Below are 57,671 nucleotides of genomic sequence, written 5' to 3' on the forward strand. Positions count from 1 at the left end.
TGCTGGTAGCCATGGCTCTACTTATGGTGGCACGCCATTGGCCAGCCGTGTGGTACATAGCGTATATGACGTACTAGCAAATAGTAACATCATGGAAAATGCAGTGACTGAGGGTTTATTCATCAGAGAAAGTATCGTTGATACATTTGGCCAACATGGCGTTAGTAGTCGCGGTGCAGGTATGATGATTGGTATCGCGCTACCTGAAGATATGGATTGTAGCCAACTGGTGGATCGTGCCCGTGATGAGCAAAATCTAATCATCAATGTGACGGGTGGTCATGTTGTACGTTTGCTGCCGCCGCTTAACATGAGCCGTGATGAAAGCACACAAGTCGCTGAGCGTTTAATCAATCTACTAAAGCCATCATTTTAAAATATGCTTCAACGTTAATAATAGACAATAAAAAAGCCTATAGATGATTCATTATCTATAGGCTTTTTGCTAACTGCTTATTGCTAACTAAAAACGTTTTGTGCGTAGTGAGAACAACACTTAATTCGCATGGAAGTATTTCTTCAGTACTTCTAGGCAACGAGTGATTTTAGCTGGCTGTTGGTCGCGATTTAAAGTGACCGCATATAGCACAAAGCTTGGTAACTGATAGCCAGTCAACACTTCTACCAGCTCTCCACTTTCAAGCTCTTTTTTGACGTCCATCTCTAACATTCTAACCAAACCGTGACCTTCTTTTGCCAACGTCGTCGCCATAAACACGTTATTGGTATAGATACGTGAGTTCATTTTGACACGCGTTTTTTTGCCAGTTTCAGTCTGAATCATATCGATCTGATTGGCATCTTTCATGATTTCAATACAGATTAATTGATGCTCAGCCAAATCTTTAGGCGTATTTAGCTTACTATGCTGACGTAGATACTGAGGTGAGGCAACCAGTAATTGGCGCACATCGGTCAATGGATGACTGCTCAGACTAGAATCATTAATCGATGGGCTCATGCGAATGGCAATATCAATACGCTCGTCAATCATATCAATATAATGATTGTCAGCTAGATAAGTGACGCTTAGATCATCATGTGCCGCCATCCACGTAGAGAGTGCTGGCAGTATATGATTAACACCAAGCTCAGGAGTCGTCGATACACGCAAGCTACCTGCTAGCTCATCACGTAATTGATTGACTTTGATACGCCCTTGCTCCGCTGCACTGACGACATCTTTTGCCGCTTCATAAAAGCTCTCGCCAGCTTCTGTTAAGCTTAGCTTACGAGTTGAGCGGTGCAGCAATACCACGCCAAGCTCGTTCTCTAACGAACGAATTTGCTGACTGACTGCACTGGTTGTAATACCTAGCTCACGTGCTGAGCCACTAAAAGAGCCATGTCCGACCACACTGGCGAACACAGCCATACCGCGTAAATTATCCAACATATTCTCACCTAAACGTCATTTCAGTTTTTAATATAACTTAACCATTATAACGACTTTGCATTCATCTTATCGTTATCAAATGGTTCTCTCTTGTTTGATAAATATATTTTGACCCGTAATAAAAACAAAAATATCAAGGTGATATATTGCTATCACCTTGATATTTAATATAAAACTACGTTCAATATATAAATATACTTTTAGATATTTTGAGCAAACACTGCTCTAAAATTTCAATACAGCTGTACTTTACCCATTTTCCCCTCACCGCGTTCAGTTAAATACTGCATTACTGGTGTTTTTAGCAATTTCGTTTCAGCAACGATTTTCGCTTGCTCTAAACGTTTCTTCTGTCGGCGCTCTGGGGTTTTATCTTCGGTCTGCATGATACTACTATCAATTTTCAAGTCAATGTCAGCTTGTGTAAATTGCTGTTGTAGCTTAGCTGCCAATTGCTGAAAAGTGACCTGCAAATGCTTACTATCAACACTGGTCAAAAACGTGGCTTTGCCATTGCATTGACCAGTCATTGTCCCTTGTCGTGCTAGTGCTAGCTCATCTTGTGCTAATACCTCGCTTTCACGAGCAGTTTGTAACCAATAGTCCCACTTTTCTGGGTTCCACTCGCCTGTCAGTTCTTGAGGTGGACAACGCAGCAACGTACGTGGATCTTCATCAGAGTTGGCTGTTAATTGAGAATCATTTGCGCCAGGCTCAACAACTGGTTCAGGCTCAACAACTGGTTCAGGCTCAACAACTGGTTCAGGCTCAACAACTGGTTCAGGCTCAACAACTGGTTCAGGCTCAACAACTGGTTCAGGCTCAACAACTGGTTCAGGCTCAACAACTGGTTCAGGCTCAACAACTGGTTCAGGCTCAACAACTGGTTCAGGCTCAACAACTGGTTCAGGCTCAACAACTGGTTCAGGCTCAACAACTGGTTCAGGCTCAACAACTGGTTCAGGCATAGCACTAGCCATTGACTGTGCTAAATTGTCATTATCATAAATACCGCTTTGCAGCTCATCGTGACTTGAAGTCTGATAGTCAACACTATAAAGCTCTGGCGGCGGTGCTGACGCTTCATGTGCAATAGCATCTGGAGCTGATACGGAAGAAACTGGTTCTATAGCTGGTACTTTGGTAGCAGACCCATCACTATCATGAGTATTGCTCAAGACTTCATCGACTGGCAAAGGACGAAACGCCAATAAACGCAAGATGCACATCTCAAGCGCTTGCATCGGTGTACTTGCAAGCTTGACACCTTCACGTGCCTGTACAACAATTTCATAATACAGCTGCAAGACATCAGGGCTGATATGCTGAGCTAGCGTATAAATATCTTTTGCTTGCGCCTCATTGACATTAAGAGCGACCTCGGGCAACAGCTGGGTCAATGCCAACTGATGTAACAGCTCAGCGAGCCCATCAAACATACTAGTCGCATCGACCATTTGCGCGCGCATTTGCTCAATATGAGCAGCAACCGCAGACTTATCATGATTATAGATATCTGTGATTAGACGCACTAAGTCAGCAGCATCAATAAGACCAAGCATTGCATTGACAGTCGCATCATCCAGTGCGCCTTGACCAAAAGCAATGGCTTGATCGGTCAATGATAGAGCATCACGCACAGAACCTTTGGCTGCACTTGCTAACTGCCAAATCGCTGGCTGAGTATAGCCTACCTGCTCTTTGGTCAAGATATTTGCCAAGTGCTCGCTAAGTAACGTTTGTGGTAATGGGCGTAGTACAAACTGCAAGCAGCGCGAAATAATCGTAATTGGTAGCTTCTGTGGATCAGTCGTCGCTAATAAAAACTTCACATGTTCAGGTGGCTCTTCTAACGTTTTTAATAGCGCGTTAAAGCTGTGCGTAGACAGCATATGTACTTCATCAATCAGATAGACCTTATAACGCCCTTGGCTTGGCGCATAAGGCACGTTGTCTAATAATTCACGCGTGTCTTCAACCTTGGTACGAGAAGCGGCATCAATCTCAATAAGATCAATAAAACGCCCCTGATCAATAGCAACGCAATTATCACATACGCCGCAAGGCGTACTGGTAATACCTGTATCACAGTTTAAGCACTTAGATAAGATGCGCGCAATCGTCGTCTTACCCACTCCGCGAGTTCCAGTAAACAGATAAGCATGATGCAAGCGGTTATAATCAATCGCATTAATCAACGCTTGAGACACATGCGTCTGCCCAATCAACTCGTGAAAGTTTTTTGGTCGGTATTTGCGAGCTAAAACTTGATATTGCTGCGTCATAAGAAATGCCAATGTAAATAATACAAATATAAAGGAAGCGTCGGGTTAGTGAATCGTACTATGTTTAGGTTATAACTGAGCTTGAAGTTGTGCCAGTCGGTCATATAAGCGTTGAGTACTTTCATCAATCAATGAACCTGCTTGATGAAATATATCCAGATAAACCTCAGTGTTTACACTGTCTTCACATGGCCGAAACTCTACACCCAGTAAAAACAAATCATCCATTACTGGCTCCTGTAATTGGACATTAATATCTGACAATAAATCTTTATAAGAAAGCCTAACATTCTCTGCACTCAGCGAACTGCTACCGTCTTGCGCATAAAACACCATGAGATAATGGCGTCCAAATACATGATAAGAATGCTCATGACGGACATAACCATTCCAGCGCGAGTCTTGATCCATGGTTCTATAAGCTAAGATTTTTTCTACTAGGCATGCATAGGTATATATTGACTCATCTACCAAAATATCAACCTGCTCATTTGGTAAAGGTGTACCTGCTTCATGATAACGCTCAATCACGCTGTTAAACAGCTTGAACCACATACCAGTATTTTTTCGCATCTCAGCCATTAAGGCGTCGGCATATATAGTCTGATTTGGCTCTACTGCTTTAAGTAAACGCAATTCAACTTGCTCAATTAACTCACTATCAATTAGCTGCTCTTGCACCCTAATCGCTCTTTGATGAAAGTCCGGTGATTGTAGAAACTGTTTAAGCAATGTCGATTCGTTTTGAAATGATGCAAAGCTAGATAGTTGACGACGATGGAAGTCTAAAAAGGTTGTTAAATCACTTGGCGTCACCAACTGATCGAGGATATCAACGAAGTTTTGATGACTAAAGACTTGTAGGATACTTTGCTCATCATCTAAGTCTAAAACACAGTCTTCTGCAAAAAACCGACTGCCATATTCGTAGCCAACTACATAAGATGAATGACCCGATTGATCGTCTTGATGATTGATAGACAATGACGTTAAGCCAATAAAATAAACCGCTTTATCAGTTGTCGCGGCACTTCTATCTACAATTAGGCTGTCGTTTTTTTGATAAATCTGAGCGTGGCGTTTGATAAGTTGGTTGACAACTTCTTTTCTCCACTCACGAACTTTAGCATTATCCACTTCTTGCTTATTTGCCTGCATCACGACGGTATTGACGAGCAAATAAATAGTAGCGCCGGAAAAGTCAAAAACAAAATCATAACCCTGAAAATGATCAGAGTCAGTGATTTTGTCATCAGGCAACTCATACAATGATAAAAAACATTGCTGAATCATTTTTTGCCATGGCGCATGTGATGCTTGCTGAATATCCATAATACCTCTATAAACGATATTTCACAAAAAAGCTTATACCCACTCTGTGAAAATGAGCAAAAGCTTTTTATGCTGAGTTAAGTATCAGTTTGGATTTATAGCAAGCAAACCCATCTTAGCTGTCTTGTTTGCGGCGCATATGCGGGAACAAGATCACATCACGGATACTAGCAGAGTCGGTAAATAGCATTACTAGACGGTCAATACCAATACCCTCACCAGCTGTCGGTGGCAAACCATAAGACAATGCTTCGATATACTCTTCATCAAAATGCATAGCTTCATCATCGCCAGCGTCTTTTTCAGCAACCTGACCACGGAAACGCTCAGCTTGGTCTGCTGGGTCATTAAGCTCGCTAAAACCATTAGCCAACTCACGACCACCAACGAACAGCTCAAAGCGATCAGTAATCTCAGGATTGTCATCACTACGGCGCGCTAGTGGTGAGGTCTCAGCTGGGTACTCAGTAATGAACGTTGGCTGACGTAATTGATGCTCAGCCGTTTCTTCAAAGATAATCGTTTGTAGTTTACCCACACCGAACACATCTTTGACTTGTTGCTTAAGTGTCGTAGATGCATATTCTGCTAGGTATTCACGATCATTGATACGTGTCATGTCAAAGTTTTCAGCATATTTTGCAATCGCATCAGACATTGATAGACGAGCAAATGGTGCTTTTAGGCTAATGGCTTCTTCTTGATACGTAAGCTCTGTTGTGCCCAACACATCTATTGCTAACTGATTAAACAGACGCTCAGTCAAATCCATTAAGTCATGATAATCAGCGTATGCTTGATAGAACTCAATCATGGTGAATTCAGGGTTATGACGGGTTGAAACCCCTTCATTACGGAAACTACGGTTAATCTCAAATACGCGCTCAAACCCGCCAACGACCAGACGCTTAAGATAAAGCTCAGGCGCGATACGTAGATATAAAGGCATATCTAATGCGTTATGATGTGTCTCAAACGGACGAGCTACTGCGCCGCCTGGTATCGGATGCATCATTGGCGTTTCAACTTCCATAAAACGCTCATTGAGCATAAATTGACGAATACCACTAACGATCTGACTACGAACCATAAAGGTATTGCGAGTCGTCTCATTGGTCATCAAATCAAGATGACGATTGCGATAGCGCGCTTCGACATCAGCCAAACCATGGAACTTGTTTGGCATTGGACGTAGTGATTTGGTCAGTAGCGTAATTTCTTCAATATGTACATACAGATCGCCTTTACCTGAGCGACCGATATAGCCTGATACACCAACGATGTCACCCAAATCTAGTGATTTGATGCTTGCACGAGTTTCCTCATCAAGCTCTTTACGTGCTACATATAGCTGAATACGGCCTGTCATGTCTTGAATCACAATGAACGAACCACGGTTGAGCATGACTCGACCTGCCACGTTTACCTGTGTTTTTTCACCATTTGCTGCTTTTTCTTCAATTTCCTGCTTTGAGACACCATCAAAAGCCGTCTGTAAGTCTTGCGCATAATCAGTGCGTTTGAACGTATTAGGATACGGCTGTTTACCTGAAGCACTAATATCGTCTAGCTTGGCTTGCAGTTGTGCGATTAGCTCGTTAGCATCTTCTACGACTGGGGTTTGATCTTGGTTCTGATTATTGTGCTTTGACATAACACTCTCAATATTTTTAGGTAATTAAATGGATAAACGAAAACAGAAAAATTAAATCAATACTTATTATTATAAGAACAGACATGGTGATAAAAAAGATAAAACTGTTGGTACTCTTAAAGACTAACTACTAGTCATTGCCACCGATACTGGCCATCAAATCAGCCTGATGCTCACGTAATAGCGCATCAAGAATCTCATCCAAATCGCCTTCCATAATGGAATCAAGCTTGTATAAGGTAAGGTTGATACGGTGATCGGTCATGCGACCTTGTGGAAAATTATAGGTACGGATACGCTCAGAGCGATCGCCACTACCGACCAAGTCACGACGTATAGAGTCCGCCACATCGACCTGTGCTTGCACTTTGGCCTGTTGAATTTTAGAGACCAGCATTTTCATAGCGTGCGCACGGTTTTTGTGCTGGCTACGCTCTTGCTGACACTCTACCACGGTACCCGTTGGAATATGCGTCAAACGGACAGCAGAGTCAGTCGTGTTAACGTGCTGACCACCAGCGCCACTTGAGCGGAAAGTATCCATTTTGATATCAGCAGGATTGATATCAACGGTATCATCAATCTCAACTTCTGGCATGACCGCAACCGTACAAGCTGATGTGTGAACACGACCTTGGCTTTCGGTCTCAGGGACACGCTGTACACGGTGAGCGCCCGATTCAAACTTCAGGCGACCATATACACTGTTGCCAGATACGCGAGTGATGATTTCTTTATAACCACCATGCTCACCTTCATTTGCAGAGAGCACTTCTAGTGTCCAGCCTTGGCTCTGCGCGTATTTTTGGTACATGCGGAACAAGTCACCAGAGAAAATCGCTGCTTCATCGCCGCCTGTCCCTGCACGAATCTCCAAAAACGCTGGCACTTTATCGTTAGGGTCTTTGGGTAGCATCATCAGATTGAGCGCTTCTTCCATCTCTACGATGGTATCACGCGCACTTTCAATCTCATCGATCATCATCTCTTTCATGTCAGGATCTGTTGCATCGGCTAGCATCGCTTCTGCATCAGCCTGATCCGTTTCTGCACCCACGTAGTTTTGCCACAGCGTCGTGATCTCCATCAAGTCGCTGTGCTCAACAGACAATTCACGGAACTTATTATTATCACTGATGACACTAGGATCTGATAATAAAGCGGTGACCTCTTCATAACGGTCTACCATCTGGTCTAAACGCAGGCGTAAGGATTCTTTCATAAAAGGACTTTTAATTGGATAAGAGGAATAAGCCCGTGATTATAGCAAATTTTTTGGGGTAAATTAAAACCTCTAATCATTCTTGTTGATATTGTCGGTAATCTCGATGTTATCTTCTCAAACATCTCTGTTTATATTTAGATGTCACGACGTAATTTCAATAGCAGAACGACAGACAAAAAAATAGCTAAGAAGACTCTTAGCTATTTTTATCAGGACAGGTAGTTAAAGTATTAAACCTTGCGAACCAACACCGAACCAATAGAGTAACCTGCACCAAATGAGCAAATAACGCCCAGATCGCCTGATACTAAATCATCTTTGTGGCGATGGAATACAATCATAGGACTCGCTGAGCTAGTATTGGCAAATTCAGCAATAACACTCGGAGCAATCGATTTATCGGCATCTTTACCAACCACGGTACGTAAGATCAAATCCAACATATTGGCATTGGCTTGATGCAACCACATCATCTTAACATCAGACGTTGGGATGTCGTTTTCTTGCAAGTGCTCAGTGATAATCTCTGACACTTTTGGACAGACTTCACGGAATACTTTACGACCGTTTTGCAAAAACAGCTTGTCAGTGACCGGTGCTTTGATATCTGGATACATTTCAGTCTGCGCTGCTAGATACTCTGAGCGATCCATAAAGCCATATTCGTTTTTGATGTTGGTCGAAAACTGAGTAAATAGCTTAGAGTTTAGAATCTCGTAACCTTTTGGCGTATCTAATTCTTCAACAATAGAAGCAGTCGCTACGTCACCGAAGATAAAGTGGCTGTCACGGTTACGCCAGTTTAGATGCGCTGAGGTAATCTCAACGTTGACCACAGCAATACGCTTGGCCAAACCAGAGATGATAGAACCATGTGCTTGTGACAGACCAAAAGTCGCCGCACTACACGCAACGTTCATATCATAAGCAAAGCCGCCAATCATACCAATTTCGTTTTGGATTTCGATAGCAACCGCAGGATAAGTACGCTGGAAGTTTGAGCAAGCAAGGATGATACCGTCTAAGTCATTGGCCTCAAGTCCAGCATCAGCCAAAGCGTCTCTCAGTGCTGCTGCACCCATTTCGGCCATGACCGACAGCTCTTCGCCCAAGTTGCGGTAAGGGATAACTGGCGCCATGATCTCAGTATTTAAGATACCTTCTTTTTCCATCACATAACGTGATTTGATACCAGATACTTTTTCGATGAAAGCAGCTGAAGAAGGCTCAAGTGCCGTCACTGTCTCTGCAGCTATCTCTTCAGCATGTTCGGTATTATAGTTTTCAACATACTGGTTAAATGACTCAACTAGCTCTTCGTTACTAATGCTGTAAGGTGGGATATAAAGACCAGTGCCTGTGATACAAGTCGTCATGATAAGCTTCCTTGTCTACTACTGTGGTGCTTGGAATAAGCATAAAAGTGGAAAAATAATAGCCATTCAAATTCAGTGAATAACTGTAAACTTAAAATCAGTGTGTTTATTATGCCTGAATATTATAATTTTTCTAATACTTTGTTACAAATAATCTGTTTCTTGCCATAAATTAGCAAAGACTGCCGTCCTTTTTCGGTAGCTACGTTATAATTGGCATCATTTATTTTGTACTATTCGTCGAACTATCTTAATTATTCAGAACATTGATACACGCTCATACTTAGGAATGCTAATGGCAGAACTTCTCAACTGGTTATTTGGTCAATACGCTGACTACTCTACGATATTCATCATCCTTGAACTGATTGCCGTTATCTTCGGCGTAGCAAGTGTCTTACTCGCCAGCAAAACCAATATTTTAGTCTTCCCTATTGGTCTGGTCAGCACTGCTATATTTGTGTACCTACTGTGGAAGTGGCAGCTGTTTGGCGATATGTTCATCAATGCTTACTATACCGTGATGAGTTTATATGGCTGGATTAACTGGTCAAAGAACAAGAAAAACCAGTCTGTTGAGCATAAGCAGACAGATACCAATAACGTCCGTATTGAACATTTGCATGCAGGTGACATCCCGATCCTCTCTGCTTTGGCAGCAGGAACGATAGCTTTTGTAGGATTGGTCTATTATTTCCGTCCAGTGATTAATAATGGCTTTAGTTTCGATAATGCGGTACTTGGAATCCATCTATTTACTTGGGTCGATTATACTGACATGCTCACCACAGCTTTGTTTCTGATGGCAATGTGGCTCATGGCACGACGAAAAATCGAGCATTGGATACTCTGGATCATCGCTGATGCGATCTCGGTACCATTATACTTCTATAAAGGTTTTACTTTTACCGCGCTACAATATGTAGTCTTCACTCTTATCGCAATCTGGGCATACTATGAATGGCAACGACGCTACCGTGTACAACCTCGAGCAGCATACGCCTAAATCTGTCATCAACGTCGCGGTCTTAGGGGCAGAAAGTACGGGTAAGACGACCTTATGTCGTGATTTGGCCGAGCATTTTGATAGTCCATGGGTGTCAGAATATATGCGCACCTACTTACAGGAAAAATGGGACAACAAGAAGCTGACTTGTACGTGGGAAGATCTGCTCCCTATCGCACAGGGGCAGATTACACTAGAGAATACCTTAGCCAAACAAGTCGCTCAGACGAATAATGCCAGTCATTATTTGTTTTGCGATACCAGTTTGTTTGAGCTGATGGTTTATTCTTATTGGTATTATGGCGACTGTCCTACGGCCCTTGAGCAAGCAGCATTGGCCCATCATTATGATTTGATATTATTGACTGATGTTGATACGCCATGGGTGGCTGATGACTTGCGCGACAGTCCGCATCAACGCGATGAGATAAGTGCTTATTTCGCCAGTCAATTAAGCAAGCATCAGAAATCATTCCAACGCATTAGTGGCGATAGAAAAGCACGCGTTCAGCAAGTAGTAGCGCAGCTCGCTAATATAGACAAAATCTCATATGACTAAAACTAAATAGCTATGGTCATAAACTTACCCATATTTATGTCTTACAAATTTTTCGTCTTTAAGACTTTCTTGTCTTTAAAACCTAAGAGATACCCATGCTAAAAAAGTTTGAGCTTTATTTAGAAAAAACCATCTTTAATAGCCGCTGGATACTGGCACCCTTTTATCTAGGGCTTGTGTTAGGCATTATTTTATTATTTATTAAGTTTGTCCAAAAGCTATGGCACATGTTCGCTGACATTCTGACGGCCTCTGAAGCCAGTGTGATTGTAGATATATTGGTATTGGTTGATATCTCTCTGGTTGCCAGTTTATTGCTTATCATTATATTCAGTGGCTATGAGATTTTTGTCTCAAAAATCGATACTGGCACCCATGATGATCGTCCTAGCTGGATGGGCAAAGTGGACTTTTCGGGTCTAAAGCTCAAAGTCATCGGAGCGATCGTCGCTATCTCGGCAATTGACCTTTTGAAATCCTTTATGGATATCTCTAGCGGAATGAGTGAACTTGATGCCGACAAACTCATGTGGAAGGTTATTATTCATATGACCTTTGTATTGTCTGGCTTGTTATTCGCTATTATGGATAAAGTCGTTGGCGACACGAAAAAGCATTAAAAAAATTAATAATCGAAAAACAGTTATCCGAAAATATCAACTTTTACCCTTTCACAGTTATTCCATATTGCCTGCACATCTTCTCGTTATGTCCTCTCTATGATGTCTTTTAAAACCACAGTCTGCTATCTCGGCAGCTGTGGATTAAAGACACTTAGGAGGCGACCACATGCAAAAAACATTATTGACTAAGTTATCCATTATTATAGGACTGTGTATCGTTTTTTCGATTGGTCTCACTATGATTAGCGACATCATATACGAGAGGCAATACTACGCAGAGTCAGTGATAAAAGAAATCACCCAGCAGCATGTCAATCCACAAGAAGTCATCAACCCATTCATCGCCATCCCTACGACAGTCACACCGGCATGTCAGTCAGATGCAACAGGTACACCATATATAAAGAGTAAATGTGAACCGTCATACTCGAAGATTGAGACGATTTTTGCCTCTCAGACGCAGGCTGCACAAAACCTAAAAGTAAACACAGACATCTATAAACGCGGTATCTATAGCGCTACTAGCTATGATGGTCAGCTGACATTCGATCAAAGTTATAGGTTTGCTGAGACTTTAGCAAATTTAGATCAGATTGGCACTACAATTGACAATGATGCAGATAAGACACAGCTAGCCAAAACCATTACCCACTGGAATAAGGCAAAACTTATCATTCCCGTGTCTGACTTACGCGGTGTCGCTACCTTGCCTACTGTCACAATTAATCAAAAATCAATTGCAGCAAACTATCCGCAGATACCAATGATAAAGAACTTAACCTATGTTGAAGCAGATATTCCTAAAGGTATATTGGAGCAATTAATCAATCCTACTAGCCAGCATAATAAAGATAGCTTTATTATTACAGGTTCAGTAGATGCAGATCTAGATAAATCAGAGGTAAATAGCCAGTTATCTAATCCTAAAGACAATCAAGCGCTGAATATTGTGATCGACTTACCATTAGCTGGCATTAGTAATATAACGACTGTCCCAACTGGGCAGAGCTTTACTCTATCTATGCACAGTGACTGGCAGACACCAAATTTCATCGGTAAAGCATTACCAAATACTAAGAGCATTACCACTAAAGGATTCGATGCCAGTTGGCAAAATCAGTATTTAACTATCGCTAATAACCAATACCTCTCTCAATGTCTCAGCGCGCCTAACCATCAATGTACTGTCATAAGTGAATCAACGCTCAATACCGATAGCCATTCGTACAATACTGATTCGTTTGAGTCCTCAAGAGGTCTGACGACAGACAGTGCGACAGTGGCTGGCAGCAATCAAAGTATTCTGCTGAACAGCTTTGGCGTTAGTTTTGCAAGCCCAAATGATGTCTATCTACAAACTGAACGAGCCATGAAGTACGCCTTGCTATTAATGTTGGTAACGTTTGGTACTTTCTTTTTATTTGAAGTGCTCAAATCAATTCGCATCCACCCTATTCAGTATCTGTTAGTCGGCTGCGCACTATTTGTCTTTTATGTCTTATTACTGCCGCTTGCAGAACAAATCGCATTTTGGCAAGCCTATATGGTAGCGTCCAGTGCTTGTGTCGGGCTTATTGGCTGGTATAGCTATTATGTATTTGGCGGTTTAAAACGGGCAGTAATCTTTACCGCGACACTTGCTGGGCTATATGCTGCGTTTTTTGGTATTTTAAGTACAGAAGATCTCAATCTGTTACTGGGTGCGATATTCTGCTTTGTGATACTTGCCTCCGTGATGGTGATGACTCGCAAACTCGACTGGTATAAAGTGACCTAAATAAAGTCATGTAAATGATGAAAGCCATGCGCTGTATAAAGCAAGTCAGACAAATTGTCAGTAAATGAGAGGTTTTTATCTGATAATTTGAAAAAAACTTGGCTACCTTAGCTTACCAACTGAGCTAAGGCAGCCAAGTAGTAATATTATTTAACGATATGATTGTTTAACGCTTTAGCCCAGTTATTGCAATTATCCTCGCAGCGCGGGCAACAATGATTAGGGTCAGAGATTTCATCAACGTAACCGCAATACATACAAGCATAGTAAACCCCTGCTTCTACTTGCTCGACCGGTCGATATTGCTTAGGAAAAAGCGGCATACCGTAGTCTGTTTTTTCAGAGGTATGCAATAAAATACTAAAATTGCCATCAGCTTCGAGCAAACCGACACGAACTTGTCCTAAATGCTCAACCCCTTGTTGGCGCATTTCAGCAAAAAACTCATCATGTGACATTTCCCCTTGTTTAATCTTATCAAGCACTAGCATGCCATCTTCTACAATATACATTGAGCGCCCCTCTAGCAGGTCCTCAAAAGGCTGGAACTTCATCATCGCCCAAGTACACAGCCTATAGAGTGAAATGACCGTACCCATGATTAATACCGCTTGGATAATGGGCAGATCTTCGGTGAACATAGGATCGCCTGCAATAGAGCCCAACGACAAAATAATGGTCAGCTCGAAAATAGAGAGCTGACGGACGCCGCGCTTACCAGTGAAGCGTAAAAATGTGATAATTAATACAAACATTACAGTGACACGTATTAAAATTTCTACGGCAAACAACCAAGTTGTGTCATAAATAAAAATACTTGCCCAATCCATACTATCTTTCCTATTTATTTATCTAATTATTGTGTTTCATGAGTGTTGTTCTAATAGTTCGTTTGCTGCGAAGCACATCATCCCTATTTTTAGACCTTATCGTCAATACAACTATCGTTATTCTGATTTAAAAGAGACTTTTTGCTATAAGTACGACAAAATATCCTGTCTTGTGAGACAGCTATCGAATAGATTAATCAGTTATCAATCTATTATCTTTGCTAAAAATAAACGTTCGTTATAACAACGTATCTCTAGACCTAAAACTGAAATCCTATGCTTGCCTGTTTTGTGCCATTTATTCATTGTAGGAATTACTTTTGAAAGCCACTATTTATACTATTATTGCGTTAATCGCCTTTGCCGCAAACTCCCTGTTTTGCCGAATGGCATTGGCAGAAGGCTACATCGATGCTTGGAGCTTTACCATCATCAGGCTAGTTAGTGCGACGGCCTGTCTAGGCATTATCATGGCTATACATGCTTACAGACTGCGACGCCAAACGTTCAATCATGACAACCCTACCGTCCACGCTATATTAAATGATAAAGGCAGTTGGTTGAGTAGCGTCAGCTTGGTGATTTATGCGCTGTGCTTTTCAATTGCGTATGTAGAGCTGGATACTGGCACTGGTGCATTGATTTTGTTTTCAGCGGTTCAGCTGACGATGATTGGCTGGGGTATTTATAAGAAGGAGCAATTAAGCGCGCTACAGTGGTTGGCGTTTGTCGTTGCAGTGGCGGGGTTTGTATATCTGATGCTGCCATCAGCTGCCATACCGTCACCATTGGCGGCAGCGTTAATGGCTATGAGCGGCATAGCTTGGGGAGTATATAGTATACGCGGCAAATCATGTGTCTCACCGCTTCGAGCGACAGGGTTTAACTTTGTGCGTAGTTTAGTCGCTGTGCCTATACTATTACTGGTAGGTATGACGTATCTAGATAACTTGGGTTTCAAAAATATCAATTTGGAAGGTATTACGACTGAAGGTGTACTACTCGCCTGTGCATCAGGAGCGATCGCCTCAGGGTTGGGCTATAGTATCTGGTATACAGCGATGCCACTATTGAAAAACACACAAGCCGCTATCGTTCAGCTATGTGTCCCTGTGATTGCTGCGTTGCTAGGTGTGATATTTTTATCTGAGCAGTTAACTATGCCCTTTATTATTGCAAGCACCGTCATTTTGGGCGCGGTCTTGGTGTTTACCTTAAATAAAAAAGTACCAGCATGAGATAAGGCTATTAATGATTTATCATTAGCTAAGCTGCTCAGAAAAGGTTCCAGCTAATTACGTTACCGGACAACATAAAACGCCCCGACTCTTATAAATCGGGGCGTTTGAGTATATGAGTTATTATTTTAATATTGCTAGTCTATGGTCAACAGTCGTTGAACAACAATCTGTACGCAACAGCCTTTAAACAACAGTCACTTCTAGACGAGTCTCTACATTGCCGCGAGTAGCATTAGAATACGGGCACACCTGATGCGTGGCTTCGATCAACTGCTGCGCCTGCGCTTCATCAATACCTGATACTTCTACAGACAACTCTATCTCTAAGTTGTAGCTACCGTCAGCTTTCATACCGATACCTACTTGCGCAGAGGTCTTTGAAGCGGTAACAGGCAATTTCATGTGCTGTGCTGTCATGCTCAAAGCGCTATCAAAACAAGCCGCGTAACCCATGGCAAAAAGCTGTTCTGGATTCACGCCTTCTTTGTCTTGCTCTTGAAAAGACACCAAGTCAAATCCTAACGAACCATCGTCTAATCCAGTATGGCCAGAACGTCCACCAGTAGCGGTTGCGCGCGTTTTATAAAATATTTTCATGAGTAATTATTCCTTGTTTCATATTATTAGAGGTCGTACTTACGCTGTTGCGATGAGATTATTATAGAATCCTCTGCATTTATACGTTAGAACAAACCTCTATAACTCTTGCCTAATCCTACAAATCTTTATACTATCAGGCAAGTCTATAAAATAAGCACTCGTGATGAATCAAACGACTATTGACCAACTTTTAGCAGTACTACCTAGAAATAAAACCATCGAATCTGCTGTTTCAGGCTTGTTCTTTTACTGCGCGGATAAACCAAGCAAAGCCGTAAGCTATATTCAAGAGCCAAGTATTTGTATTGTACTGCAAGGTGAACGAGAGATTTACTTGGGTGCTGACTGTCAAAGGTTTGACAATAGTAACTTGATGTTTTGTCCAGTTAATATACCGCTAAGTATGCATATTAAACACGCTTCAATAAAAAACCCCGTCATTGTTTTATCAATGAAATTAGATTTAGCCATGATTAGAGATGTATTAGCGCAGATACCGACCACACACCCAATGGCAGGCAGCCATTTAGGGATAAAGTGGCACCTAGATGACACCATAATGGATGCGTTTGAGCGATTGATACGCTTGCTTGATTATCCAAACGATATTGATTTTCTGTCTTCTTTAATTCAACAAGAAATATACTATCGCCTACTCTTGGCTGAGCAAGGCAACAAACTTAAGCAATTGGTCGTTAGCGGTAGCCATACACACCGCATTGCCCAAGCGACTGACTGGATAAAGGCACATCTAGATGAACCTATCATGGTTGAGAGCTTAGCTAGTAGATGCGGCATGAGTGTTTCAGGGTTTCATCAGCACTTTAAAGAAATAACCCAGCTGAGTCCGTTACAGTATCAGAAAAGCTTACGTTTAATGGAAGCCAGACGCTTAATTAAGATGCATGGTACGCAAATATCACAAATAGCAATGCAAGTAGGATATGAAAGTCCTAGTCAGTTTAGCCGAGAATATAAGCGGTTTTTTGGTCTAAGCCCAAGTAATGAGTTGTAGTTATAGTTTTATTGCTTAATATAATGATTTTTTGCTTAGGCTATTTAATATTATATTTACGAGATTATTCCTTAAAAAACATCATTTTTAAATTGAATGATTTATGGAGTATTTTAAATAAATAGAAAAATTGGTTGACGTGACTATATATTCGTATTATAACATATGATATATATTTAAAATAATGAATGTATAGGAGCAGCTTTACTCTGCGTAAGAACGATGTAAAGCGATCAATAGAAAGCTTAGGGAGGAGATAACATGATTCGTTTAAGCTACACTCTAAAATGCTGGGCACTTGGCATCACTTTTTTTACAGTGTTCTACTTTATGGTAGTCATGAGTGACCCTGGCTTTAGTAAGTACATTTACATGTTAGCTTTCAGCACTTTACTACTCCCTATTGCTAAGCGTGCCGTCGATGTCATGACCGATTTTTTCGCACCAGATATTGAATTGTTCAATGGATTGCTGCCATCACTTTTGATTAATATTGTGATTTGGATGCTTACTCCATTTATCGTCGCATTAACTGTGATTGCCTATGTGCTTTATAGCATGGGTGTACTGACAGAAAAGATTAGTCATTAAGTACCAATTATCAAGTACCAATCATTAAATACTAGTCATTAGATACCAGTCGCTAATTATCAGACATTAAGCCTCAATAGCTCATAGAGAAGGTAGTTTGCAAACTATCTTCTCTAACTATGTATATATCTACTAAAACGACTAATAGATTTAACTTACAACGGCTAGTTGCTAACTTTTTTGCCAACAAACTGTACTACAGCGCTAAGCCCTTGATGGCGCTTTCCTTCTGATACTATACGCAACTTCTCTACACCAACAATCTCTTTCAGTCCTACAAGCTCATTTTGAAAGTTCTCTAAAGCGCCAAAACGTTCCCTTTGACTGGCTGGTGGTCCACCGACTGCCTCTGTTTCAAGCTGTCGTTCTGTATAAGCTTCGACGATAAATACTCCCTCTGGCTTGAGAGCGGTGCCAACTTGTGCATGTACGTATTGACGTACCGTTTCAGGCACGTGTGCCCAGATAGAAACTATAGCGTCCCATTTATACTGACCAAAGTTATAATGTTCTAAATCAGCTACTTGGGTAGTAATAGCTACCCCTCTATCTTTTGCCAACTTGTTCGCTTTGTTCAAACCTACTTCGGACATATCCATCGCAGTTACAGTGAAGCCTTGCTCAGCTAAGAATACTGCATTCCTACCCTCGCCCTCTGCTAGACAAAGTACGTGTCCACCTACAGGTATCTGCTCAAACGTCTCTCTCAAAAAATCATTAGGTTCGGTACCAAATGCGAACTCTGTACCGCTATAGCGTTCATCCCACATTTTAATCGTCCTTTTATTTGAGATTGATATCCAATTTGGTAGGTAACATATGGCACCTAGAACGCTTAGTTATAGAGCCCGTATCTTAAGATCAATGTGTGCTCTATAACATAACGTACCATACAGAACTAAAATGTAGCCTAACTCACCTTATCCCACATCTTGCTTAGACGCTTGGGCGATACTGCCATACGAGTTTTCATAGGCTGGGCAAACAATTGAATACGGTATTCCTCTACCATCCAGCGATACTCACTGATGGCTTCTTTGTCCGCACGTCCTGCTAGCCGTTCCATATGCAAGTCAAGCGCGTATACACCATCGAGGTCGGCGTCGAGATTGTGCTCCAGACGCTCTAATCGAATCTGTAGCGCTTCAAGATAGCGTGGGTACTGTTGCCAGTGGCTGTAATCCATCCGATAAACAAAATCAGCCAAATGTAAATCTTCTAACTGATCTTCGATATCATCGATAGACTCACCAAATATTTCACGATCTAACATCAGCAACCCTTGGCGAATGCGCTGCCAACGAGTGTAGACATTCTTAAGCGTTTTGATAACGCTTTGACCAGTTAATAAGAAGTTATTCACCACCACTTCAAGAGTTTGGGCATACTCTTCAGAGGTAAAGGGTAGCTCCTCGCTCAATCCAACTGCGATGTCATCGGCGCTTTCTGGTAAATTTTCAGAGTGATCAAATAAGACATAGTGCTCTTCGAGAGCCGCGTCTAACGCAGCATCTATAACGATCGTTTTAAGTTTGTCCATGTCGCCAAGTGGTGCAAATGCCAGTTTAAATATACTATCGATTTGGCTCGTTAACTGCTTTTTCTTTGCACCAAGTTTGCCTTTTATTAAAGTCAGTACCCCGATACGATGTGCTTGAAGTGCTGCATTGACATCAGTATATTGATGAATCGATACAGCTTCTCCCGCTTCATCAGCGACGAGCGCTGCAAACTGTTTCATTACCACACCTGCGCTATGATGGTTTTTGCTAAAAGCAAAATGCTCAGGGAACTCAGTATGCACGCCTTGCTGTTCATTTACTGCTTGACTGGTTTCGGATGCATGACGAATCTGTAGGGTTTGTAGATCACGGCCTTTTTCGATGATACGGTTTTTCTCATCGACCACGCAGATTTGTGGCTGCAAATAGCGATCAATCGTAGATGGATTGAAGTTCTCTGGCGTCACCGACATAATACCGCGACGATGTAATGCCTGACACAGCTGCTTCAGCAATCCTTGTCCACCCTTTGGCTGCAACTCATCAAACAAACTGTCTGCAGTATTGGGTATCGGTACGATTTGGCGACGTATCTCCTTTGGCAACGACTTGAGCAGCTGCAATACCAATTCATAGCGCCAACCGGGCACGCCCCACAGTAGCTCAATCGCATCGAGCTGCGGTAATGCGGCAAGTGGCACACGTATGGTCACGCCATCATCATCGCTGGCGGGATCAAAGATATAGCGAAGCGGCAGTTTTAAATCGCCCAGTTTCCACACTTCTGGGAAATCCCCTGTGGTTGGCGCTTGGCTATAAAGTACATCTTCATCAGTAAAGAATAGATGCTTGGCATCATGCTTTTCGACTTCTGCACGCCAATCTTCAAACGCTTTACGACTGGCGACATGCTCAGGGATTTTCTTATCATAGAACTGATAGAGCGTCTCTTCATCCACCAACAAATCACGGCGACGCAGCTTGTCTTCGATACGCTCAATATGAGCAATCTTGTCCATATTATGTTGCAGAAATGGTGCATTGCGACCAAAGTTACCTGTCACCAAGCCATCACGGATAAATATCTCTCGTGATTCAACTAAATTAACTTGCTCATAGTTGGTCAGCTGCTTACTAACAATAATCAGTCCAAAGAGACTAATCTGAGCGTAGGCTTTGACGCGTCCTGTTTTCTTAGACCAATGTGGTTCGAAGTAGTGATATTTCAGCAAGTCACCTGCTGCTGAGATAATCCATTCTGGTTCGATTTTGGCAACGGTACGCATAAAGACTTGTGAAGTCTCCACCATCTCAAACGCCATCACCCAAGGTGGTATTTGTTTGAACACCGTACTGGCGGGGAATATCTTGGTTTTTTGCTGACGCGCAGCCAAATACTCGCCGCGGCTTTCGGTCTTGTGCGCAATGATAGACAATAAGCCTGTCAATAATGCTCTATGCAGATTGGCATATTTAACGGCTTTTAACTCTTCATCTTCGATCGCTGTCGGATCATTAACAGCTACATTTTTATCAGCAGCTTTTGACTCATTAACATCAGTTAACTTTAGCTCAGTGACCATCTGCACCAATTGACGGTGTGTCTGATGCCATTCACGTACACGCGGAAAGCTCAGATAGTTTTTCTTAGCAAACTGCTTACGCTGATTGCCAGACAGTTTATTACCGTCTTCATCTTTCTCAAACAGTGCCTTCCATAGACTCAAATAAAACAAAAAGTCAGAATCGTCTTGACGGAAAACAGCATGCTTTTGATCCGCTTGCGTACGTTTATTGGCAGGACGTTCGCGTGGATCCTGTACCGCAAGCGCGGCCACAACGATCAGCATTTCGCGAATACAATCAAAGTCGGAACCAGCCACCAGCATACGTGCTAGCCTTGGATCGATTGGCATACGTGCCATTTTCTGACCAGTCGCTGTCAAGCGCAGGTGATCAAGCCCTTTTCTCGCTTTTGGGTTATTGGTTTTGTCCTGAGCAGCGATGTCTTTCTTAGAGGTAATAGCGCCCAATTCATCTAGCAGTTTATGACCATCAGTGACCAATCGGCTATCAGGCGGCTCAATGAATTCAAAGTCATCCACACTACCTAGACGTAGATTGGCCATTTGCAAGATTACTGACGCTAAGTTAGTACGTAAAATCTCAGGCTCAGTAAACTCAGGGCGACCACTAAAATCTTCTTCACTATAAAGACGAATACAAACACCTGGAGCAACACGGCCACAGCGACCTTTACGCTGATTAGCCGCTGCTTGGGAAATTGCTTCAATCGGTAAGCGTTGTACGCGCGAGCGATACGAGTAACGCGAAATCCGCGCAAAACCCAAGTCAATCACATAGCGAATACCCGGCACAGTCAATGCAGTCTCAGCAACGTTGGTTGCGATAACAATACGGCGACCTCGACCCGATGGCTGAAAGATACGCTGCTGCTCTTCGTAAGTCTGCCGTGCAAACAGTGGTAGTACTTCTGTATGGCGCGGGCCATGACGCTCAAGCACCTCTTGCGTTTCGCGAATCTCCGCTTCAGTCGCAGCGAATATCAAAATATCAGCTTGATCGGCGTGGCCTTTGCTCTGCGCATCGCTAAAGCACTCTTCGACAGCGGCAACCACAGCACGCGGCAGGTTCTCCTCAAAATCATCGTAGCTGTCATCTTCTGAGCTGTTCACTGGCTCATCTGTCAACGGACGATAACGGACTTCTACTGGAAAGCTACGCCCTTCTACATTAAAAATAGGCGCAGGGACTTGCCGTTTGAGCTTGCTGTCATAACGGCTGAAGTATTCACTAAAGCGCTTAGTATCAAGGGTCGCCGAGGTAATAATAACTTTTAAATCTGGGCGCTTGGGCAGCATCTTTTTGAGATAACCCATAATAAAATCAATGTTTAAGCTACGCTCATGCGCCTCATCGATAATAATCGTATCGTACTTACTCAAGAACCGATCGTGACCCAACTCAGCAAGCAAAATACCATCCGTCATGAGCTTTACAACAGATTGCGCTGTCCCTTGCTCATTAAAGCGAATCTTAAAACTGACGGTATTACCCAATGGCTCACCCAACTCTTCTGCGATACGGTTTGCCACACTACGAGCAGCCAATCGTCTCGGCTGTGTATGCCCTATCTGCCCTGTAATACCACGCCCTGCTAGCATCGCAAGCTTAGGCAACTGCGTCGTTTTACCAGAACCCGTCTCACCAGCGACGATAATGACTTGATTATCGATAATCGCTTGTACTAAGTCTTCTGCGCGTTGGCTAACAGGCAAATCCAGATTTAGTTTGGCAGGTAAATCACTTGGAATACTATCGATACGTGCCTGCACAGCTTCTTGAGAACGTGTCTTTATTTTCTCGTACTGAGCACGTTTCTTGGCAAGTACATCATCTGAATTATTCTTTTGCTCAGAATCATGATCAGATTTTTTATTCTTAGACACGGCAGCACGTGCCAGCTCTCGCTCAAGACGGCTTAAGTAATAGCTGTCTTTAGCAAGAACTGGTAGATCAGAGGCAATGCTAGTCTGAAAAGCAGTTCTATCGTCGCTGAACTTGTTATTCAATTGGCTGTCATCTGGATTTGTCGTCTTATTTCTTTCTTCAACGCTGCTTTCACTAGGCATTTTTGGTTCATTCTCAGAAGTATTGGGCATATTCACTTAGGCTATTTATTATGTAGAAGTGGTTAGATTATGGGGGTAATTGGGGTATGATTCAAGCTAGTCGAGTCCTGATTGCTCTTGTATCAATAATGCTGAAACTATCACACATTACAGAACGTATCCAAACTTAAGCTGTCTATTAAGTTCATTTAATCAGGCGTGTATTGGGTTACTTTTATAAAATTTAGATAAACTTATTATAGCGCCAATTTCTTTAAATTCTTGATGCTTAGATAGCCGACGTACTCTTTGTCTTCTTTAGCATTCAGCTCATCTATATCACTAATAGGCTCAATCGAAAGCTGAACACTTGAGATAAGATCATTTACGTTATATATGTCATCTATATCTACTGCAAACTTATCATCAATATGAGAAGCTGCATTAAAAGGTGACGTTTCATCTTTCAAAGTAAACTGCTTATAAAAATCACTTTTCTTCGCTTGTTTGATCGCGTCAGCTTGGTTAGGTGCAACGATAAGTAGCTTGTAATGAAATTCTTCAAAACTGCCCTGCTGATAGCCACCTAGATTGATAAAGAATAACCTTAAGTCAGTAGCAGCCTCTACTTGCTCACTTGATTCAATTAACTTGATGGTGTAATTACCCACTTTAGTAATTGCTCGATAAGAATCTATATGCCATTTATTTTTTACCTCAGGCCAATGTTCATTGATATCTGCTATCAAGCCACTCACTTGACTGGCTGCACCAAAAAAAATATCGTGTTGCTCAATCAGACGGCCTTTAGGACGGCCGCCCAGTTGAACCATATATAGTGTTAGCATTTTACGTAATCTCTATTAAACCAAAATCCATAGTTAATCTAAAGGTAATGCTGTCATTGCTAGGATAGAATGTTTTTAAGTACTGTCATACTGGAACTACTCTACCCGTCTTCAATGCAAATGCCCAATCTTCACGTCCGTTTTTTAGGGCCATATTTGCTGCTGCTTCATGGTTATAAGCCACCTTGACATGCTCTGTTTGCCAATGTTTACCTTGTTGAGTCTCAATACACTTGATAAGAGCATAATTAGCATGAGGCGAATAAGTTTGCATCTTATGAATAGTAGGCAAATCATCTTCGTAAGCTGGATAGCCAACGCTACCACTATTCACAATAGTTTGTCCTGACGACAGTACTACTGTTCGTGGGATATGTGTGTGACCACATAAGATAACATCATTATCAATACCATCGAGTAACGCCAATATAGTCGCATCATTACGCACTATTGGTTGACCCGTTTCGATATCCTCTAGTAAATATATCATGTCATCGGTCGGTGAACCGTGGCAGAGGTATACATCCTCACTTACATGAAAATCAAATGGCAAAGACCGCATCCATTCAATTGCTTTTTTAGAGAGATCTTTGATAATAAAACCCATGGTTGGATTATTAGCAATTTCTGCCGTAGTGGCTTCATAAATCTGCCTATCCTGATTGCCTCTAATAGTAATAATGTCATCTCGATTTGCCATTAATAGCTCATAGGTAGTAAGAGGCGCTATTGGCCCGTATAAAATATCACCAAGATTGACAATCTGATCAACATCTCGATATCTTATATCGGCAAGCACAGCTTCAAGAGCGTAGACATTACTATGAATATCTGAAATCGCAGCGATGGTTGTTATCTGTTTCTTTTCTAAGTTATCCATTTCCTGACTCACTAATCAAAAACTGCTTTACAACGTCAACGGTTGCTAACGGATCTTCTTCATGCGGTACATGACCTAAGTTATCAAATATCTTAAGCTGACTATTACGCATATCTCTATGAAATAACGCGGCGTTTTCTACAGGAATAAGATCATCTTTTGCACCCCACAAGATCAAAGTCGGTATGTCCAGCTGCTTTATTTGAGCTTGATCACTGTCATCATCAGTCTCATTTAGGCGACGACTCAAAGCCTGCCGATTACCTTGGCGCAAGGTCAATTCATAGTATCTGTTAATCAACTCCTCATCGACTTTGCTGTCATCGGCATACACGCTTAAAACGCTTTTTTCGACGACACTTCTGGGTAGGGTACGATTTAAAATTGGTGACATCATTGGATATTTAGCAAGTTTAAAACCAATAGGAATATGTTTGGGCGTTGCTGGATAACCAACTGAATCTACCAATATCAATCGATTGACACGCTCAGGATACAAAGCTGCAGTACGCCACGCTACCTTGCCTCCCAATGAATTACCGGCTAGCGTGACACGGTCCAGCTTCAAATGATTAAGTACTTCAATGACAAACGCCGCATAATTTTCGCTGCTATATTGTGTGCTCTCGTCCACATAAGGACCTGTCAAACCAAACCCTGGCAAATCCATGCTCACGACACAGTATTGATCAGACAGCGCCTTGGTCCAGCCCTCCCATGTATGCAAACTTGCCGATGTACCATGCAATAAAACGATTGTTTCGGGTCGGTTTTTTTCGGCTGCATCGCCACGGTGTGTATGACAATTAGCTGACTGCACTACATGCGCCTGCATACCTTGTATGTCTATAAATTCGCTGTTGGGTAGTTGCCATTGTTTTAACTCAGCGACAGTACGATCAGGTGCCCAATATTTTGCTATAAATGCCATTAACACGGCAATTGCGCCTAGTAATATCAGAACAGTTGCTTTTAATAAGTACTGTGTCATGTGATCAAATCCATTTAATAAGATGACGTTAATAATAAACATTCTATACCGTTATCTCATACGATAAGCCATAAAAAACCCCAACGTTCAATTTGTCTTGAACATTGGGGTTCCATTTATACTAAGCAAATATGACTACGATTATAGTAACTAACTGATTATATCAAGAAAAAGTACGCCCATAGCCCGATAACGATAGTAGCAATAATATTTAATATGATACCTGTACGAATCATTTCTGTCTGTTTGATCAAACCTGTACCGAACACAATAGCATTTGGCGGTGTGGCAACTGGCAACATAAACGCACACGATGCACCAATACCGATGACCAATACTAGCACCTCATGTGGCAAACCCATCTGTTCTGCAATAGCGGCAAATACAGGTACTAACAATGCTGCCGAGGCAGTATTGGAAGCAAATTCTGTCAAGAAAATAATAAATGCTGAGACTGCCATCATCACAATGATAAGTGGTGCAGAAGACAGCGCAATTGCTACAGTTTCCCCTAGGACCAAAGACGCCCCAGATACTTTCAGAATTGTCGATAGCGCAATACCGCCACCAAACAACATGAGCACACCCCAATCCGTATTATCTGATACTTGCTTCCAAGACACTAACCCTAAGCTCACTACTGCTGCCGCTGCTGATAGTGCAACGATGGCATCAGTATCTGTGATATCTAAAGCTGCTCCGATCTTTTTGGAGAATATCCAGCTCAATGCCGTAACGATAAAGACGATGATAGTGACGATACGTGGCTTGTTCCAAGCAATCGGCGCATCATCAACGAGGACAATAGTACGATTTAGGTTAGGCTTTAGGAACACATACATCGCACCCAATAATAATGGTAACAGTACCAACATCATCGGAATACCAAACTTCATCCAGTCTACAAAGGCAATATCGAGCGCCTTTGCTGCAATAGCATTGGGCGGCGAACCAACAATCGTACCTAGACCACCAAGGCTGGCTGAATAAGCAATACCAAGCAGTACAAAAACAAACGTACCGCGGTCTTTTTCACGATCAACTTGCGTCAAGATACCGAGTGCCAATGGGAGCATCATCGCAGCTGTAGCAGTATTCGATATCCACATCGACAAAAATGCCGTCACACCAAATATCAAAAATACAGCTGTACTCAGTTTGCCACCAGACATCGATAGAATCTTTAGTGCGATCTTTTTGTCTAGCTGCTGCACATGCAATGCTGCTGCCAAAGCAAAACCACCAAAGAACAGATAAATAGTAGGATTGGCAAAGCTTTGCAGACCGATTTCAGCATCGAAGTCTGGTATGCCAACCAAGGCACCGATTACTACGACAAGTAGCGCTGTTATGGTGACGTGCACAGCTTCTGTAAGCCAAAGTACCCCAATAAAAAACAGGACTGCGAGACCTTTATTAGCATTGATATCGAACGGCAATACATTATAAATAATCAACGCAATAATCGCGGCAATAGCGACCACAATTAACCCTTTTCCTGTACCTTTTGGGAAGGTATCAGTAAATAAATATTCATTGCCATCATTAGGAAGATGGCTATCTAGCTTTTGCTCTGACATAGAATGTCCTTATTGAATCAAAGACGGTGTAAGAAACCTAAAAATAAAACATAAATTATCGGTTTAAGATATATACGTCGAAACTCGTTTTTTTACAACTTATGCTAGTAATTCGTAAACTTCGTCATTAGCCATGTAACTGGCTTCATTATTAGTTGCATCGTTAAGTGCAGCATCAGTTACACATAGTCACTAAACAAGTGTACTCTGTATATGTACAAGACTATGACCACACTGCATACTAGATAAGTTAAATAAAAGCCAAGCGCTACTAGATACGAGCGTCAACAAATAAAGATTTAATTAAAACATCTCTATTAAGAAGTAAATAAAAACACTGGAGTACTTTATGACAGACTCAAATAAAACGGACTCAACGACCAAAATGGCACCAAAAGACATTAATCAAGATGGCCTAGCTAAAGAAGATCAACAACGTACTGACGACTCTATGCTCGATATGATGCAAGGAATGCATGAGCACGAAGATCATAAAGAATAAGACTAAAGCATGTTTTAACAGCTCGCTATTCTACACCTAAATAAACATGCAAAAACCAATACGGTTAATAATAGGCACGATAGGCGTTTATCACTATGATAAGCGCCTATCTTTTTTTGGTTCTCTCACTTCTGGCAAATGATCTGAGACATAGTTGTATACAAATGCTGCTGTCGACACAATGGCGATGGGAACGAACAAAGCATCATAGCTGACTTTTGCAAACAAGAAAGCGCCTACTGCGCTACCACCGCAAAAGCAATACCAAATAATAGCTTGAAACCCCAAGGTTGGCTTACTAATAGAGCGACCAGCAAGCCAGTTACCAATTGCCGCCCCCATGTCTGAGGTCAGCCCTGTCAAGTGAGTGGTACGAATGACCGCCCCACTATAAGTTGCGACCATCGCATTTTGCAGTCCACATGCCATTGCTGCTGCTAATTGCCCTAAGTAATCATGCTGCTGATACAACCAATAGCTCACCAACAGTAGTGCTGCTTCTAGATATAGCGCTCGTCCATAACGACGACCGAGTTTCAATGATGTCTGTCCAATGACAAAACCGCTTAGTATAGCCCCTGCCAAAAAGGACAGCAACAAGGTACCAATATATAAAATACTACGCGCGTCTGAATGAGCGATAGCCGCTGCAAATAAGCTTACATTGCCCGTGACATGCGACACTGATAAATTGGCAAACCCCATTAACGCCGTCGTATTCACGCAACCAGCACTAAATGCCAATACTGCCCCGCCCCATAGTATCCACTTTGGTAACTTGGTTATCATATCCCTCGTCCAAAGGCACGCAGCTAAAAGTGCACACTGCTAAAAAAGCACGTAGCCAAAAAGACTCATAGTATAACCAGAAAAGACAGCCAATTGGCTGTCTTTTCTATTATCAAACGAATCATCTATAACAATTACTGTGCTGGTTCATCAAGCATCATCAACTGCTCGCTGATAGCTACTGTATTGAAACCTGCATCAACGAACATAATCTCACCTGTGATACCAGATGCCCAAGGCGACAATAGGAACAATGCGGCATTGCCTACTTCTGTCTGTGTGATGTTGCGTTGTAGTGGCGCAATTTTTTCGCTAATATCGAGCATTTTACGGAAAGATTTAATGCCGCTAGCCGCTAGCGTGCGGATAGGACCTGCAGATATCGCATTAACACGGATACCTTCACCGCCCATAGAAGTTGCCAAATAACGAACGCTGGCTTCTAAACTGGCTTTTGCCATACCCATGACATTGTAGTTTGGCAATACCGAAATGCTGCCTTCGTAGGTCAATGTCAACATAGAGCCATGGCGCATCGCTAGTAACTCACGAGCCGCTTTAGCCAATGCAACGAAGCTATAGCTAGAGATATCATGCGCGATATGACTGCCTTCACGAGTCGTGGCATTGACAAAATCGCCATCCAACTGATCCATCGGTGCAAAACCAATGGCATGTACCACACCATTAATACCGTCGCCCCAGTGAGCAGTCACTTGCTCAAAGCATGCAGCAATTGACTCATCAGAAGCTACGTCACATTCTAGAACCAAATCTGCTTCAAATTTTTCAGCGGCCATATCGACGCGTTTTTTGATTTTGTCATTCGGGTAAGTCAGAATTAGTGAAGCCCCTTCGCGGTGCAGCGCTTCTGCGATAGCCCAAGCGATAGAGAGTTTACTTGCGATGCCAGTTACGACAAATCGTTGTCCTTGCAGTAGCATAAGATTTCCTTTTGAATCAATCGAGATGATTTAGAATAAGAATTTATTTAGAGTAATTAGAAGATTGAGACTACTAAATAGTACAAATGAAAAGATGAGTTATTATACACGAATTAATTTAAGTAAACAGTCGTAAACTGTATTTGGTTCTTGTTATTGGATTGACTGATACAAACAACTAATAACGTCAAAATGACTAATAGCAGTTTATCACTTGAAGTAGTATCGACAGTGAGAGTTTTTCGCGAATTACTAGAATACATTTTAGCATCAACGCTTCAAGATAAAATACTCAGACTATAGTAGTTTGCTTATTTTATGAAAAAATTGCACTTCGAATATTAACACTATAACCGTTCAAACTGAGTACCAAGCACCCCTTTAGTGATTAAAGACTCAACTGCTAGCCACAGCAGTATGAAGTTCAGCAGATTTCGAGTATAATCACAGCCCTTCCCAGCTTGCACAATTTTTATAAGAATCCTCAAATGATAGGATTCAACGTTAAGCTACACCCACATTTTGGATGGCTGCCAAACTTATGAGTAACACCCCCATCATAACCCCAGATTATAAAGAAAGTACCGAATCTTATCGCCAACTGATTGCTTCAACTGGCGAAGACTTAGATCGTCCGGGTTTGCTAGATACGCCTGTACGTGCTGCAAAGGCCTTTGCCCATCTGACCCAAGGCTATCATCAAAGCATAGAAGAAGTGGTCAATGACGCTGTGTTTCCATCAGCCAATCGCGAGCTGGTACTGGTACAGAACATTGAGTTTTATTCATTGTGTGAGCATCATATGCTACCGTTCCATGGTGTCGCTCATATCGGCTACTTACCTGATGGTCAAGTCTTGGGACTGTCAAAATTTGCCCGTATCGTCGATATGTTTGCTCGTCGTTTGCAAATACAAGAAAACCTAAGCGAGCAGATTGCGCAGACCATTATGGATGTGACTGGTTGCCGCGGCGTCGCAGTCGTTATGGATGCATCGCACATGTGTATGATGATGCGCGGTGTTAGCAAACAACATTCAACCACGCGTAGCACCGCGATGCTTGGCGAATATCAACACAATAATCAAGCACGTAATGAATTTTTAGGTGCGGTTCCTAAACGTCAGCCAGCGTTTTAAGTTGCTGTTAGTTGCTTAGGCTGTTGTGAATAACAACCAAATAAAAAGGACGCATATGATGCGTCCTTTTTATTTGGATAAAACCTACTGTGTGATTATAAATAGTTTAATATAGGAATGAACTAAAAAACACTTACTGTCCAAATATATAAGATACACCTACTCTTCCACCAAATCTTGAATCAGCAAAACCAAAGGCTCCACTAACTGATGTTCGACCATTATCTAACATAGTGGCAGCACCAATAGCAACAGCGCTTTGTCCTTCATAATGACCCATGCCGCCAAACACAGCCACATTACCTGGGCTGAGATTAGGAATAGCCTGCTGTGTCGCTAAAGAGATCGCCACACCACTATTTGCAGTTTTTTCCACATCATCAACTCGACGATTTACACCGTTAGCATAGCTTTGAAAGCTGCTATTCAAAACATCATATTTGTTATCAGTATAGGTATTAGCTTCGGTTACAGCATTGATTTTTGCGGTATTCAACTGTTTGATATTGACTGCATCTGTATTCTGTGTTCCATCTGCTACGTTGATGATTTGACGCTCACTACCCGCTGACCCAACCGACACTGTGTTATCACGGTTTGATGTTGAATCACTTCCAACAACGACTGCGTTGTTGACTGCTGTACTAATGCCATTTCCTAAAACGACCGTGTTATTGCCAGTTACCGTATTATTATTACCAAAGCTATAGCTACCTGAACCACTGACTGTGCTTGGATCACCAATGGCACCAGAGTTTTTACCTGTTACCAAATTACCTACACCGATACTAATAGACTGACTGCCTTCAGCTACTGCCCCATTACCTATCGCGATAGCATCTTTACCTGTCGCTTGGGCTGGTGTGGCTGTGCTATTAGAGGTCTGTACAGCAACATTGATGTTAGCATCCTTACCCGCTTCGCCTTTAGCACCTGTCAAACCTTGGATACCCTGTTCGCCTTGGGCGCCAGTTTCGCCTTTAGCACCTGTTAGACCTTGCTCACCTTGGACACCTGTTAGACCGATGTCGCCTTTATCACCCTTAGCGCCAGTATCGCCTTTGGCACCGGTCAAACCTTGGATACCTTGCTCACCTTTGGCGCCAGTAGCACCTGTCAGACCGATATCGCCTTTATCACCTTTGGCACCAGTAGCGCCTGTCAGACCAATGTCGCCTTTATCACCTTTAGCACCAGTATCGCCTTTGGCACCGGTCAAACCTTGAAGACCTTGCTCACCTTGGACACCTGTCAGACCGATGTCGCCTTTATCACCTTTGGCGCCAGTAGCGCCAGTCAGACCTTGAATGCCTTGTTCACCTGTGTCGCCTTTAGCGCCAGTCAAACCCTGGATACCTTGTTCGCCTTTTGCACCAGTTAGTCCAGTATCTCCTTTAGCACCAGTCAGACCTTGAATACCTTGCTCGCCTGTATCGCCTTTAACACCAGTCAGACCTTGAATACCTTGCTCGCCTTGGGCGCCAGTATCGCCTTTAGCACCAGTCAGACCTTGAATACCTTGAGCACCAGTTTCACCTTTAGCGCCAGTCAGACCTTGAATACCCTGAACACCTTGGGCGCCCGTCAAACCAGTATCGCCCTTATCTCCTTTGTCACCCTTATCTCCCTTGAGGCCTGTCTCACCAGTATCTCCTTTTGCTCCAAAAGGTGACTGTCCTGCAAGTCGATCACAGGCTGAACTATTATCGAAATAAAAACACTGATCTACATCAACAGAGTCTACTGCTAATGCAAACTCTGTCGTTAGGGATATACCACTAAGTGACAGCATACTGATTACTAGATAAGATGCCTTTTTACCTGCTTTATGATCTTCTTTGCGAATAGAAGTAACTACGGTTGTATCTACAACAAAATTCTGTGAATTTTTTAACATAGCTTGCGTCCTTTGAAGTAGTTTCACGATTAGTAACAGAAACTTTGATTACAAAATTAACTAAAATTGTACATTACAGTAATTATATTACACAAAAAACCTCAAAAGAACATTTTTAAATACTATTAGCAATATTATTATAAATAACAAAAAAACGCTCACTATGCCGTCTAGACAATAGTGAGCGTTTTTTTATTTAATAAATCAATATTAATTAACCAACTGGTCTAACCTCGTCGATCCAATTGCCATAACCTTCAGCTTCCATCTGCGCCAGTGGAATAAAGCGGAGCGCTGCTGAATTCATGCAATAGCGTTTGCCTGTCGGTGCTGGACCGTCATCAAATACATGGCCCACGTGTGAGTCCGCGTAACGGCTACGAATTTCAGTACGAGTTCCAAATATCCCTCGATCTGGCTTTTCAACCACTAAGCTCGTATCCAATGGGCGAGTAAAGCTCGGCCAGCCCGTACCAGACTTATATTTATCACGCGAAGAATATAGTGGCTCACCAGATACGATGTCTACATATAATCCAGGCTCTTTATTATCCCAGTACTCATTATCAAAAGCGCGCTCAGTACCTTCTTTTTGAGTGACTTTGTACTGAATGTCACTAAGTGACTTCTTTAGCGCATCTTGTGAAGGCTTCACGAATGTCTCTGGGTTAAAACCTTTGCTTACTTTGCTATCTGATGTGTTATTTGACGTCACTTGCTGTGTGCTATCTGCTTCGGGCGTAAACTTACTAAAATCAAGCTCATAGTTTTTACCATAGACACTCTCGATAAATTGATAGCGACCAGAATTGAAGGTATAGGCTTTATAGCGTATCGGGTTCTTTTTATAGTAATCTTGATGATACTCTTCAGCAGGATAAAAAGTGCTAGCAGGTACAATCTCAATCACTACTGGTTTATCATACACACCAGAGACTTGCAGTGATTGCTTAGCCGCTTCTGCGATTTGCTTTTCTTGCGCATTATTGTAAAAAATTGCTGGACGGTACTGTGTGCCGCGATCAACATACTGCCCTTTATCATCAGTAGGATCAGCAATTCTCCACAGCGCTTGTACTATGCCGTTGTAAGTAATTTTCTTAGGATCATAATATACTTGCGCCGCTTCTGTATGCCCAGTACCACCTGCTGATACTTGTTTGTAGGTTGGGTTTTCAGCGGTGCCACCCGTATAGCCAGACACTACCTCCACCACGCCAGGGATCTTTTCATAACCTGCTTCAACACACCAAAAACACCCACCCGCTACTGTGGCTACTGCCAATCCTGGCGTAGTCGGTGCATATGGGTTAGCGGCAGTTGTGTTCTTTACAGTAGAGCTGTTTTCAGTTGATGCGCAGCCTGCGTAAATCGCACTACTCGCTATGATAACTAACCCTATAATTCTAGATGGTAATATGCGATTCATAAAAATCTCCTAAGCGTAATGTCCTTTACATATCCTAACGCTTTTGTATCACTGAAACATTCCTATACTGTTATATATTTACAGTTTATTAAGATATTTTTTATCAACTGAGTTTAATTACAAGATAAATTAAACGATTATTTGATAACGATTATATATTTTAGTATGAGTTATAGAAATAAGACGAAAGCTTTATTATCTCAAATGCAATAAAAAAGCCCATTCTCAAAAAAGTAATGGGCTTTTATTTATCGTAAGGTTATCAATGTAAGCATAGGTTTATAAAGATTTTTGGCTATCTTTATTAGAACGTTCGTCACTTGCCTGCTTAATTTTCGTTAGAATTTCTTTAATTTCAGCGGCTGATAAATACGTTGGTACTGCATAGGTGTCACTGACTTCTTTTGCAGCTGCCTTTACAATATCATCAAAGTCGCTGGTTTGCATACCATTGACAGTCGGATCAATGTTTAGAGCTGCAATCAAGTCTCTAACTTGCGTGATAAGGTTATCTGCTATCTCACTATCGCCATTGGCTGCTTGACCATCCTGTACCATACCGGTTCTTTTAGCCAATGCAGCCAGTCTTTTTTTGCTCGCTTTGCGATTGACGTCGAGCACATAAGGCAACACGATGGCGTTAGCACGGCCATGAGGAATACTATAGTAAGCGCCTAACTGATGCGCGATAGCATGCACATAGCCTAGACCTGCTTTGTTAAAGGCAATCCCGCCGTAATGAGCGGCGATACCCATCTCTTCTCTTGCTTTTAGATTGCCACCATCTTTATAAGCTAGTGGTAGATAATGCATGACAGATTTTACGGCAGAGGCTGCATAGTAATCTGTCTCTACGCTGGCATTGGCACTCATCCATGCTTCTAGTGCATGGGTCAATACATCAATACCAGTATCTGCTGTGATATGGGCTGGCATGCCTTTCATGATAACTGGGTCAATCGCTGCGGCTAGTGGTACCATTCTTGGGTCGATAGACAATGCTTTTTGATGCGTTTTATCGTCCGATACTACTGCACCAAGTGTCGCCTCTGAACCCGTGCCAGCCGTCGTTGGTACGCAGTATAAAGGCGTCGCAGGCTTTCTTGCTTTAAGAATACCGATTAGCTGCTTTGGCTTGCACTTGTTGCCTTGAGACATGGCTATCATTTTGGCCGCATCGATCACTGAGCCACCGCCAATGGCTACGATAGAGTCACAATTGGCCTCTACAGATTGACGGAGTCCTTCTTCAACTACCTTAAAAGTAGGATCTGGCGTAATGCCGTCATAGATGTGATAACTAATATTTTTCGCATCTAGATAATCAGTTACTTTCGCAGGTATGCCCAGTTCGTTGAGCACTGTATCCGTGACAATAAACACATTGGTATTGCCTTCATTGATAAGCATATCGCATAGCTCATCGCAGGCAGTCTCACCGACAAAGAGCATTGGTCTTCTGATAGGTATCACATAAGACACTGCTTTTAATACCTTTGCCCGAGTCTTAGCGACAGCCAAATAACCAGCATGCTGCAAACTGTTGTTCTTTACCAATTTAGTAATACTGTTTTGTGTTTTCATGAGCACAAAAATCCTTTTTAATGATGGTTTTAACGGCAATAAAGACCGTTTTGGGCAGTCAGTTAAATATTACTAACTTACGAGTGCTAGAATGTATAAAGATACGCATCACAGCATTACAAAATGGGCAGTTCTCTAAAATTATTGTACCACTGCTTTTTTCAATATGTCGCTATTATTATGAACTGCGATGTGTCAGTTTTATACCAAGCCGCTTATTTTAGTCGCTTAATTTTATTGATCAGTCTCAGTGGCTACAGTAAGTCGTTTAAACTAGTCAGTACTTGCCTTTAACAGTTGCTGAGTGTAAGCATGTTGTGGGTGATTGAAAAGATCTTCGGTACGCCCAAACTCTACACACACCCCTTGTTTCAATACCATGATATGCTGACACAGTGCACGTACTACCTTGAGATCATGACTGATAAAGACATAGCTGATTTGCAGTCTTTCTTGGATTTCACGTAATAAACTAACTACTGTGACCTGTGTGGTGCTATCGAGCGCGGAGGTCGGCTCATCCAATATAAGTAAGCTTGGTTTCATAATGAGGGCACGCGCCAGTGCCACGCGTTGACGCTGGCCACCTGACAGCTCATGAGGATAACGCTGCGCAAATGATAAAGGCAAATGTACCGTAGCAAGACTATCTAGCACCGCTTGCTGACGGGCGGCCTTATCCACGCCTTGTACTAACAATCCTTCTTCTACGATTTGCATGACCGTCATACGCGGATTAATACTGGCAAATGGATCTTGAAATACCATCTGTATCTGCGCGCGGAAGTTACGTAGCGCTTTTTTGGACAATATCGAAATATCTTGCCCGTTGACCACTATCTGCCCATTCACACGTACTTGATTGCTCAGTAGTTGGCTAAGCGCCAGCGCAATGGTGGTTTTTCCAGAGCCAGACTCACCGACGATACCCAATGCTTGGCCTTTTTGTAGCGTCATATCGACATCTTTGACCGCATCGAACCAGCGCTTGGTACCACCAAACAGACCTTTTTCAATTGGGAGCTGTACGTTAAGACGCTTCACTTCTAGTACGCTTGGGTGCTTATCCGCGTTATCGTCTTCTATGGTCAATGCTTGACCAAAGTCTTGCTGAATAAGCGTCCGAGTATAATCGGCTTTGGGCTGACTAAATACCGCTGACGTTTGACCCTGCTCAATGGTTTGACCATGACGCATGACGATGACCTCATCACTATAGCGTCTGACTAGGTTGAGATCATGACTGATTAATATCATCGCCATATTATGCTGACGTTTGAGATCATCTAATAGCGCCAAAATCTCATGCTGCAACGTCACATCGAGTGCAGTCGTTGGCTCATCAGCGATTAAAATATCAGGCTGCTGAGCCAATGCCATGGCAATCATTACTCGCTGACGCTGACCACCTGATAACTCATGTGGGTAACGGTTCAATTTGTCAGCAGGATCTGCAATATTGACATCATTTAGCAAAGCAATGCTAGTGTCTCGCCATTGCTTCTTAGGTATTCCGCTTAGACGCAACGATTCAGCGATTTGTTTGGCGACCGTATGCAACGGATTTAATGCGGTCATCGGCTCCTGAAATACCATACCAATCCGCTGTCCACGAATAGACCGCAATGCAGCATTACGCGCCTTATCATTGGATATGGGCAAGGTAGACATACCTGCCGTACTTGCCAACTGAACTTCACCAGTAATCGTTAAACTATCTGGTAACAGACCTAGTAGCGCAAGACTGGCGATCGATTTGCCAGAGCCTGACTCACCAACGATAGCCAAAGTTTGCCCTTGTCTTAGCTCATAAGACAGCGCATCGACTAACTGGGCGCCTGTAGCAGTCGTGATACTTAAACTATCTACTGTCAGCATAAGCTTATCTTGTGCACGATTAGGGATTTCATTTGGTGCGTTGTTTTGCTCGGTGGCGATAATATTTTTAGTCATATTAAGAACGCCTCGGATCAAACGCATCACGCAGCGCTTCGCCAACGAAGATGAGTAATGATAAAATAAAGGTCAAACTAAAGAATCCTGACAAAGCAAGCCAAGGTGCATCGAGGTTGTTCTTCCCTTGTACCATTAGCTCACCAAGAGACGGCGAGCCAGGCGGCAATCCATATCCCAAGAAATCCAGCGCAGTTAAAGCGATAATATTAGCCGTTAAAATAAATGGCAACTGCGATAAGCTAGAAGCTAACGCATTGGGTAAGATATGCCTGAGCATGATTTGGCTGTCCGAAACGCCTAAATTGCGTGCAGCTCGCACATAGTCAAAGTTACGGGCTCGCAAAAACTCTGCCCGTACCAAACCGACCAGTCCCATCCAGCCGAACAACAGCATCATAGCGAACAGCATAATAATGCTAGGACTAAACAGACTGACCAAAATAATAATCATAAACAGCTGAGGCATACCGCCCCATACTTCCATAAATCGCTGCCCTGCCAGATCTACCCAACCGCCATAATAACCTTGTACCGCACCAACGATAATCCCAATCAGTGCGCCCGCAAGCGTCAAGGCCAAACCAAACAGTAACGACACTCGCATACCATAAAGTATCCGTGCCAGCACATCACGACCCATATCATCAGTACCAAGCCAGTTCTGAGTATTGGGCGCTGCTGGATAAGGCAGACCAAGCTCGACGTTGGGCGTCTGATCAGCAAACGGGATAGGCGGCATTATATAAAACCCTTTCTCATCAATCAGCGACTGCACTGCAGGATCTTTATAATTGGTTTCGGTCTCAAACACACCGCCAAACGTCGTTTCAGGATAGGCCTTTAATACAGGAAAGTAATAATCGCCTTGATACTGCACTAATAATGGTTTGTCATTGGCAATGACATTAGCCGCCATGCAGATGACAAATATCACTGCGAAAAAAAATAGCGATACCACCCCAAGACGATTTTGGCGAAAGCGATTTAAACGTGCTTGCCATATAGGGTTTAAGCGTTGCTTTTTTGTGGTAGATAGCTGCTCAGGCATTGGCGCTTTATCTGGTTCGCTATTAATAGGACTGCTCTTTGATGAAGCTTGATTATTTGACATTAGCGCCCCTCAAAATCAATACGAGGATCGATTAAGTGATAGCTCAAATCACTGATTAATTGCAATAGTAGCCCTACTAAGGTAAAGATAAATAGTGTGCCAAATATCACTGGATAATCGCGTTGTTGAATGGCTTCAAAACCTAGCAAACCGAGGCCATCTAGTTTAAAGATAATCTCAATCAAAAAATTACCCGCAAAGAAGATACCAACGATAGCGGCTGGAATACCTGCAATGATAATCAACATCGCATTGCGAAACACATGGCCATATAGCACTTGACGCTCACCTAAGCCTTTAGCGCGTGCGGTCAGTACATACTGCTTGCCTAATTCCTCTAAAAAGCTGAATTTGGTCAAATAGGTCAAACCCGCAAAACCGCCTACAGTACTTGCCAGCAGCGGTAACGCCAAATGCCAAAAATAATCTTTTACTTTACCAAGCGCGCTTAGCTGATCAAAATTTTCGGACGTCAATCCCTGTAATGGAAAGATATTCCAGTAACTGCCCCCCGCAAAGAAAACCAGTAAGATTACTGCAAAGACAAACACAGGTATCGCATGTCCGATCGCCAGCAACATAGCCGTGGCTTTATCAATGCCTGAGCCGTGATGCATCGCTTTATACACTCCCAATGGAATGGCAATAATATAGATGAGCAGCGTACTCCATAATCCAAGCGATATCGAGACTGGTAACTTCTCTACGATAAGTTCTGTCACCGACTGCCCTTTAAAAAACGACTCACCAAAATCTAACTGAGCGTAGTTCTTTAACATAAGCCAAAATCGCTCTGGGGCAGATTTATCAAAGCCATATTGAGCGTTGATTGCGGCGACCATCTCCTCAGAGAGACCACGCGTGCCTTGATAAGTGCTGTCGTTGCCACCTGCACTGCCCGCACCAATATTACCGCCAAGCGCATTATCTTTTGCACCCTGTTCGATAAGCGCCAGCTGCTGCTCAACAGGCCCGCCTGGTGCTGCCTGTACGATCACAAAGTTGGCAAGCAATATCAAAAATAGCGTCGGCAATATCAGTAGTAGTCTTTTTAAGATATAACGACCCATAATGGCGACTTCCTAGATAAAGAGAGAGGACAATGACGTTCAGCAGCGAATTGTGGTGTATTAAATAGGTGCTTAAAAGCAAACTATTTGTTAAAAACTTGCTTTAAAAGTTGTTTTTCAACTCACGTAACGCTGCAAATACTGTCAATGACTTCTCATCATCGATAGGCATTTTGGATTTAACCCCTGCGATTACACTTGGCTCTTGTGTACGTAAAAACACATTTACCGCGCGCTCATGCTCTAGTGTCACTGGCAGTGTTGGCAGACCTTGTTCAGTTTGAGCTTCTGCTCGTACTAAGGCTTGCTGCATCGATTCGTTATCAGGTTCAATAGACAGGCCAAAACGCAGGTTACTGGCCGTATATTCATGCGCAGGATACAGTAGTGCCTCATGAGGTAAGCCGTTCAAACGCTTAAAGCTCTCATGCAGTTGATCAATCGTACCAGTAAAGACACGCCCACAACCTGCACTAAACAACGTATCACCGCAGAAGCAGTGCTTTTGCCCATCGATATCTAAGATATAGGCCATGTGGCTAGCGGTATGCCCTGACACATCCCAGACTTGCGCAGAGCAGCCCCATGCGCTCACCGTGCTACCATCTTTGATAGTTTGATCTTCATCGACGCCATGCTCACTATGTGCAACCAGATGAGTCATCGGATACGACTCCTGTAACTCTGCGACGCCGCCGATATGATCATGATGATGGTGAGTCGTCCAAATCGAGGTTAGCTCAAGCTCGTGCGTTTCTAGATAGTCAATGACCGGCTGGGCTTGACCTGGATCGATGACAATCGCTTGCTTATTATTTTCATTGATCAATGTCCAGATATAGTTATCGCTAAATGCTTTGATTGGGTGAATACGGATACTCATGTTAAATCCTTACCGGTAGTTATTTTTGTTGCGTGTTATTTTGAATTATCTAGGGCGTGTCCTCAATTCAAACGAGTGTCCTCTAAATGAGCTAAAAACAGCTAAATTTTTCCAAACATCGTCAAATAGTTGGTCAATATCTCGATATTATCTGCACTATTTTCCTCGTTTGACGGCAATTTATCTCATTTTTATCACCATTTTTAAAATGAGGATACGCCCTAATCTAACTGTTATTTGATAACAGAAGCATATATTTGATAAAAACAGCATATATACTCAGCTGTCCGTTGTTATCGGGTCAAACTTTATAATAAAAACTGTCTACTGCTTTAAATACTTATTGATACGCCCTTCTGCCTCTTTATCCACCCACCAGTAATCGATACCAACAGCATTGGTTGGTAGTTTTTCGGTATGGCGATACTGATCCCAATAGGCGACATTGGTGCCAGACTTGCCGTATAGCGGTACGACATAATGACCTGCGCGCAACAACCGGTCTAGCACCCGCGTATACAGTACAATCTCGTCACGATTTTTAGCATTACCAAGGGCGGCAATGACCTTATCGACGGCGGCATTCTTGATACCAGCACTGTTATGATTACCCGGCTCGTCAGCAGCAGCACTTCCCCAGAATGCCGCTTGCTCAGCACCAGGAGATAGACTTTGAGCAAATACGTCCACGACCATATCATAATCAAAACGGCGCATTCGCTCATAATATTGCGGCCCATCGACTTGGCGCAAAGTAGCATCAAATCCCAAGCGTTTTATATTGCGAATGTAAGGTAACAATACACGGCCCATGGTCTCGCCTGTCATCAAAATCTCAATCTGAGCAAGCGATCCATCAGGTCGATATAGTTTCATATCCTCGTAATAAAACCCAGCCTCTAATAGAAGCTGGCGCGCCTCTAATAACCCTTGACGATTAAAGCCGTTCCCATCACTGGTGGGTAGCTGCCATTCTGCTAATGTCGCTTTACGCTGTATCGGTTCAAGCTCAGACAATAAAGGCGTCAATACCTGCATTTCTGCATCAGATGGTGTACCCGTTGCAGCAAGCTCTGATCCATGAAAAAAGCTTTGCAAACGTTCATACTGTCCGTGAAATAAGGTTTTATTCATCCATTCAAAATCATAAGCAGCCGTCAGTGCTTGGCGAACTTTGATATCCTGAAAGATTGGACGGCGCAAATTCATCACCAATGCTTGCATCGGTACTGGATTTTGGCTGGTTATCGTCTCTTTTTGGATAAGCCCTGCTTTGACTGCGGGGAAATTATACCCAGTTACCCAGTTAGATGCTTTATTTTCGGGACGAAAACGGTATTGACCGGATTTAAAACCTTCAAAGGCAATCTCATCACTTTGATAATAAACAAACTTGATCATATCAAAATTGTAGCGGCCACGATTGACCATCAAATCACGCCCCCAATAATTGGGATCACGTATATAACTTACCGAACGCCCTGCATCAACTCGCCCCAATTTATAAGGACCACTACCCATCAATGGTGACAGACTGATTGTCTCAAAATCGGTATCAATAGAAGATTTGGCAAATATAGGAAACTGCCCAACAGTCAGTAAAATCTCTTTGTTGTCAGCAGAGGCAAAGACAAACTTTACTTGTTGATCATTAATGATTTGAATGTCTTTGATATCACTTAGATAACTGCGAATATACATGGGGCCTTTGTTCAATATCGCCTCAAAAGTCGCTTTTACATCGCGACTGGTCACACCCGACCCATCCCAAAAACGAGCATCAGGATTGAGATGATAGATAATCCAGCTTGTATCACCGGGATCATATGTCACTTTACTTGCCAGCTGTGGATACATGGTAAATGCTTCATTTAATGAACCAGTCATCAAAGTATCATACAGATAGTCTGTGCCAATCATCGCCACACCCGTGGTCATCCATTTATTGGCGCTATTAAACGTACCGCGAGCATCTAGAGAAAGCGTACCTCCTGATGGCGCTTTTGGATTGGCATAAGGTAAGTAAGGTGCATCGATGTATTCAGTAGGACTATTGTGACCAAGCGCGGTCGTCGTGATAGGTGCAGCGATACTGCTCGGTATCCAGCTGACGGTGATGGTTAGCAATACAGCTTTTAACAGGGCGTTTTTTATTATCATGACGTTATAACAAACCTCTATGCTAACCAATATAAATATCAAAACGTAAAGCCTGACAGCAAAACAGCGTTATAGCAAAATTTTATCATAACAAACTTAGGTTTTTTAACCTAATGGTTTGCCGTGGATATGACTTAATGGTGATAGCATTAAGCGATATCCACGGCAAACTATTATTACTACGTGCTAGTATGACCAAACTGTCTGTTTATACATATAAAAAAGGCGCAACCATGACTAGTTACGCCTTTTTTGTTGTACATTTTATATAGCAAGACTTTATACGTTAGCGGTTACTCTTTTGCTTAGGCGTGCTTTTTTTCAAACGCTATCATAAAATCAACCAGCTGCTGTACCCACTCAAGTGGTACGGCATTGTAGATGCTGGCTCGCATACCGCCTACGTCACGATGACCTTTTAGATTTAACAAGCCAGCTTTTTCTGATTCTTCTAGGAATACTTTATCAAGGCTGCTGTCTGCTAAAGTAAACGGCACGTTCATGATAGAGCGATACTTAGAATCTACTGGATTATTATAAAAACTGCTCTCATCGATTGTCTTATAAAGTAAATCGGCTTTTTGCTGATTGATTTTACCGATAGCAGCCACACCGCCCTGCTCTTCCAACCAATCAAACACTAGCCCTGCTAAATACCAAGAGTACGTCGCTGGCGTGTTAGACATAGACTCTTTATCAGCTTGATGCTCATAATTCAGCAGCATAGGACACCATTCACTTGCTTGCCCCATCAAATCCTCACGGATAATGACAATAACCAGACCTGCAGGACCAATATTTTTCTGTGCGCCCGCGTAGATCATGCCAAATTTAGACACGTCTATCGGCTGTGACAAGATACAAGATGACATATCAACAATGATTGGCGCATCTACTTGTGGTGGCTCAAATACCTGTAGGCCATGAATTGTTTCATTGGCACAGTAATGAAAATAAGCGGCGTCTTCACTGATATTCCAATCGCTTTGCGCTGGTACGTCAGTAAAGTTATTCTCTTTGCCAGTCGCAACTAGGTTAATCTCGCCCAGACCCAGTGCTTCATAGCGCTTGGCTTCTTTGATCGCTTTGCCTGACCATGCACCTGTCGTCAAATAGTCACCGCGTCCACCATTTAACAGGTTCAATGGAATTGCAGAAAACTGCAAACTTGCGCCGCCTTGCAAAAATAGCACTTTGTAGTTATCTGGTATTTCCATAAGCGTGCGTAGCTTAGCTTCTGCTTTGTCAGTAATGGCCATATACTCTTTGCTACGATGGCTGACTTCCATGACCGACAGGCCGCGACCTTGCCAATCAAGCAGTTCACTCTGCGCGCGCTCTAATACGGCTGTTGGCATGGTAGCAGGGCCAGCACAAAAATTTGGCAGGCGATGCGGTGTGGCAGTTGCTGTAGACGTTGGGTTTGTAGGCATAATCACAGTCCTAGGTATGATGAAATAAATGGATGTTTTTTATTTCAGTTTGTTGATAAAGGCATTGGTAAGGCATTGGTATCGATGTTAGTTTTCATACAACTCAATGAGATATCTGCTCCCATAGCTGACGTTTAGCATCACTGTCTGCGAGCATTGCTTCTAATGTCGGCACAGTGGTCAGATTGGGATGTTGGAGGCCGTCAGGTAATGCTGTCAATGCAGCAACTTGTATTTCTTCACTCCGGCCAATTCGAAAGATATATCCTGCAAGACTAGCATTGGCAAGCTCAGCAGTATCCATACCATCACAAATCGGAAATGACGTCGTCTCGCAAGTGATTGATAGCGCTTGGGTGATGTTTTTCCATAGTTTTTGACTGTCACTATTCAGCGCTTTGATATCAACCAATATCACCCAGTCACCATAGCGGCCACCTTGCAAGTCAAATGGTGCTACTTTTTTTAAGCTATCATCATTTATGCTGTCATCACTAGTACTTTGCGGAAAACTACTTTGCGGAAATTGAGGTTGCTCAATAGGGGCATTAGTCGAGACTGCAACAGTGTGGTTCGATGCAATACTTGGGATGTCATGATAGTTAGACCCAGTACTTGAACTAACAATATTTGAACTAGCAGCACTTGAACTAACCGTATTTGAATCAACGGAATCAAAACTATAGGTAACAGGGCTTTGCTCGCTAGCCATCTCTTCAGTGGTAGCTTGCAAATCAGTCTCATACTCATCGGCAACATAGCCGTTAGCGTTATAATCATTGATATCATAACCATCAGTCGGTTGATCAACTGTGTCTACAATTCTAGCGCTCGCTACCTCATTGTTATTAGACTCAATGTCAGTAGCGTCAATATTTGATTGCTCAACCAAAGCTGTCGCAATGTCAGCCATATTGATGGTTTCTGACTCAGGCTGCACCCACTGATTGATACCCATCATCGCTAGAATTTGGCGTTGCTGCACACGGCGCTGTAATACAGTTAGCGGGTCTTGGGTATCACTCATTCGACTCTACTATCCTACTCATTTTGTTTATATCATTTATAGATGTTTTTATGGTTTTGGCAGCTCTCACAGAATATGCTTCACACTATTAATCAAATACTAAATACATACCCGTCAAAACAGCTGTCGAATACCGAGCCAACGCTCCGATATTGCCAGCAAACAATCGTATTCATCTTGGCTGATTATCGTATCGTGTAACATCACTGTATGCAACGTACTTAGCCATTGGCGATACTCATTATGAGTTGGCTGGTTCATCTCGCTTTCATTATAATCTATTTGGCTGCTATCCTGTTGCTTCTCTCGATAATTATCAGCATTCTGAGCACCTATCACGCGCTTGAGAGAGTGATTGGCAGAGACAGGAACCGCAGAAATAATCGCCAATAACTGAATGCTATTCAAGTGCTGTGCGGTCAATAATAACCACTGCAAATTAACATCGCTTACTGTCATAAGATCAATATCAATCAAGCGCGCATGCCGTCTCAAATCTACAATATAATGCGCCACACTGTCGTTACCTTCACTCAATAACGATCGGTCATGCATTGAGATCATCTGGCCTTTGGCATCTTTTGATAGTCGATAAGCCAATAAGACAACAACTGGTACTTCTGATTTACTAAGTCCTGTAAACACCTGACTTGAAGGATCTAGTTGCGCCCTTACGTCTTTCATACCAGTCTTCAGTATTTGCGGCCATAGAGACTGCGCGTCTGTATCTTGTAAAACTTTAGACAATATCGGTAGCAACTGCTGCAAATGTAACGCTTGCCATAGTGATAATATTGGCGATTTTTGATGTGATAAAGCTAACGAGTTATTCAGAGCCATAGCATTGGAGTTATCACTAGATATATTTTGATCTGACAAATCATAAGCTAAGCTTTTGGTTAAGTCAGATGTCAGCTGTTGGTTAAATAACTTAAATATGCCCTGCTGATAACGCAACAACATCGTACGGCATTTTTCTTGTTTTTTATAGTACTGATGACTGTCGTGACTGTGATCGTCTTTACTTTTGAGCTTTAGATTTTCGATACATAGTTCAGATAAATTATTTTGATGCAATTGGTTTAAGGCGAGCTCAATCAAAGCGCTGTCTAAACGCCTATCCAAACCAGCTACTACTGTCATCAGCTTAGTATCTATCATATGCGGTAATATTTTCTCATGGGAAGTCGGGTCAGTCGCAACAGAGAAGCCATCATTCCAAGTATCATTCAAACTATAAATGGCAGTCGTTGATAAGGGTTGATGCTGATGACAAAGCAAAACAGCTTCAATTAATGCTAGCGCACCTAGAGGATGGTGACTATGATTGAGTATATACTTAGGTAGTGACACCTTTTGAATATCGCTAACATCAATTAATGTGTTTTCTCGTAGGTCAACGTCAGGTTTGGACTGCCACGGTTTTAATAGCTGGTGAACGCCAACGTCTTCGGCCTGTACTTGAAGCCGCCCATCGACCACCACATCAGCGTCTACGGTAAATTCCAAACCGTCATTAACTTCTGATTCATCGATATCTCTGTTACGACCGCCGTTCCCAGACTCAGCAAGAACTTCTCCGTCATTTGTCTGTTTAGTGTCACCTGTATTAATCATTGCAGCTGTTTGAGTCTCAAAGACTGACGAGTGCCGCGTATTTTTTTCTGGCAAGTCTTTACTTAGGCTATTTTCTTTTGTTATTCCCCAATCACCTAAGCGGCGTTGCCTATATATCTCTTTGACTTTTTGCTGATTTATTCGCTTTTCTTTGGCAACTTGTACCGCAAACTGATAATAAGCATCCGCATTAATAGCGCTCATACGCTCAGTCAAGCTTGGATGGGTGGCAAACCACGACACATCACCCAAGTCTGCCCCACTACTAGCAAAGAAAAAGTGACTGAGTCCATTGATATCAGCGATACTAGACAAACGCGAGCCGAGCGAGTCCTGATGGATAGCTTTTAAGGTTTCGATAATCGCAGGCGTACGTGTCAATTGAACACTGGTGGCATCAGCAAGTAGCTCGCGCTCACGATTAAAACTGTGCTTAATCAACTGCGCGCTTGCCATACTGGAGAAGCTTAAACCATGCAGTAGCAATGTCCAGACACTACGCGGGGCTTGACGATCTATTATAGGCAGCGTTTGCACCCATTTAGACTGACGCTTGGCTGAGGACTGCTGTTGTTGTGATTGCTGCTGCCAGTAAGCGACCCATTCACTATGCGTGGTGAAATTGGCGGTTTGCGCTTCCGTATTGCGTGCTAGCATATCAACCTGTCTCTGTGATAGAGACTTTTGGGAAATACTATCGCTATCAAAATAACGGAAATTAGAGATATGATTGGATATTGGGTCACTCCAGTCATATAGTATCTGCAAGCCTGCCAATACTACCATCAGCTGTAAGTTGAACGTAGCATCACCGTGCAATATATGACCATATTCATGACCGATGAGTCCGTATAGCGCCTCATCAGACAGTTTATTTAACGCACCTTGGGTAACGACGAGTACCATATCTGAGCTATGGCGACCAGCGACGAAACCATTGATACCCTGCTCATCAGGTAACACATATAAAATAGGGGTTTGCAAACCTGCCGCAATGGCCAGTTGCTGTGCAATTTCATAGTAGCGACGATAAACGGGCGGAAAATCGCGCTCATCACGTACTGCTATATGACGTGAACGATAGCGAACCTTTTCTTTAGCTTCATGTTGATGAGCGACTCCTTGACTGTGCTCCCATGCTTCTTGACTGTTATCGATAAACAGCCTAACTGCCCCTACTCGCTGAGCAATAGCGCGACCACCTGCTCGCAGGCGTCGATACTCTAAAAAACTACCACCAACGAAACTACCTAACGTCAAGACAATGACCAGAACCAATACCCAGTGGTATATACCGCCTGTAAATACTGTCAGCAGTATAGACATGACAATCAGTCCTACAGCCATATGAGCAAGTACAATCAGGAAAAACAGTCCATAAAGTAGTAGACTGCGCCGCGTACGTATCCGCTGTTCACCAAAAAAATCCATCAGATTAGGCTGCCTAGAGTTCGCCAAAATTATCTAAACCTTAGCTCATATTGACAATCGGTGCCTGAGCAATCGCTTCTCTATCTTCGAATACCAACTGACTGAGTGGCCGAAAGCCAAAAGTCGTACTAACGAGGTTATTCGGGAATACTTCGCGATCGTTATTATAAAACATCACGCTGTCGTTATAATGCTGACGCGCGAATCCGATGCGATTTTCCGTATTGGTTAATTCGTCCATGAGCTCCTTGATCATACTATCGGCTTTTAGCTCTGGGTAGGCTTCGACGACAGCGGAGAATTGACTCAACGCTTTAGACAACATACCTTCTGCTTTTGCAAATAGTGCCATGTGCTCTAGCGAGTCTGGCTGATGTTTATTAGAGTCTTGTAGATCTTGTGCATGATTGCGCGCGCTAATGACGCGAGTGAGTGTTTCTTCTTCATGACTCAAATAACGCTTGGCAGTTTCGACCAAGTTTGGAATCAGATCATGACGACGCTTTAATTGCACATCTATTTGAGCAAAGCCATTCTTTGCTTGGTTACGTGCGCGTACCAATCTATTAAAAATAGATACCCCAAACACGACCACCAACACCACAAATGCAATGAATAGCCAAACAAACATCTTCATAATCAAACTCCAAGGTGTCTAGAATGTTAATAAAAAGTTAATACATTGTATTTTAACTCATATTAATCAATAAAACCTTAGAACTAGATCGGAACTACAAAGGAAATTGAACAGGGAATTAAATCGAAATTAAATAAGCAGTTAGCTAATCATCAGACAAAATTTTGACCCAAAAAAAGCCCTTTACAATGAAGGGCTTAATACATCACAAATAGGTCTTTTGTACTTTATAAATATAATTATCAAATTTTAGGCAAAAAAAAGCGACTCCATCAGCACATCCTCGGCACACACTATAACTATTACCGTTGCTACCTTCCGGTCCTGGCGGGATTCATAGAACAATGTTGCGAGGCTACCAATGGAGCCACCAGTCGCAAATTATACAAGAAATTTTTAATTTTACAACCCCTATCTTAAAACTGTTTGCTTTAGACCCTAAATAGCACTGTCATTTAGTTCATTAGCTCATGTCCGCAATGTATGAGCGTAAATTATATCAGTAACTTAGGTCACAAAATTCTCACAGCAACTTATATTAATTTTGCTATTTTAGTGGATGGAGTTGCACCCATGTCGATTTCTAGAGAACAATAGGGACAACTTTTCGTGTATAAATGAGCGTTGATAATTGTCATTTATATATTATTAGAATCAACTTAGGAGATAATAATGAAAAATACTTTATTGAATAAAGCAGCACTAGCTTCTGGTACGGTTTGTCTCATGACAGCGATGATGGGTAGCGCCCATGCAGAGCCAACAGGCTATGATCAACTGACGTTTCAGACAGAAATAAAAGAAGAGATTCAGAACGACGAAGTACGCGCCAGCTTGTACAAAAAAGCACAAGCAACTGACTCTAAGACTTTAGCCACAATGCTTAACACCTCAATCAACAATGCCATGAAAATCGCCAAGCGCTATCCTAGCGTGACCGTGAGCACAGGGCAACAGCGCACCTATCCACGCTACGACAAGAACGATAAAATCATTGGCTGGACAGGTCAAGCAAACATAGACTTAAAAAGCACAGACTTTTCAGCGACTAGCCAGCTAATTGCTGATTTGCAAGAAACCTTGGTGATGGACAATCTTAATTTTGGTGTATCAGATACCAAAAAAGATGCTCTAGAGCAAAAATTAATGACCGAAGCCTCTCGCGCTTTTCAGCAGCAAGCTAAGATCCTTACCCGCGCTTGGGATGCTCGTGGCTACCGCGTCATCAATGTTAACCTAAACACAGGTAGCAACTATCCACGTCCAATGTATAGCGCTATGAGCATGAAATCAGGAATGGCAGACGAGTCAGTACCAAGCCAAAGCTTTGAGTCTGGTAATAGCACTATTTCGGTGACTGCTAACGGTACCATCGAGTTAACTAAATAAGATAGCTTATAGTTAAAATAAGTTATTTACATTAAAAAAGGCAAGCATCATCAATGATGTTTGCTTTTTTATTTTGCTAGCGATATCTATTAATGACATTCAATCATTATTGAGACCATCATTGTGACTGAGCAACTTCCTGTTGACGCAGTTTTAGCATCAATTTTTGATACCAAGCTAACTTTTGGTAAGCCAATAGCTGCGCAGCCTTTCTTTTGTTATCTTGCAATGTGGTTGTATTTTGAATCACATATACAGTACGTGTGATTTGCTCAAGTGTTTGGCCAGTTTCGCTTTGTACAACCGCCTTGATTGTATGAGCACCTGGCAAAACATCAACAGTAGCGATAGATGCACTTAAACCTTGTGCAACCTCTTTATCATCAAAATAAATACGGGCACTATCACCTGCCTGTAACGCAGGCTTAATCTGCACATTGACATCGATATTCTGTACTGGACGACGATAGGCTCTCTCTTCGCTAGGTTCAGTAATGGCTAACTGATAGTTTACTGGCGTGGTCACCTTAGTATTTATCGCAGGCGACTCAGTAGTAATCGCTGTCTGCGACACATTTGATGATTGGCGACTTGTATTAGAATTGGTTGTCGTATTCAGATTAGTTGACCTGCTCGTCTCATTACCCGTCGTAATAGCCATTTGACTGACTTGTTTACCAACTTGCTGCTCATAATCCTGTGGGCGGTCGGTAAAGGTAACTTGACCTGTTTGCTCGTCGACCACTTTATAAATAGGCGCAGCATTTGTAAGAGGTGCACCAAGACTAACAAGAGCAACCGTAGTCCATAGCGCAACTCTAATCTTACCCTTCAAGAAACTCGGTTTTGCTAATAAAGTCATAATCCATCAACCTAAATAGTGTCTACTATTAATATAATTTTATAAAACTATTATGCGTGAGTTTTGACATGAAATCAGCAGCGATTTCAAAGAAAATTCAGCAATTGGACTGATACACTTTATTAATACGCATAAAAAAACCAGCCAAGTTAACCTTAGCTGGTTTTTATGACTCAAAATAACTGAGTGCTTTAGCGACTAATTAGCAGCTGTAGTACATGTCAAATTCGACAGGGTGTACAGTTACGTTTAGACGTTGTACTTCTTCTTCTTTCAAAGCGATAAACGCTTCTAGCATATCTTCAGTGAAGACATCACCTTTTAATAAGAAGTCATGATCGTCACGCAGTGCTTGCAATGCAACATCTAAGCTCTCTGCAACCGTTGGGATTTGTGCTTCTTCTTCTGGTGGCAAGTCATACAAGTTCTTGTCAGCAGCTTCACCTGGATGCATTTTGTTTTGGATACCGTCAAGGCCAGCCATCAATAGTGCAGCAAACGCTAAGTATGGGTTAGCCGTTGGATCAGGGAAACGTGCTTCTACACGTACCGCTTTCGGGCTGCTCACGTGTGGAATACGGATAGATGCTGAACGGTTAGACGCTGAATAAGCAAGTTTAATAGGCGCTTCGTAATGTGGTACTAGGCGCTTATAGCTGTTGGTTGATGGGTTGGTAATCGCATTCAACGCACGAGCATGCTTGATAATACCGCCAATGAAGTACAATGCTGTTTCAGACAGACCAGCATACTCATCACCAGAGAATGTATTTACGCCGTCTTTTGAGATTGACATATGTACGTGCATACCTGAACCGTTATCACCAACGATTGGCTTAGGCATAAAGGTCGCTGTTTTGCCAAACTGATGCGCAACGTTATGAACAACATATTTCAATTGCTGAACTTCATCCGCTTTACGTACCATCGTATTGAATGCAACACCGATTTCAGACTGGCAAGACGCTACTTCATGGTGATGAACTTCAACTGAACCTTCACCAACGATTTCTTCGATGCGTTCACACATAACAGCACGCATATCATGTGAGCTATCGATTGGTGGTACTGGGAAATAGCCGCCTTTCACACGTGGGCGATGCGCCATGTTGCCCCACTCGTAAGTCTCGTTAGTCGACCATGCTGCTTCTTCAGCCGTGATTTTATGACTAACGCCAGACATATCAACTGACCATTTCACATCATCAAATACAAAGAATTCAGGCTCTGGACCGAAGTAAGCAGTATCACCGATACCAGTAGACTTTAAATACTCTTCAGCGCGACGTGCGATAGAACGTGGGTCACGGTCATAACCTTGTAGCGTTGATGGCTCGATGATATCGCAAGTCACTACCACAGTCACCGCGTCAAAGAACGGGTCAACAAAAGCAGTTTCTGGATCAGGACGCAAGATCATATCTGACGCTTCGATACCTTTCCAACCAGCGATTGATGAGCCATCAAACATTTTGCCATCTTCCATGACATCTTCATCAACGGTATGCGCTGGGAAGCTGATGTGCTGCTCTTTGCCGCGTGTATCAGTAAAGCGAAAATCAACCCATTTAGCATTAGAGGATTGGATAAGATCTAATAGTTTATTCGACATGAATAGTCTCCGTTGTGTTGATCACGTAATTGCGATTTAAAATTATTAATATGATGTTCTTGTCCAAGAATGTCAGATGTGCTCTCAATACTAAAACAGCGCATTCGATATTATGCTTATTATCAGCACTATTTTGCGTATTAGTCAAGATGCTCATCTAAAGCGTTTACTCAATCAGACCAATATTTGTGCACATGGTCTAACATACGCCAATTCAATCCTAACGACATTCTAGCAATATACAACTCATAATGCTGAACTCTTCGGGCTCTTGTTAATAATTATTTTTAGACCAGTTTTTTGGCTTTAAAAATAATCATAACAGCAATAATGCAAAGGCTATGCCAATGTATTGACGCTCTGATAACAGATATAGTCATAGATAGATTTAATTATCAATATTTACAGTTATTTATACGATTAATATCGTTATATATTAATTAATTCTCATCTAGTTCGGTTTTAGAATACCACTTAATTAGAGCACCAATTGAGAACCAAAGGCACTTAATTGGTGCAAATTAAAATATATTTATCGTTATAATGCTATTTATTGGTGCGCCGTTAACAGCTGAATTTATAACATTATCTCTAACTACATTAGTTTATTCGTCGACAAAATAATAAAAAATATGTTTTTACTTGGTGCTTACTTAGATAGCCTATACCCTACATTTGATAGAAAACAAAATAGTGGTAAGATAACCGCGCGCAATAACGCCCTCTGTTATAGTCATAGCTGCTTGTGTCCGGTAATCAAGTAACTCGATAACAGTGAGAACCAATTTTATGTTAAAAATATAATAAAACTGATAAGTTGAAGCCTTAATGATTTTGATGATCGATAATTACGATAGCTTTACGTACAATATCGTACAGTACTTCGGTGAGCTAAAGCAGGACATCACTGTCTGGCGTAATGATCAGGTCAGCATTGAGCAGATTAAAACCCTCGCACCTGATGTCATTGTGATTGGTCCAGGTCCGTGCGATCCTGACCGTGCGGGTATTTCGCTGCAAGCCATTGAGACATTTAAAGGAATTATTCCTATACTGGGTATTTGCTTGGGTCATCAAGCTATCGGTCAAGCCTTTGGCGGTCAAGTGGTCAAAGCTGGCGAAGTCATGCATGGCCGCTTATCAGCTATCTATCACAACGAGCAAGGCGTGTTTGCTGGATTACCTAACCCGTCACAGGTTACGCGTTATCATTCGCTCGTCATTGACAAGACAAGCCTACCAGACTGCCTTGAGCTCACTGCATGGACTCAAAATGCCGATGGTAGTATTGAGGAAATCATGGGTATTCGCCATAAGGCGTTTGCTGTAGAAGGCGTCCAGTTCCATCCTGAGTCGATATTGAGCGAAGCAGGTTATCAACTGCTTAATAACTTTTTACAGACTCATGGCTTGGCTACCCTGACATCCGATGAGCTACCACAAGTTGGCTAGGTTTGACTAAAAGCACGTCGGTAAAAATGCTGCTTTTATAAGCCCATACCAAATTTCACACAGATTCATATAAAAAATAATAGTAAGTGAGACTACAATGAGTACGACAAAAATAGAAGAAACGCACACGCCAGAGAGTATTGCAAAATTGTCTGATGAGCAAACACATCAACTGTTAACCACAGCTTTGGGTAGAATATTTCAACACATCGATTTAACCTTTGATGAGATGTATCAAGTGATGCTGATTATCATGCAAGGTAGATGCAGCGACGCTATGATGGGCGCTATCTTGACGGGGCTGCGCATGAAGGGCGAATCCATTGACGAGATTACTGCGTCTGCCAGTGCCATGCGTGCACTAGCTGCCAATATTAAACCAAAGAACTGCGATTACTTGGTAGATATCGTTGGTACTGGCGGTGATGGTGCTAACTTGTTCAATGTCTCGACTGCGTCGGCGTTGGTTGTTGCGGCAGCTGGTGCACAAGTTGCTAAGCACGGCAATCGCGGCGTCTCGACCAAATCTGGTAGCTCAGACTTACTTGAGCAAGCAGGTATCAGTCTTGCGCTCACGCCAGAGCAAGCAAAAGACTGTATCGAAAACCAAGGTATTGGATTTTTATTTGCGCCCAATCATCATAGTGCAATGCGTTACGCCAACCCTGTACGCCGTGAGTTAAAAGCACGTACCATCTTTAATATTTTGGGCCCATTGACCAACCCTGCTGGCACGCCAAACTTAGTCATCGGTGTATTTACCGCGCAGTTATGTGAGCCGATTGCTAAGGTGATGAAAAACTTAGGCGCACGTCATGTCATGGTAGTAGGCGCAAAAGATGGTCTTGATGAAATCAGTCTTGCGACTTCGACCACAGTCGCTGAGCTAAAAGATGGCGAGATATCAGTCTATGACATGATGCCAGAAGATGCTGGTATCGAGTCCCAAACTCTTATCGGCCTAGATGTCGACTCTCCAGCACAAAGCCTTGAGTTGATTCGTGCTGCGCTATCTGGAGCCGACACTCATGACCGTGCCGTACTTAAAGCACGTGATATGATTGCGCTAAATGCAGGTGCCGCGATATACACCGCAGGACTTGCCAGCAACTACCCTAACGGTGTTAGCCGAGCACAAAAAATCATTCAAAATGGTGATGCTTTACTCAAACTTGAGTCTTTAGCCAACTATACCCAACAGCTAGTCGCTCAAGGTTAACTTATAAGCACTTATATACTGTCTATAGTCAAAAAAATCTAAAACGGATACAAGGCCGCCAACCATAGATTGTATAATTCATACATCTAAGATAGACAACGCCGTAGCCATTTAGTAGTTATTAATAGCTCTCTGACTATATTTACATTTAACGATATTCGGATACCAGTATGACCACAACCCATTCAGACATACCGTCAGTGCTACAGCGCATTGTCGCCACCAAAGTAAAAGAAGTAAAAGCCGCTCGCGAAGCATTGTCTCTAGAGGACTTGAAAGCACAGGTCGCAGCTGATGATAAACCGCGTCGAGGTTTTGCTGCGGCACTACGTGCTGCTGGCGCTAAAGAAAATGGTATCGGTATCATTGCTGAGATTAAAAAAGCCTCACCGTCTAAAGGCATTATCAACCATAACTTTACCCCTGCTCTATTTGCACAGCAGTATGAGCAAGCGGGCGCTAGTTGTCTGTCTGTATTGACCGACCGTGATTACTTTCAGGGCGATGACAGCTACCTTATTCAGGCGGCTAATACTTCAAGCTTACCGATATTACGTAAAGACTTTATGATTGATGTCTATCAAATCTATCAATCTTACCTAATGGGCGCTGACTGCATCCTACTCATTATGGCTTGCCTAGATGATGCGCAAGTACGAGAGCTACATGCACTCAGTATTGAGCTTGGTATGGACGTATTGATAGAAGTACATACCCAATCTGAGCTTGAGCGTGCGCTACAATTGCCACGTTCAGTACACAATATCTACGGTATCAATAACCGTGATTTAAATACCTTCGATGTTGACCTGCAAAACACGCTTGATCTTAAGAATATTTTAAACGACGCACTTGCTACTGATAGTGCTGAGCAAAAACCACTTATCGTGACCGAGAGCGGCATTCATAGCAGTGATGATATTCGTCTGATGCTAAGTAATGAGATTCAGCACTTTCTAATCGGTGAGCAATTTATGAAAACTGATCATCCAGGGCAAGCGTTACAATCCTTACTTGCGGGCGTCGCAGCAGACGGGTAAAGTAACTCAATAATATATGCTTCAATAAATGCTTAATAGCTTGAATAATGTGTGCGCTATAGACATTGTTCAATCAACCATTCATCAATCAACGATACGTTAACTTTTATGTCAAACTCTCTGTTTTCAAAAGAAATGCAAGACCAGCTCAAAGAACTCAAAGGCCAGCTGAGCAAGGGCCGTGATACCAATTCTCCTGAAGGTGAGAATCAAAAGCCAACTGAGCCGGTGTCGCTACCGACTCAAAAACAAGTAAAAAAGACAGTTAAGCAGCTAGATAGTGAACATATCGATGACGATAAAGTTCTGTTTATGCAAGCCATGCACGGTGTCAATCAGTTGGAAGATAAAAATGTTCGCTCACCTGCCAGCGCAACTAAAGCAGGCAAACCTGATGCAGCGACACTATCAAAACGTGCTGCGGCTCAAGGTAGTGAAGCCAGTGATCTAGGCGCAGGCTTGTCAGATATGCAAGCACTACTAAACCCTGTCGCTGCTGAAGCTTACTTGTCGTATAAGCAGCCTACACTGCAAAATAAAATCTTTGATCAGCTCAAAAAAGGCAAGCTGCGTTGGTATGATGCGGTAGATATCCATGGCTGTACGATAGAAGAAGCACGCGAAGCGATGACTCAGCTATTGAGCCAAGCCAAGCAGAAAAACGAAACTATGGTGAAAATCGTCCATGGTAAAGGTAGCGAAGCGATTCTAAAAACCTGTATCAATGGCTGGTTGCGTCAATTGCCAGAAGTACTAGCATTTTGCTCTGCGCCACCAAAAGATGGTGGTAACGGTGCTGTACTAGTACTACTTAAAAAACCTAAAGCAGATGGCGAATAGGTCTACTGTTAGTGATATGGTACTACATCAAAAGGACTGCTTATTTGCAGTCCTTTTTTTATCAATCATCCATGGCTCAGACATGGACTGTAACAATGCTTCCTTCAATGAACGCTCTCTTTAATGTACATTCCATTTAATGTTAGCTTCTCATTCTGCATTAATATATTGACTTGAGCTCCTTCTAATTATCAAAGCGAAATCACTATGAACATACAGACTATTGAAAGCATTAACGAACTAGAACAGCAAATTGCTGCACTGATTACCATTGAACCAAGGTTCGCCCCTGTCCATAAGCAGGTCGGCACACCTAATCTTAGGCACAACGCAGGTGGGTTTGAGCAGTTGATGAGAGCGATGGTCGGTCAGCAGTTATCAGTTGCCGCCGCTGCCAGCATTTGGAAACGGTTGGTTGATGCAGAATTAATCACTCCGCAAGCTATACGCGAGGCGACAGATGATACTTTGAAGACACAAGGATTGTCTAAGCAAAAAACTCGTTATGTGCGTTCATTAGTAGATCATGATATAGACTTTGCAGCCTTAGAAACTTTGCCAAATGAAGAAGTCATAACAACCTTGACAGCTGTGACAGGGATTGGACGTTGGACAGCTGAGATGTATTTACTATTTTCGCTAAAACGTGCAGACATACTCGCTGTCGATGATTTGGCCATTAAAGTTGCAGCCATGGAGTTATTAG

Annotated in this window: 46 protein-coding genes and 1 other RNA gene (2 of these 47 cut by a window edge); 16 read left to right on the forward strand and 31 right to left on the reverse strand. The window is 42.5% G+C overall.

All coding sequences use genetic code 11. The features are described 5' to 3' along the window. A protein-coding gene (locus IEE84_RS06995) for an aspartate aminotransferase family protein (protein ID WP_191113632.1) crosses the window boundary here: on the forward strand, positions 1 to 376 show its 3' end. The gene continues 806 nt to the left of window position 1, outside the view; only the last 376 of its 1,182 coding nucleotides appear in the window; the start codon falls outside the window, past its left edge; it ends in the stop codon at positions 374 to 376. Positions 377 to 496: 120 nt separating this feature from the next. Here the strand turns inward: IEE84_RS06995 and IEE84_RS07000 are convergent, their stop codons facing one another. The 6 genes from IEE84_RS07000 to IEE84_RS07025 form a co-directional block, all read right to left on the reverse strand. Continuing rightward, positions 497 to 1,396, reverse strand: coding sequence for a LysR family transcriptional regulator (locus IEE84_RS07000; RefSeq protein ID WP_057760292.1), 900 nt, complete (start codon positions 1,394 to 1,396; stop codon positions 497 to 499). 233 nt (positions 1,397 to 1,629) lie between these two features. After that, on the reverse strand, positions 1,630 to 3,681 hold the full coding sequence (dnaX, locus tag IEE84_RS07005; protein WP_191113633.1) for a DNA polymerase III subunit gamma/tau: 2,052 nt from the start codon (positions 3,679 to 3,681) through the stop codon (positions 1,630 to 1,632). A gap of 69 nt (positions 3,682 to 3,750) precedes the next feature. Continuing rightward, positions 3,751 to 5,013, reverse strand: a complete 1,263-nt coding sequence (locus IEE84_RS07010; protein ID WP_191113634.1) for a hypothetical protein — start codon at positions 5,011 to 5,013, stop codon at positions 3,751 to 3,753. A 115-nt stretch (positions 5,014 to 5,128) separates the two neighbouring features. Further along, entirely contained in the window at positions 5,129 to 6,667 is a 1,539-nt protein-coding gene (gene lysS / locus IEE84_RS07015; RefSeq protein ID WP_102090341.1) for a lysine--tRNA ligase, read from the reverse strand. Positions 6,668 to 6,797: 130 nt separating this feature from the next. Then, positions 6,798 to 7,889, reverse strand: a complete 1,092-nt coding sequence (gene prfA / locus IEE84_RS07020) for a peptide chain release factor 1 (RefSeq protein WP_057760300.1) — start codon at positions 7,887 to 7,889, stop codon at positions 6,798 to 6,800. Positions 7,890 to 8,122: 233 nt separating this feature from the next. Continuing rightward, a complete protein-coding gene (locus IEE84_RS07025) occupies positions 8,123 to 9,268 on the reverse strand; it encodes a beta-ketoacyl-ACP synthase III (protein WP_057760302.1) in 1,146 nt (381 codons plus the stop codon). Between the two features lie 295 nt (positions 9,269 to 9,563). Here IEE84_RS07025 and pnuC point away from each other — a divergent pair, with 295 nt between their 5' ends. The 4 genes from pnuC to creD all read left to right on the forward strand — a co-directional run bounded on the left by pnuC (position 9,564) and on the right by creD (position 13,233). Then, a complete protein-coding gene (gene pnuC / locus IEE84_RS07030; protein WP_191113635.1) occupies positions 9,564 to 10,274 on the forward strand; it encodes a nicotinamide riboside transporter PnuC in 711 nt (236 codons plus the stop codon). After that, a complete protein-coding gene (locus IEE84_RS07035) occupies positions 10,246 to 10,833 on the forward strand; it encodes an AAA family ATPase (RefSeq protein ID WP_224737675.1) in 588 nt (195 codons plus the stop codon). The genes pnuC and IEE84_RS07035 overlap by 29 nt, the downstream gene beginning before the upstream one ends. A 95-nt stretch (positions 10,834 to 10,928) precedes the next feature. Beyond that, positions 10,929 to 11,453: a TIGR00645 family protein gene (locus IEE84_RS07040; RefSeq protein WP_102093027.1), complete on the forward strand. Its 525-nt coding sequence runs from the start codon at positions 10,929 to 10,931 to the stop codon at positions 11,451 to 11,453. A gap of 169 nt (positions 11,454 to 11,622) precedes the next feature. Next, the gene (creD, locus tag IEE84_RS07045; protein ID WP_191113637.1) at positions 11,623 to 13,233 is read left to right on the forward strand and encodes a cell envelope integrity protein CreD; all 1,611 of its coding nucleotides are present in this window, start codon (positions 11,623 to 11,625) and stop codon (positions 13,231 to 13,233) included. Positions 13,234 to 13,379: 146 nt separating this feature from the next. Here the strand turns inward: creD and IEE84_RS07050 are convergent, their stop codons facing one another. Further along, the gene (locus tag IEE84_RS07050) at positions 13,380 to 14,063 is read right to left on the reverse strand and encodes a DUF421 domain-containing protein (protein ID WP_191113638.1); all 684 of its coding nucleotides are present in this window, start codon (positions 14,061 to 14,063) and stop codon (positions 13,380 to 13,382) included. A gap of 320 nt (positions 14,064 to 14,383) precedes the next feature. On the opposite strand from IEE84_RS07050, the gene IEE84_RS07055 reads away from it, so the two are divergent. Beyond that, positions 14,384 to 15,301, forward strand: a complete 918-nt coding sequence (locus IEE84_RS07055) for a DMT family transporter (RefSeq protein ID WP_191113639.1) — start codon at positions 14,384 to 14,386, stop codon at positions 15,299 to 15,301. Between the two features lie 186 nt (positions 15,302 to 15,487). Here the strand turns inward: IEE84_RS07055 and IEE84_RS07060 are convergent, their stop codons facing one another. Continuing rightward, the gene (locus IEE84_RS07060) at positions 15,488 to 15,901 is read right to left on the reverse strand and encodes an organic hydroperoxide resistance protein (RefSeq protein WP_191113640.1); all 414 of its coding nucleotides are present in this window, start codon (positions 15,899 to 15,901) and stop codon (positions 15,488 to 15,490) included. Positions 15,902 to 16,067: 166 nt separating this feature from the next. Here IEE84_RS07060 and IEE84_RS07065 point away from each other — a divergent pair, with 166 nt between their 5' ends. Together IEE84_RS07065 and IEE84_RS07070 are read left to right on the forward strand one after the other, a co-directional pair. Further along, positions 16,068 to 16,919 carry an AraC family transcriptional regulator gene (locus IEE84_RS07065; RefSeq protein ID WP_191113641.1) on the forward strand — a complete coding sequence of 284 codons (852 nt, stop codon included), beginning with the start codon at positions 16,068 to 16,070 and terminating at the stop codon, positions 16,917 to 16,919. Between the two features lie 261 nt (positions 16,920 to 17,180). Beyond that, positions 17,181 to 17,510, forward strand: coding sequence for a hypothetical protein (locus IEE84_RS07070; RefSeq protein ID WP_191113642.1), 330 nt, complete (start codon positions 17,181 to 17,183; stop codon positions 17,508 to 17,510). Positions 17,511 to 17,674: 164 nt separating this feature from the next. Here the strand turns inward: IEE84_RS07070 and IEE84_RS07075 are convergent, their stop codons facing one another. The 6 genes from IEE84_RS07075 to IEE84_RS07100 form a co-directional block, all read right to left on the reverse strand. After that, positions 17,675 to 18,280: an SAM-dependent methyltransferase gene (locus tag IEE84_RS07075; RefSeq protein ID WP_191113643.1), complete on the reverse strand. Its 606-nt coding sequence runs from the start codon at positions 18,278 to 18,280 to the stop codon at positions 17,675 to 17,677. A 140-nt stretch (positions 18,281 to 18,420) separates the two neighbouring features. After that, the gene (gene hrpA, locus IEE84_RS07080; protein WP_224737676.1) at positions 18,421 to 22,695 is read right to left on the reverse strand and encodes an ATP-dependent RNA helicase HrpA; all 4,275 of its coding nucleotides are present in this window, start codon (positions 22,693 to 22,695) and stop codon (positions 18,421 to 18,423) included. 206 nt (positions 22,696 to 22,901) lie between these two features. Then, positions 22,902 to 23,492 carry a DUF1543 domain-containing protein gene (locus IEE84_RS07085; RefSeq protein WP_191113644.1) on the reverse strand — a complete coding sequence of 197 codons (591 nt, stop codon included), beginning with the start codon at positions 23,490 to 23,492 and terminating at the stop codon, positions 22,902 to 22,904. 85 nt (positions 23,493 to 23,577) lie between these two features. Then, positions 23,578 to 24,372 carry a metallophosphoesterase family protein gene (locus tag IEE84_RS07090; RefSeq protein ID WP_191113645.1) on the reverse strand — a complete coding sequence of 265 codons (795 nt, stop codon included), beginning with the start codon at positions 24,370 to 24,372 and terminating at the stop codon, positions 23,578 to 23,580. After that, positions 24,365 to 25,363, reverse strand: coding sequence for an alpha/beta fold hydrolase (locus IEE84_RS07095; RefSeq protein WP_191113646.1), 999 nt, complete (start codon positions 25,361 to 25,363; stop codon positions 24,365 to 24,367). The genes IEE84_RS07090 and IEE84_RS07095 overlap by 8 nt, the downstream gene beginning before the upstream one ends. Before the next feature lie 158 nt (positions 25,364 to 25,521). Continuing rightward, positions 25,522 to 26,943, reverse strand: a complete 1,422-nt coding sequence (locus IEE84_RS07100; RefSeq protein WP_191113647.1) for an SLC13 family permease — start codon at positions 26,941 to 26,943, stop codon at positions 25,522 to 25,524. A gap of 349 nt (positions 26,944 to 27,292) precedes the next feature. On the opposite strand from IEE84_RS07100, the gene IEE84_RS07105 reads away from it, so the two are divergent. Beyond that, complete coding sequence (locus tag IEE84_RS07105; RefSeq protein WP_166739249.1) at positions 27,293 to 27,445, forward strand: hypothetical protein; 153 nt, start codon at positions 27,293 to 27,295, stop codon at positions 27,443 to 27,445. 93 nt (positions 27,446 to 27,538) lie between these two features. On the opposite strand, the gene IEE84_RS07110 is transcribed toward IEE84_RS07105, so the two are convergent. Beyond that, entirely contained in the window at positions 27,539 to 28,234 is a 696-nt protein-coding gene (locus IEE84_RS07110; protein ID WP_057760330.1) for a YoaK family protein, read from the reverse strand. Between the two features lie 134 nt (positions 28,235 to 28,368). After that, positions 28,369 to 29,178, reverse strand: coding sequence for an enoyl-ACP reductase FabI (locus tag IEE84_RS07115; protein ID WP_191113648.1), 810 nt, complete (start codon positions 29,176 to 29,178; stop codon positions 28,369 to 28,371). Positions 29,179 to 29,719: 541 nt separating this feature from the next. Between IEE84_RS07115 and folE the strand changes: the two genes are divergently transcribed. Further along, positions 29,720 to 30,316 carry a GTP cyclohydrolase I FolE gene (folE, locus tag IEE84_RS07120; protein WP_191113649.1) on the forward strand — a complete coding sequence of 199 codons (597 nt, stop codon included), beginning with the start codon at positions 29,720 to 29,722 and terminating at the stop codon, positions 30,314 to 30,316. 133 nt (positions 30,317 to 30,449) lie between these two features. Here folE and IEE84_RS13215 read toward each other — a convergent pair whose 3' ends face one another. The 13 genes from IEE84_RS13215 to ffs form a co-directional block, all read right to left on the reverse strand. Further along, entirely contained in the window at positions 30,450 to 32,213 is a 1,764-nt protein-coding gene (locus IEE84_RS13215) for a YadA family autotransporter adhesin (RefSeq protein ID WP_191113650.1), read from the reverse strand. Positions 32,214 to 32,427: 214 nt separating this feature from the next. Continuing rightward, positions 32,428 to 33,642 carry a peptide-methionine (R)-S-oxide reductase MsrB gene (gene msrB / locus IEE84_RS07130; protein ID WP_191113651.1) on the reverse strand — a complete coding sequence of 405 codons (1,215 nt, stop codon included), beginning with the start codon at positions 33,640 to 33,642 and terminating at the stop codon, positions 32,428 to 32,430. Between the two features lie 279 nt (positions 33,643 to 33,921). Continuing rightward, complete coding sequence (locus IEE84_RS07135) at positions 33,922 to 35,226, reverse strand: iron-containing alcohol dehydrogenase (protein ID WP_191113652.1); 1,305 nt, start codon at positions 35,224 to 35,226, stop codon at positions 33,922 to 33,924. 273 nt (positions 35,227 to 35,499) lie between these two features. Next, on the reverse strand, positions 35,500 to 37,179 hold the full coding sequence (locus IEE84_RS07140; protein WP_191113653.1) for an ABC transporter ATP-binding protein: 1,680 nt from the start codon (positions 37,177 to 37,179) through the stop codon (positions 35,500 to 35,502). A 1-nt stretch (position 37,180) separates the two neighbouring features. Beyond that, positions 37,181 to 38,230 carry an ABC transporter permease gene (locus IEE84_RS07145; RefSeq protein WP_191115415.1) on the reverse strand — a complete coding sequence of 350 codons (1,050 nt, stop codon included), beginning with the start codon at positions 38,228 to 38,230 and terminating at the stop codon, positions 37,181 to 37,183. A gap of 62 nt (positions 38,231 to 38,292) precedes the next feature. Then, positions 38,293 to 39,363 carry a microcin C ABC transporter permease YejB gene (gene yejB / locus IEE84_RS07150; RefSeq protein WP_191113654.1) on the reverse strand — a complete coding sequence of 357 codons (1,071 nt, stop codon included), beginning with the start codon at positions 39,361 to 39,363 and terminating at the stop codon, positions 38,293 to 38,295. Between the two features lie 103 nt (positions 39,364 to 39,466). After that, entirely contained in the window at positions 39,467 to 40,246 is a 780-nt protein-coding gene (gene gloB / locus IEE84_RS07155; protein WP_191113655.1) for a hydroxyacylglutathione hydrolase, read from the reverse strand. Between the two features lie 324 nt (positions 40,247 to 40,570). Beyond that, on the reverse strand, positions 40,571 to 42,403 hold the full coding sequence (locus IEE84_RS07160; protein ID WP_191115416.1) for an extracellular solute-binding protein: 1,833 nt from the start codon (positions 42,401 to 42,403) through the stop codon (positions 40,571 to 40,573). A 308-nt stretch (positions 42,404 to 42,711) separates the two neighbouring features. Beyond that, entirely contained in the window at positions 42,712 to 43,839 is a 1,128-nt protein-coding gene (serC, locus tag IEE84_RS07165) for a 3-phosphoserine/phosphohydroxythreonine transaminase (protein WP_191113656.1), read from the reverse strand. Between the two features lie 103 nt (positions 43,840 to 43,942). After that, a complete protein-coding gene (locus IEE84_RS07170; RefSeq protein ID WP_191113657.1) occupies positions 43,943 to 44,866 on the reverse strand; it encodes a DNA polymerase III subunit psi in 924 nt (307 codons plus the stop codon). 114 nt (positions 44,867 to 44,980) lie between these two features. After that, positions 44,981 to 47,941: a M48 family metalloprotease gene (locus IEE84_RS07175; RefSeq protein WP_224737677.1), complete on the reverse strand. Its 2,961-nt coding sequence runs from the start codon at positions 47,939 to 47,941 to the stop codon at positions 44,981 to 44,983. Positions 47,942 to 47,954: 13 nt separating this feature from the next. Continuing rightward, complete coding sequence (locus tag IEE84_RS07180; protein ID WP_191113658.1) at positions 47,955 to 48,551, reverse strand: LemA family protein; 597 nt, start codon at positions 48,549 to 48,551, stop codon at positions 47,955 to 47,957. A 267-nt stretch (positions 48,552 to 48,818) separates the two neighbouring features. Continuing rightward, positions 48,819 to 48,915, reverse strand: an RNA gene (gene ffs / locus IEE84_RS07185) — signal recognition particle sRNA small type. A gap of 308 nt (positions 48,916 to 49,223) precedes the next feature. On the opposite strand from ffs, the gene IEE84_RS07190 reads away from it, so the two are divergent. After that, a complete protein-coding gene (locus IEE84_RS07190; RefSeq protein WP_191113659.1) occupies positions 49,224 to 49,940 on the forward strand; it encodes an SIMPL domain-containing protein in 717 nt (238 codons plus the stop codon). 118 nt (positions 49,941 to 50,058) lie between these two features. Here the strand turns inward: IEE84_RS07190 and IEE84_RS07195 are convergent, their stop codons facing one another. Together IEE84_RS07195 and glnA are read right to left on the reverse strand one after the other, a co-directional pair. After that, entirely contained in the window at positions 50,059 to 50,802 is a 744-nt protein-coding gene (locus IEE84_RS07195) for a DUF4124 domain-containing protein (RefSeq protein ID WP_191113660.1), read from the reverse strand. Positions 50,803 to 51,004: 202 nt separating this feature from the next. Then, the gene (glnA, locus tag IEE84_RS07200; protein ID WP_057760355.1) at positions 51,005 to 52,414 is read right to left on the reverse strand and encodes a type I glutamate--ammonia ligase; all 1,410 of its coding nucleotides are present in this window, start codon (positions 52,412 to 52,414) and stop codon (positions 51,005 to 51,007) included. 828 nt (positions 52,415 to 53,242) lie between these two features. Here glnA and IEE84_RS07205 point away from each other — a divergent pair. From IEE84_RS07205 to IEE84_RS07225, 5 genes are all read left to right on the forward strand, one after another. Then, positions 53,243 to 53,866, forward strand: a complete 624-nt coding sequence (locus IEE84_RS07205) for an anthranilate synthase component II (RefSeq protein ID WP_191113661.1) — start codon at positions 53,243 to 53,245, stop codon at positions 53,864 to 53,866. 97 nt (positions 53,867 to 53,963) lie between these two features. Then, positions 53,964 to 55,085: an anthranilate phosphoribosyltransferase gene (gene trpD, locus IEE84_RS07210; protein WP_191113662.1), complete on the forward strand. Its 1,122-nt coding sequence runs from the start codon at positions 53,964 to 53,966 to the stop codon at positions 55,083 to 55,085. 170 nt (positions 55,086 to 55,255) lie between these two features. Beyond that, on the forward strand, positions 55,256 to 56,125 hold the full coding sequence (gene trpC / locus IEE84_RS07215) for an indole-3-glycerol phosphate synthase TrpC (RefSeq protein WP_191113663.1): 870 nt from the start codon (positions 55,256 to 55,258) through the stop codon (positions 56,123 to 56,125). A 108-nt stretch (positions 56,126 to 56,233) separates the two neighbouring features. Next, positions 56,234 to 56,965 carry a Smr/MutS family protein gene (locus IEE84_RS07220; RefSeq protein WP_179798976.1) on the forward strand — a complete coding sequence of 244 codons (732 nt, stop codon included), beginning with the start codon at positions 56,234 to 56,236 and terminating at the stop codon, positions 56,963 to 56,965. 207 nt (positions 56,966 to 57,172) lie between these two features. Then, positions 57,173 to 57,671, forward strand: the 5' portion of a protein-coding gene (locus tag IEE84_RS07225; protein ID WP_191113664.1) for a DNA-3-methyladenine glycosylase family protein. The gene runs 134 nt beyond the window's last position; only the first 499 of its 633 coding nucleotides appear in the window; its start codon is at positions 57,173 to 57,175; its stop codon lies beyond the right edge, outside the window.

It is taken from the genome of Psychrobacter sp. 28M-43, assembly GCF_014770435.1.
Classification (GTDB): Bacteria; Pseudomonadota; Gammaproteobacteria; order Pseudomonadales; family Moraxellaceae; genus Psychrobacter.

Coding starts and splice junctions, on each gene's coding strand:
- IEE84_RS07000 (WP_057760292.1), bottom strand. CDS start 1,396: ATGTTGGATAATTTACGCGGTATGGCTGTGTTCGCCAGTGTGGTCGGA.
- dnaX (WP_191113633.1), bottom strand. CDS start 3,681: ATGACGCAGCAATATCAAGTTTTAGCTCGCAAATACCGACCAAAAAAC.
- IEE84_RS07010 (WP_191113634.1), bottom strand. CDS start 5,013: ATGGATATTCAGCAAGCATCACATGCGCCATGGCAAAAAATGATTCAG.
- lysS (WP_102090341.1), bottom strand. CDS start 6,667: ATGTCAAAGCACAATAATCAGAACCAAGATCAAACCCCAGTCGTAGAA.
- prfA (WP_057760300.1), bottom strand. CDS start 7,889: ATGAAAGAATCCTTACGCCTGCGTTTAGACCAGATGGTAGACCGTTAT.
- IEE84_RS07025 (WP_057760302.1), bottom strand. CDS start 9,268: ATGACGACTTGTATCACAGGCACTGGTCTTTATATCCCACCTTACAGC.
- pnuC (WP_191113635.1), top strand. CDS start 9,564: ATGGCAGAACTTCTCAACTGGTTATTTGGTCAATACGCTGACTACTCT.
- IEE84_RS07040 (WP_102093027.1), top strand. CDS start 10,929: ATGCTAAAAAAGTTTGAGCTTTATTTAGAAAAAACCATCTTTAATAGC.
- creD (WP_191113637.1), top strand. CDS start 11,623: ATGCAAAAAACATTATTGACTAAGTTATCCATTATTATAGGACTGTGT.
- IEE84_RS07050 (WP_191113638.1), bottom strand. CDS start 14,063: ATGGATTGGGCAAGTATTTTTATTTATGACACAACTTGGTTGTTTGCC.
- IEE84_RS07060 (WP_191113640.1), bottom strand. CDS start 15,901: ATGAAAATATTTTATAAAACGCGCGCAACCGCTACTGGTGGACGTTCT.
- IEE84_RS07065 (WP_191113641.1), top strand. CDS start 16,068: ATGAATCAAACGACTATTGACCAACTTTTAGCAGTACTACCTAGAAAT.
- IEE84_RS07070 (WP_191113642.1), top strand. CDS start 17,181: ATGATTCGTTTAAGCTACACTCTAAAATGCTGGGCACTTGGCATCACT.
- IEE84_RS07075 (WP_191113643.1), bottom strand. CDS start 18,280: ATGTGGGATGAACGCTATAGCGGTACAGAGTTCGCATTTGGTACCGAA.
- hrpA (WP_224737676.1), bottom strand. CDS start 22,695: ATGCCCAATACTTCTGAGAATGAACCAAAAATGCCTAGTGAAAGCAGC.
- IEE84_RS07085 (WP_191113644.1), bottom strand. CDS start 23,492: ATGCTAACACTATATATGGTTCAACTGGGCGGCCGTCCTAAAGGCCGT.
- IEE84_RS07090 (WP_191113645.1), bottom strand. CDS start 24,372: ATGGATAACTTAGAAAAGAAACAGATAACAACCATCGCTGCGATTTCA.
- IEE84_RS07095 (WP_191113646.1), bottom strand. CDS start 25,363: ATGACACAGTACTTATTAAAAGCAACTGTTCTGATATTACTAGGCGCA.
- IEE84_RS07100 (WP_191113647.1), bottom strand. CDS start 26,943: ATGTCAGAGCAAAAGCTAGATAGCCATCTTCCTAATGATGGCAATGAA.
- IEE84_RS07105 (WP_166739249.1), top strand. CDS start 27,293: ATGACAGACTCAAATAAAACGGACTCAACGACCAAAATGGCACCAAAA.
- IEE84_RS07110 (WP_057760330.1), bottom strand. CDS start 28,234: ATGATAACCAAGTTACCAAAGTGGATACTATGGGGCGGGGCAGTATTG.
- IEE84_RS07115 (WP_191113648.1), bottom strand. CDS start 29,178: ATGCTACTGCAAGGACAACGATTTGTCGTAACTGGCATCGCAAGTAAA.
- folE (WP_191113649.1), top strand. CDS start 29,720: ATGAGTAACACCCCCATCATAACCCCAGATTATAAAGAAAGTACCGAA.
- IEE84_RS13215 (WP_191113650.1), bottom strand. CDS start 32,213: ATGTTAAAAAATTCACAGAATTTTGTTGTAGATACAACCGTAGTTACT.
- msrB (WP_191113651.1), bottom strand. CDS start 33,642: ATGAATCGCATATTACCATCTAGAATTATAGGGTTAGTTATCATAGCG.
- IEE84_RS07135 (WP_191113652.1), bottom strand. CDS start 35,226: ATGAAAACACAAAACAGTATTACTAAATTGGTAAAGAACAACAGTTTG.
- IEE84_RS07140 (WP_191113653.1), bottom strand. CDS start 37,179: ATGACTAAAAATATTATCGCCACCGAGCAAAACAACGCACCAAATGAA.
- IEE84_RS07145 (WP_191115415.1), bottom strand. CDS start 38,230: ATGCCTGAGCAGCTATCTACCACAAAAAAGCAACGCTTAAACCCTATA.
- yejB (WP_191113654.1), bottom strand. CDS start 39,363: ATGGGTCGTTATATCTTAAAAAGACTACTACTGATATTGCCGACGCTA.
- gloB (WP_191113655.1), bottom strand. CDS start 40,246: ATGAGTATCCGTATTCACCCAATCAAAGCATTTAGCGATAACTATATC.
- serC (WP_191113656.1), bottom strand. CDS start 43,839: ATGCCTACAAACCCAACGTCTACAGCAACTGCCACACCGCATCGCCTG.
- IEE84_RS07170 (WP_191113657.1), bottom strand. CDS start 44,866: ATGAGTGATACCCAAGACCCGCTAACTGTATTACAGCGCCGTGTGCAG.
- IEE84_RS07180 (WP_191113658.1), bottom strand. CDS start 48,551: ATGAAGATGTTTGTTTGGCTATTCATTGCATTTGTGGTGTTGGTGGTC.
- IEE84_RS07190 (WP_191113659.1), top strand. CDS start 49,224: ATGAAAAATACTTTATTGAATAAAGCAGCACTAGCTTCTGGTACGGTT.
- IEE84_RS07195 (WP_191113660.1), bottom strand. CDS start 50,802: ATGACTTTATTAGCAAAACCGAGTTTCTTGAAGGGTAAGATTAGAGTT.
- glnA (WP_057760355.1), bottom strand. CDS start 52,414: ATGTCGAATAAACTATTAGATCTTATCCAATCCTCTAATGCTAAATGG.
- IEE84_RS07205 (WP_191113661.1), top strand. CDS start 53,243: ATGATTTTGATGATCGATAATTACGATAGCTTTACGTACAATATCGTA.
- trpD (WP_191113662.1), top strand. CDS start 53,964: ATGAGTACGACAAAAATAGAAGAAACGCACACGCCAGAGAGTATTGCA.
- trpC (WP_191113663.1), top strand. CDS start 55,256: ATGACCACAACCCATTCAGACATACCGTCAGTGCTACAGCGCATTGTC.
- IEE84_RS07220 (WP_179798976.1), top strand. CDS start 56,234: ATGTCAAACTCTCTGTTTTCAAAAGAAATGCAAGACCAGCTCAAAGAA.